The sequence below is a fragment of the Bacillus cereus group sp. BfR-BA-01492 genome, assembly GCF_022662815.1.
GTDB classification, from domain to species: domain Bacteria; phylum Bacillota; class Bacilli; order Bacillales; family Bacillaceae_G; genus Bacillus_A; species Bacillus_A cereus_BD.
The window spans coordinates 1-57,671 of the sequence record NZ_JAKUEH010000006.1; the positions used below are offsets into that span (position 1 = coordinate 1).

Consider the following 57,671-nt stretch of genomic DNA (forward strand, 5'->3'; position numbering starts at 1 on the left):
ATAAGTTTCGTTGATCTCACATATTCCCCATAAAAACGCTGGCTCGTTGCTCCTTGCCATTGCATTTGAATACTAAATATAGATTGATTGAGATTTTGTTGTATACTCTGGCTGCGTGTTTGCATCTCTGCTATATTTTTGGCAATTTGTTCGAGCTGTTCAGGTTTGACTTTAATCTCCAAACCTTCTCCCACCTTCCCCTATTTTATACCAAAAAGAACTCGAACTGCATCCATTTTACTTATTCTTTTTTGGAAAAAACATCAAAAATACTGTTATCACAAATTGCTTCAATTTCTTCTTTTACAAACAACTTTTGAAATCTTGTTCCAGGATTCAAAATTACATTCGCCTCTAAATCGATCGTTTTCAATAACTCGACTGCATTCATAGAAACATATGGACATTCTTCCGGAATAACCATTTCTAAATGTTTCAAATCAGAATATAGCGGTAACATTAATCCGTCTTCTATTTCAAAATAGTGAATTTGTAATTGTGTATTATCAGTGGAAATCAAATTCCCTTTCTCATCCATATTTGTATCCCCTTCTACAGAAGCAACAACGTATAAATTTGATTTTTGTAAAACATCATAAAAATGTCCTCTTTTTTCTTCATTTTGTAATGCTTCTACTAACGCTTCATCTAACGGACAAATTTCTAGTAAACTCATAAACTTCCACTCCTTATTTAGAATAAGATCGCCACCTTATTTGAATAAGATGGCGATCTTTACCTCTATTTATTTTTGAGCATCCATCTCTTTAATTTTGTTTAAATGTTCTATTGCTTTTTGGCGCAATTCTCCGTCAATAGTTGTCGCATATTGTGGTCGAGTTAAAAATTCGAAACATTTATATGCATTATTGTTGTCATTTTTCGTTAATAACTCCTCACCTGTTTGTAGCATTTTTCCAGAGACATCTTTCATCAATTGCTTTGCAGTTGCTTGTTGAAATCCTAGTTTTATGGATTGATGAGTTAACTCAATTACTGATGCTAAATCTTCAATAGTGTTTACACGAGCTGCTTTTTTATTTGCAGCATCAAATGTGCTTAAATAGTCAATCGCAGCTGTCACTCTATCTTTCACACCAGTCAGTTCAATTCCTGGTGTTTTATAAAGAATTTGATAGATTTCTAAAGCCGATACATAATTACTTTTTTCATTTGCTTCTGCTTGTTTTAATATGCGAGTTGCAACATTAGAGAATCCTTTTTTATCATGAACTCCACGATAAGCAGCTTGCCCATAATAATGTAAAGCATCATAAAGCTGATCTGGTTGACTCACTTTTGCGCTCGCCACTTGTAGTAATTGAATTCCCTCCATCTTTTTCGATGCCTTATCAATAACCTCCATACCAACAATTTGCTCAATTGTTTTATCAATATCTTTCAACTGTGCCAGTAGTATATATGACGGAAGTACCTTTTTTTCTACTTTTTCTTGCCAGCCTGCTGTCCCATTAATGTTTGCCCATTCACTTTCTGTTTTTTCCCATAGTTTATTTGCATACTTCACCATTTCTTCTCTTGAGCGTTCTAATGGGTGTTTTGTACGAATTGCATTCGCAATATTCAAGACAGCTGTATAATATTCTTCTTCATTTGCAGCATCATTTGCTTTTTTTTCAAACATAAGTGGCATTAATAATTTATTTGCTTCATCTTGAACAGATTTTTCTATCCTCTCTGTATTAACCAGTAAATTTGCTTTCTTTAAAGCGTCATCAACTAAAACATTAGGGTCTTCTTTCACTTGTCTTAGAAGTCCTGTTACAGCTGTTTGAAATTGCTGATTTAGTCGCTGTTGTTGCTCATCATTTGCTACATGAATCCATTGATTGACTAATAGTAAAACATTTTCATACTGTGGACTTTCAGGTTTTAAATATGTTTCAATTTCTTCTATCGCTTTATCAATCGGATCTGTTTTTTCCAGTTTCTTTTGAGCACTTGCGCCTGTATCATTTATCAATTGATCTTTTGACTTTTTCTCACTATCTATAGTTGTCGGATTATCTCCCTTAGTGGTTTGTTCCTTATGACTACTATTAGCTTCTTCTGCTACTTTTTTATCAGTTGGAGATGCCACGACTTCGGTTTGAATATCAATATTTTGCAGTTCTTCTTGTAATAGTTTGTTGAAAATATTCTCTACATGTTGATTTACATCTTCTACTAAATTAGAATCAACACTTTCAAACACTGATGTTACTAAATAATATTTACTTAGAGCTTGTTCTAATGATGCCGTATCTCCTGTATTGAGCCAAATGAATTCTTCTTCTATCGCCGTCTGATACACTTTTTCCGTGATGAATTGAATATAAGCCTTCCTATCCTTATTTAAATATTTTTGCAATTCTTCTTGTGTTGTAACCGATTCATTTAATACGTTAATTTGATTACGCAAATAAAATAACTCTCTATGATTTGAGTAATTTCCTCTTGCCAAAATTTTGTCCAAATTATCTACCGCTAACTTATGTTCAGCAATTGTCTTTGCTTTGGAAGGTGTATTTAATTGACTAACAAGTGTCCAATCTTCCTTTTTGCTATTGTAGTTAGTCAAATTGGTTAATGTATTTGAATGTGGTTCTTTTTGACTACCAAAATAGTCATTAAAAAATACAGATGAATAGTACTTTCCATTTCCAGCGTACCATTCAACTAAAATATCCCCAGTTTTTGGTGATACTGTTATTGTTGGATGAGGGTGAGCTGGTTTCTCTGGCTCTGTAGTACTATCGTCCCCAGTGTTACCTTTGTCTTCAAGAGTTTCTTTGTCTTTGGATGTTTCTTTGCCTCCGATATTAACAGAGTCTTCGGGAGTCCCATAGTTCCCTAAATTACCATTACCTCCTGTGTTACTAGTATCTTGAGAAGTTTCTTCGTCTCCTGTATTATCTTTATCCTCTAATCCTTGCGGCAACTCTATAGGAGTTGGAGTCTTTGTTTGATCCACTAAATCATCCGGCAAATTCTTACTCGGCTCTGCCATAGGTCCTCCCATATTAATTGGAGCTTCCATTTTAGGTGGTGTTGGTGCATCTGATAATTTGATTTCTGGATCTTTCTTTTCTACCGATACTTCATCTGGCTTATACGTTACTGGCGTAATTGGTGATTTATTATTTCCAATTAAGTCTGCTAAATTAATATTTGGCTTTTCTCCAGGTTTTTCATCTTTCTTTGTAGGATCAGTCACTAAATTGGGAAACATCGAATGTAGTCCATTTCCTCCTGTAATACGATCATTTTTTTTCTCTTCTGTATTACTTGCTAGTTTTAATGTTTCTTTTCCTGTCTTATTGAAACCTTTATCGTAAATAAGGTATCCTGATGTACCAAGTAAAGCGACTGACATTACAGATATGGCTACTTTTTTACCGAGATTTTTATTATTTTCTTCCATGTTTTTTCCCCTTTTCCCATCTTTATTGAATCCAGCCGTTTGTTTTCATTTCTGTTAATTTTTCTTGCGCTGTTCTTACTTCAGATTCATTTTCATTTGCTTGTACAGTTTTTCTTAGAAAACGACTCGCCTCTTCATATTTTTTTTGCTTAATTTTGAACATCCCATAAGCAAAATTCACATGCGGATCTTCATCATTCTGTGAATACGCTTCTGCAAAGAATTTTTCCGCCTCATTTCCTTGTCCCACCTTATCGTATAAAATCCCTATATTCACAAGAGTGTTTGTATCACGCGTACCACTACTTACAACTTTATTGTAAGCTCCTAAAGCTTGTTGATACGCCGCATTACTTTTTCCACCATCCCGCGTTTCATAAAATTGACCAGCTTCATAATATACAATCCCTAATTGATTTAGTAACTCTATATTTTTATTATCTTTTTGAATCGCTGCTTGTAATACGTGTGATGCTTGTTGATAATTATTATCTTTTTTTACACTATCAATTAAGTTTGTTTTATTCCAAAGCACATATAGATTTGAAAGTTCAATCGCATATGTAACATTTCTTGTATCTTTCATTATCGCTTCTTTTAAAAATTTTTCCGCTTTATCTAATTGCACGGTCGCCGCTGCGAGTTGCCCTTTTAAATACGAAATAAGCGCCTTATCTTCATTTGTTTTCATATTCATTTTGAGAATAACGTCTTCTGCCTTTTCAAATTCTTTCATTTTCATATAACTTACAGCTAAATCTCGCATTGCATCTTTTTTATATATTTCAATGCCTTTTGCATTATTTGCTAATGCTAATTCAAAATTAGAAACTGCTTCTTGATATTGACCGATTCGAAAATTTGCTGAAGCTAATAAATATGTGGCTTCATTATGTTCTTTGTCAATTTTTCGATCCTTTATTAATTTTGTTAGATAATCAATTGCAATTTTATTCTTCCCTTCAGCAACATAAATCGTTGCTAATTGCAGATGCGCCTCATCTTTCCCTTTTACCGTGATGGCATGGGAAATAGCCTCTTCCGCTAGTTTATATTTTTTATCGTGATACGCTTGACGTCCTTGTTCCATATATTCTTGATATTTAACATTTGTTGTATAGAAATAATAAGACATTGAACCGCCTATAACAACAATTGTTATGGAGCCTACAATGAAAATACGCTTTTTATTCTTTCTCCACCATTTTGATAAAGCCGACGGTTCCCTTTGTTCATGCGTCAATGTAAGCGGTTGATTCGATGCTTTTGCATTTAGAATTTCATCATCAATATCATATTCAACTTGTTTTTTTGTTTGTTTACGGTTCTGCAAAATACTACTAGAAACTGAGAGTGTTGCAGCTGCTTCCGTCAATGGTACTTTGGGTTCTTCTTTTATCTCATCAATAATACTTGCAATCTCCTTTTTTAAAGCCTGGTCAATGTTTGGAAATTGTACGATTCGTGAATAGACGAAACAAGCACTTTCTGTATTATTTTCTCTCTCCCATTCAGTAGCTAATTCTAAATAGCCTTGCAGCACCTTTTTATGATTTATTTCAGGTTCTTGATTCTCGATTGTTTGAATAATGTATATAAGTTCTTGTTTTAGAGTAGTTGATGGATTGAGTGAATTAAAAATTGTCTTATATTCATATAATGCCGCTTGCTTAAATCCTCTCTCTTCTAATAATCTTGCAATTTCCAAACATTTCGATACAAAAAGAGAATGTTCTTGTTCTACCTGTCTTTCTGTATCAATTGTTATTCTCTCTCTTACACAATCGAATGCATCATGCCATTGTGCAAAGCTTGGGCATTCCGCAAAAGTTTTACTATTCCATGCTTGCTCAAATAGCTGTGCAATTTTCCCGTTCCATTGATTATGTAGTACTTGCTTTAATAATGTATATCTTTCGCATTCTTTCTGCATTTCGTCCGCTTTAAAGTAACTTGCATCTGTCCATTTTTTATTTCTAACTTCCTCACTACACCAACTTAATATTTCTCCTAACAAAATGGCGCCAGCGAAACGATCTGCTTCTTTTTGCCATACCCCATTTTCCAAATAAGTTGGTGCGTAACCAGCTGAACCCGCTGGCAATAACGAAGGTCTTTTACTTTTTGGTCCATACATTTGCTCAACATCAACAAGTTCAATATAATGTTGACCTTCAATTGGATTTTCACTTAAAAAAGGAATCAGTACATTACTAGATGATAAATCATTATGAGCAACTTCATGTTCTTCCATCATTTTAAGTGTTGTAAGAAATGCTTCAGCAATAAAGAAACATTGCTCTTTTGATAGCCTTCGTTGCTCTTGTAAAATATCAGCCCACGTCGGTCCTTCAATCCAAGGCATTACAATACTATTAACAAGATCTGCAGACTTTTCTATAACAGATGCGTTTGCTTCTTTTGTGACAATATAACGCGAACATACTTTAAGTCCCATTAATGAAGAAAGAGGCTTTAAAAACGCTAATTGATGTTTTTCCGCACGATAGCGTTCCTTAAAAACTTTTAATGCAATTCGCTCTGCGCTAGTTTCATGTTTTAATTGATATACTGTCCCTTGTCTACCTTCTTGTCCATATGGCATATCAATTCCAATTACTGCTGGATGCTTTGCAAAACTATAAACATCTTTATTTAAAATTATTTTTTCTCCTACTTCTGGTCGGAATCCCATTTTATCCCCTTACTCTCATATGACGATTTTGATAGAAAAAACCAGGAACAATGGCTCCTGGTTTTTTGCAATTGTTCTATTATTAATATGCGTTATCTGTGTTACGGAATTTCTCAGCAATACGTTTTAACTCACTTGAAATACCTTCTAGAATAGGAATATATTGTTGCATAGCTTGTTTTGATTGTTGGAATTCTCCTCGGAATTTCGCTTGAGTCGCCCCAGCCCATTGTCCTTCTAAACTATTAATATCGCCTTCAAGTCTATTGATTTGATTTTGCGCTTCTCCAGCAGCATTTGTAAAGTTACCTGCGATTCTTTCAAGTTCTTCTGGTGTAATTTTAATTTCTGCCATCTTATTATTTCCCCTTTCAATTTATAAATGATGCAACAATTAGATTATAAACTATATTCATACAATTTTTAAAGGGTTAAATTACAAAAAAATTCTATTTTTTTCAATTTAACCCTTAATTTTTACTATTTCATTGTTCATTTTGACCATTTCGCAATAATTTTTTGTGTCATGTTATGAAGTAGATGTAATGGCGTATATGCACATTTGATTTTTATCGGTTTTCTACGCATAAAATACCCTTCTCCATTTGACAATTCCTGATCCATCTCAGTATGAGGAAGTTTTATATTAAAAAAATAAACATCATTATTTTGAGTTGTACCTAATAAATAACTAAAACTTCTTTTCCTAATATCTGAAAACCATTTTTCATGAGAATAGCTACTTACATTTGACGTCGTAGCAGATACAATAAAATGAACCCCCTTATTTTTGCTATTTTGAACAATTTGTTCCATTTTATTCTTCGCATCAAAATCAGAAGATAACATTGCTAACATCTGATCTATATCATCTATAGCAATCAGCATTCTTTTATATGGGAATTTCGTGATCGCATTTGGATTTAAAGATGGGATCACGCTCTCTCTATCATTTATTATTTCTAATAAACGGTCTATCATTTCCTTTAATTGCATACCATCTGTAACTTTCTTCTTCACATGAGGTAAATCTCCTAGAGCTAAAATACCTGTAGGTCTTTCAGAAAGATCCACTAAATATAAATCAATCTCTTCTGGAGAGTATTGATACATGATAGAAAATAGAAGTGTTTGTAATGTTGATGTTTTCCCACCTTCTATTCTTCCACCAATAAATATATTGTTCATTTCTTCCATTGAAAAATTTTGAAAATGAATATCTTCCGTTTCAATACCTGCACAAATTTGAAAAGGTTGTAAATGTTCAATCATATCTTCTGCCAAAATTTCTTTTGGAACCATCGGAATCTCTTTTGCTTTTTCACCATTCCATTCTCTATTCATTTTTTGAATAATTGTTTTTAACTGCTGTGAATAATCGAGTTCATTCTCTCCAATGAACGGCAGTGCTGCCTGGAATAATTCAGGAGGTTGTCCTTTTATTAATCCTCTTCCAGCAGGAACTTCAACTAATGGGAAATTAGGTCTCCCTACTAAACTATGGTATTCTGTTCTATCTTGTAATTCGAAAGTAATTGCCATCGGTATATTATTCCGAACACGATCAAACATATCGATCGTTTGATTAAGAGAAAAATGGAAAAATACACCGTAAGTACTTGACTCTCGTAATAATAGTTCTAACACATCATTTTCTTTCTCATATTCATTCTTAAATCTTATATAACTATCTATCATTACAACTATAGCAGGAACCTTCTTATCTACCATTCGGTTATACATTGCAAAAGATTTGGCACCAATATTTGAAAAGTTCTCTTTTCTAACCATTATTTCTTTTTTCAAGAAACTAAATAACCTTTTCATCTTTTCATATTCGCCTTCTTGAACAATTCCACCCATATGAGGTAAATCTCTAAAATCTAAAAACATACGCCCAAAATCAATCACATAAAAATTCACTTCCTCTGGCGTATGACAAACGGCAAGAGACATAATAATCGTTTGCATCATCGTTGTTTTACCTGTTCCTGGCATACCATATATATTTAAATGACCCTCTAACAGATTTAATTTGAGAGGATATTGGGCTTGATTAGCGACATCATCAATTAATCCTACAATTATTTGTAGTTCTTCTTTTTCTTTATTCCATACATCAACATTCCAATTATCTATCTCGTAAAAATTATTTATTAATAACTTTTCTGGCAAAGGATCTAACCAAGGGCCTGGTAGCGCTTTAATATTTTCTTTTTCAGCTACCTTTTTCACATATTGAATAAACGCCTGTAACTGCTTTATGTTATTTGTCATTGGTTTCCGGCGTTTCTTAATCTTTATTCTTTCCCCTGAAAGTTTAACTTCTGTAAAATCAACAATTTCAACAACTTTTTCTTCATCTGGATTATATGGAGCACCACTCCATGCAGATTGAAATAACTCTAAGAGTTCATTGCTGCCGACTTGCAAATAACCACGCCCAGGTACATTAATTTTAGATGCATCTGGAATTTTTAACATTTCACGACTATCTGCATCATCTTGGACACGTAAACAAATTCTGAAACGAGAGTTACTCCATATTTTATCATTTACAACACCTGACGGTTTTTGGGTTGCTAATAATAAATGAACTCCTAGTGTTCTTCCTATTGCAGCGACGCTTATAAGTTCATCCATAAATTCTGGTTGTTCTTTTTTCATTTGAGCAAACTCATCAATAACAATAAATAGATGTGGCAACGGTTCTTTTTCACGCCAACTCGTTTCATAGTATTCATCCAAATGCTGAACATTACCAGCTTGAATGAATAATTTTTGCCGTCTCTCCAATTCTGCCTTTAACGATATCCTTGCACGTTCAATTAAGTTTGGATCTTCTAAATTCGTAATGGATGCAATAATATGCGGTAATCCTGCAAATGTATTAGACATTCCACCACCTTTATAATCGATAAGCATAAATGCCATCTCATGAGGGTGATAGGTAACAGCTAATGCAGCAATAATAGACTGAATAACTTCACTTTTTCCAGATCCAGTTGTACCCGCCATCAACCCATGCGGACCATGTCCTTTTTTCTCAATTTTATCATGTATATTAAGAAAGACAGGTTTACTCCCTTCTCTCACACCAATTGGCACTGGTAATGAAGTTGGATATCGGTTTTGTTTCCATCTTTCTAATACTTGTAAATCTTCCATCTTTTTCACTTGAAACAAATCTAAAAATGTTAATACTTTCGGTATATTTGCCGCTGTAGAGCTTTTCATTCGAATTGGTGCAATACGACGTGCCCCTAGTTCGCAACGTTCAAATGAAAGCCGATCTACTTTAAAGTTCGCATGTGTTGTTCCTTCATTTTCACCTGAACTAGAAAACGTTTCTACTAATTCGCCATGCTCTCCATTTACACTAATAACAAGATCACACTCCATAGGCAAGCGTTCTTTCTGCTCGGCAAATATAAATGTGGACGCTCCTACACTTTCCCCTTCTCTAAGCAACATTGGAATGAGAGGATCATCTTCCAAAAACTCTCGTGCGGACAAGAAAAAAACATACATTGGTATTAACGGTACTTTCGCATCGGCTTGGGTAGAGGAATTATAAATTCTACGCATATTTAGCGTTGTAAATATTGTTTCAGCCAACTTTTGTGCATCTGGTTGATTCTCTGCTAAAAAACGTAGACTTCTCTGCTCATCCCATACATGAGGAAGCCATCTCATCCAATCCCATTGTTTTTTCTCGTTTTCATGATAAAAAGCGGCTATTTTCACTTCATTCGGTGCATGATGTGTCATGATTTGAGTGGTAACAATTCGTATAAAATTCAACCTATCTTCTTTGTTCCCAACTACACCAATTACGTCATTTTTTTTCAAAGAAATTGAAATATGTCCATTTGGGATTGTAGTAAAATCCCTTTTCACATTTTGCGCTTCTGTAACTAATGGATTTTCTTCATATCCTTTCTGCTCAGGCACCTTCAATTCTACAAGGAATGGTCTTTCCCCTGTTCCAATACGAACATCTAAAAAATCTGGGCTTTCAGGTGTTCGTTCCCATAAATTACTCTCTTGATTTTCAATTCTATTTATACTTTTTAATGGGCTTGGGTTTTGTGTAATTAAATATTTTGCTTGTTCAACCTTTAATGTATCTAATTCCACTCGATGTTTTTGAATTTGCTCCAAATATCTCGTTTGCAACTGTTCAACCATCTGACGATGTTCTTTCTTTTTACGAAAATGTCCCATTGTCGTAAAAATGTAAGACCCTAACATAGGAATACTAGAAACCATCATAAGTGGCAAATAACTTGAATTGAGCTTCATAACCTTCATCATCACAAAGTATAGAATCAGTGTCAAAATCGTCATCGCCGCTGGTAAAATCATTGTTTCAATTGAAAATTTAGGTTCTTCTGGTATATTCGGTGGATCATGAATAATAACTTCCCCTGTTGGTATATCTACTTTCACACGTGGAGAACGCTGAAAATATGGTGATTTTTGCACAAAACATTTCTCCTTCCTTACTCAAAAACTATTATTCAATGATTTTCCATACGTAATCTTCATCATTGGAAATGTCATTTGATTGATTCATAGATTCTTTACCACCCTCTTCTGCGGGTAACATTTCAAAAGAAGGAATGATTGCACCTTTTTTATGTAACATGATATATTGTCCATCCCAAACATCATTATCCCTTAGAGTTTCATCATTACGAATAGAGCTCCACTCCTCTTTATCTTTTGTAACCTTAATTTCATAAATATTACTTAGTGCCACATCTACTTTTTCATGATGTAGAATTGCTTCTATAATTTGTTCCACCTTCACATCATTTGGAAGCGCAATATCAATTTCTTCATTTGATGCTTTTATATACGTAACAATAATTTCTTCCAAATTCCCTCACCTTGTTTCATTAGTTTCTTACCAAGAAATATCTAAAAATGAAATATCATCACTCGTTGGAGAACGCTGCGCCCTTTGAATCTCCTTCAATATTTCTTTAGAATGATAATCTGTAAGCGCCATGAGACCATCTGAATGAATCACAATTCTATTTACTTGTTTACGAGATAATGTCTTAAAAAAAACCTCCACATCTCCACCTATAATCCCACGGTGAGTAGACCATCTTTTTTCTACACTTCTCTTCCCTTCTATACAATCCTCATATTTTTTCCAATCTTGAAATAAATACACATATGAATCACCGTGTGTAATAATTGTTACATTCGCTAATTCTGCATTAGGAGTTATTTCAACTTTTCCACAAAGAAACATGGATTCACTACCTTGCTTCCGCTTTTCCTCTAATACATCTCTAAGTAACCACGGTATTTCTTTTGGTAACGAAAAACGTTTCACCTCTTCCCTTCCTTCTTCGGTCCAATTTTGCAAACATGTATTTAACATAGTAAAAGCATTATCTCTTTCCAATATTTCAAATAGATGTAATAATTTCATTCCAAGAAATTTTGCAGCTATTTCACCATGAAAGGACATCCCGACACCGTCACATAATACAAATGTAGAACTATTTCCATTATCTTGAAATGCCAAAAAGTCTTGCCCACTTTCATTCAAGTCTTGTGTTTCTTTCGCCCTCATATAACTATAACGATATGTAAAAAATTCACTTCTCTTTTCTTGTAATATCGTCTCCTTTGTTTGAGGCAAGATATATTTCACTTATATCCCCCCTATCTAACCGGTGTTGCAGCAGACATTTGAAATCCAAGCGATACTAAGTCCGCATTTGTACCAGGAAACATCATCACTGCGCCATCTGCAATATGAAATCCGTGTTCAACCATCATCTCACGATAACTTTGTGGGATCGGTGAGGAGAGTCGTTGTAACTTCGCACCATATTCATCCAAAATGGTCGTATCTGGCATGATTCCCTGCCATTGTTTTATATTAGCAATGCGGCCTGGCATAATTTCATCTGAAATAAAAATATTTTCAACAAGTATATTCCCATCTGGTACAGACATATTCATAATCCTTTTTACTATTAATTCCGGATCCTCACCGGTAGACGCTCCATCGGTCATATGACAAATTACAGGAGCTGGTCCATCTTGCAAATTCGGTAATTCTTTTTGTAATACTCTCTCTACTACTGAGAAGGCTTTCGCTGTATCTGTTAGACGTTGCGTCTGAATTTTTTCTAATGGACGTAGTCTCGCTACCTCATCAATTGTTTTTACTCCACCCAGTAAATCAAAAACATGATCACTATATGCTAAAATAGAGAGTTTGTACCTCGGAAGTAACCGACTTCCTTTTGTTGAGCGAAATACCATTTGACGAATTGCTAAAGAAAGAGCATCTGTCACAATGTCAATCCGTCTTTTTTCTTCTCCTCCCGCATCCATCGTTTGATTCATTGATGCACTTACATCAAGAAGATAAATTATATATGCTGGGGTCTGTTGTGTTGCTTGCGTTTGATATAACATGTTTCATACCCTTTCATTCATTTATTATACAAACTTTTTTTATATTCTTATTTCATTATAACTTAAGAATTTTCTTTTTCTCAATGCATTATAGAATTTTCCGACATAATTTATTTTCGAAATCATCCTTTCCTAAAACGTAATTCTTTTTTCTTTCTTTTCTGACTTTGTTTCAAACTCTACTATTTTAAAAAGGTTATACTGCATTACATAACGTTTTACTTTATCACGCATATTATTAGTAAATGATTGATGGAGGTCCATACATGAAAAATTTGTTACTGTTTTCTCTCTTACTATTGATAACACCAAATCAAGTATCCACTTATTCTTCCCAAACATTGCCTATTTCTCAACATTCCAAACAGTGGAAAGGAAAGATTAGCGATACAAATGCGACAACTCAAAATAAATTATAGTCTGAAAAAAATCGTTTTCCTACATATCATTTCTCCGTCCAAAATATTGGAAAAGATGAAGTATATAACATACAAGCAGAAGTATTCCGAAACGAACTCAATACAAAGACAAAATACGAACTCTTTTCGCTAAAACAAGGCCGATTAGCGAGTGGAAAAACAAGATTTGAACATATGAACTTCCCGATTTCTACTAAAACAAACGAAGTAGATGTCATGATCACATGGCAAGAACATCCATTTCGCTCTTTAAGAAATGGTCAAACAATAGCAGGAAGAAAATTGAAAGAACACTTTATTTTTAAAGAAACGACAAAAAACCATAGCCAAAATACACGAATTTGACTATGGTTTCAACCTCTCTTACATTTTACTCCATTCTAAAGAAGCAACAATAAATATGGAACCTTCCACTCATCATGCGATTTAGTTAGCTGAATGTAACTGGATTCGCACCTTCTTCTCCCCTAAAGAAATTTCAGCATCCTCCTTTGTTAAACGTTGGAATGTAAATTGCTTTATTAATAAGTTTTCTTCTATTAATTCTTTGTATTTTGTTAAGGCACTCTGTAATTCATCATCTGTATCCACAACTACATCCACTCGTAAATGGATCGGTAAATGGAGCTGCTTTCGATATTCTTGCACAACACGAATAAATTCACGCGCCACTCCTTCTTGTAACAATTCTTTTGTTACATTTGTATCTAACATAACCGTATATTGTCCATTTGTCGCATTAGAAAAACCTGCTTTCGGTACTTTCTCTATGAGTACATCTTCCACTGTTACAATGAATTCTTCTGATGATACACTACAAACTGCTTTTTTAGTCGTAATAAAGCTTTGCACTTCTTCTTTTGATAATTGTTTTAACCAGTCATTTACGGTATTGACATACTTTCCAAATTTCGGTCCTGCCACTTTGAAATTTAGCTTTAGTTGGTGCGATGTATATTTTGTTTCGTCTAATTCTACATGGAACGATTTCACATTTAATTCATCCATAATAATATCGCTGTAGGCTTTCCAATTTATGTTTTGTTTATGATGATCGAGTAATACGAGCTCGGCTAACGGTTGCTTCACTTTGAGCGCATGCTGATTACGGTTACTGCGCCCAAGTTCAACAACTTGTAAGACTGCGTTCATTTCTTCTTCTAATTCCTTTTGGATATATGTCTCATCCCCTGCCGGATAATCCGCTAAATGAACACTACTTCCTTCTAAATTAAGATGAATATCTTCCGCTATAAATGGTGTAAACGGCGCTAATAATTTACTAACTATAACAAGTACTTCGTGAAGCGTTTCATATGCAGCTACTTTCGCAGGACTCATTCCTGATTCCCAAAAACGATTGCGAGAACGTCTCACATACCAATTACTTACTTCATCCACAAAAGAAGCAATCTCGCGAGCTGCATTTGTAAATTGATATTCCTCTAATGCACGTCTGGCTTTTTTCGTTGTACTATGAAGACGGGAGAGTACCCATTCATCCAGTTTCGTTCTCTTCATCTCATACTCTCCATGTGGATTATAGTTATCTAAATTTGCATATAAAACATAAAAGCTATATACATTTACAAGTGTATCTACCAGCTTTGATTTCGCTTCTTGAACAGTTCTTTCAGAAAAACGCTTTGCATTCCAAGGCGCGCTATCAACTAGAAGAGCCCATCTTAATGCATCTGCTCCAAATTTCTCAATTAATTCTACTGGATCTAGCGCGTTTCCTTTACTCTTTGACATCTTTTGCCCTTGTTCATCTAGCACATGCCCAAGAGATAAAACACGTTTGTAAGGCACTTTACCTGTGTATAGTGCTGCAACAGCTAGTAAGCTATAAAACCATCCACGCGTTTGATCGATTCCTTCCGCAATAACATCTGCTGGAAACTGTTCTGTAAACAGCTCTTTATTTTCAAACGGATAATGATACTGAGCAAATGGCATCGAACCACTATCAAACCAAACATCAATTACTTCTGGTGTACGCCTCATTATATTTCCGCATTTGTCACAGCACACATTCACTTCATCAACGTATGGCTTATGCAGTTCTAAATCTTCATGCACTTCTTTTACACTACGTGCTCTTAGTTCCGCTATACTCTTCGGTGCGAATGAATGATGACAGTTTTCACATTCCCATACATTTAGAGGGGTTCCCCAATATCTATTTCGGCTAATGTTCCAATCTACCATATTTTTCAAAAACTTTCCAAACCGTCCATGCTTCATATGATCCGGATACCACGTGACCTCATCATTATTTTGTAAGAACGTCTCCTTTAACTCAGTTGTCCGAATGAACCAACTTTCTCCAGCGTAGTATAGTAACGGAGAATCACATCGCCAACAATGCGGATAACTATGTTCATACTTCTCTTTATGATACAGCAAGCCTTCCCTAGCTAAATAGCGAACAATGTCAACATCACATTCTTTTACAAATCTTCCTTGCAAAAATGGGACAGCCTCTGTATATTCACCTTTTTCATCTACTACATGAAGAAAGGAAAGTCCTTGACTCTGCACAATTTTATAATCATCTTCCCCGTAAGCTGGTGCAATATGAACAATGCCTGTCCCACTATCACCTGTTACAAAGTGAGCTGAAATCACACGGTAACCATTTGTCACTTCATCCATCGGGAACAGTGCGCTATATGATATACCGACAAATTCCTTACCTTTATGAGTCGATACTACTTGATAATTTTCTTTTAATACTTGATGTGCTCGCTCTTTTGCAACGATATATACTACGCCATCTTTTTTAGCCTTCACGTAATCCATATCTGGATGTACAGCAAGTGCTACGTTGGCTGGAAGAGTCCACGGTGTTGTTGTCCACCCAAGAAAATATTCCTCACGGTTCAATACTTTAAATTTCACCGTTGCACTTAAATCTTTTACCATTTTATATCCTTGTGCTACTTCATGTGAACTCAGTGATGTTTGGCAGCTTGGACAGTATGGTGAAACGCGATGCCCTTTGTATAACAAACCTTTTTCATGGATTGTTCCAAGAATATGCCATACACTTTCAATATACGAATTTTCTAACGTTACATATGGCTCATCCATATCAACCCAATAGCCAATACTTTCGGTAAATTCACGCCACTGCTTTTCATACGTAAATACACTTTCCTTACACTTTTCAATAAAAGGCTCAACTCCGTATTCTTCAATCTCATGTTTTCCAGAGATGCCAAGCTGTTTTTCTACTCCTAATTCCACAGGTAATCCGTGCGTATCCCATCCGGCTTTACGCAGCACTTTATATCCTGTCATCGTTTTATATCTTGCGACTAAATCTTTGATCGTTCGTCCAAGCGCATGTCCAACATGTGGTAATCCATTGGCAGTAGGCGGTCCTTCATAGAACACAAAAGACTGTGCACCTTCTCGATTTCGAATAGATTGCTCAAAGATATTTTGTTTCTTCCACTGCTTACGAATTCGTGTTTCTCTCCCTACAGCTGATTCTTTTACATCTACCTTCTCCATTTACAATCACTCCTTTGAAATTTTGTAAAAGCACACAAAAAACCCGTCCCTAAAAGTAGGGACGGGTTTACCCGCGTTACCACCCTAATTCTATTAGCTTCTTGACCAATAGCACTTAGCAACGTACTAACATACGTGTTCTTTGTAACGATAGACATCCGTCCGAGCTTACTCTATTCAGCTACGGCTCCTCGGAGATGATTTTCAAATACAGTCTGCACACCAGCTTTCAGCAAATCACCGGCTCTCTGTAGAACAGTTCTATATTTTACTCCTTCTCGTCTTCAGATTTGTATCCTTTTATTAACAATTATTGTATTCCATCGAAACAACAACTGTCAATCAATTCCAATATTTTATTTGTATCCCTATTCTATATATGTTATCCGAACCCCTTATCTCCTTTTACATCTCTTCTGGCGCACCAATTCCAAGTAAACGTAAACCTTCTTTTAATACAATCGTTACCGCATACACAAGTGCAAGTCTGCTTTCTTTCTCATGATCGTCTTCTAAAATACGTACATTTCCATAGTATTTATTAAACGCCTGTGCTACATTTAATATATACTTTGCAATATGAGAGGGTTCATTTTTTGTGAAAGCTGTTTCAATCACTTGTGGAAATTGATTTAATAATTTCAATGTATTCCAACTGTAATCGTCATTTAATGCAAATGTTGTTGTTTCAAATTCTATATGTTCTTTTCTTAAAATAGAGCAAGCACGTGCATGTGTATATTGAACATATGGACCTGTTTCCCCTTCGAACTTCAACATTTTCTCTAATGAAAATTCAATATTGTGCATACGTTCGTTTTTCAAATCATGGAAAACGATTGCCCCTACACCAACTTGTTTCGCAACTTCTTCTTTCTGCTTTAAACTTGGATTTTTCTCTTCAATATGTTGCTGAGCAAATGCAATTGCTTCTTCTAGTACTTCTTCTAGTAATACTACCTTTCCCTTACGTGTAGACATTTTCTTACCGTCTTTTAAAACAAGACCAAATGGTACATGCTGCATTCCCTCAACCCATGTGTAGCCTAATCGTTTTAATACGGTAAAAAATTGTGTGAAATGTAAGCTTTGTTCCGCTCCGACTACATAAAGCGCCTTATCAAATCCGTATGTATTTTGACGATATAAAGCTGCTGTTAAATCACGTGTAGCATAAAGAGTCGCCCCGTCAGATTTTCTAATTAAACATGGCGGCATATTCTCTTCATCTAAATTCACAACTTGAGCTCCATCTGATTCCTCTAATAACTCTTTCTCCTCTAGCATTTCAACAAATTCATCCATCTTATCGTTGTAAAAAGACTCTCCTTGAAAATTTGTAAACTCTACTCCAAGAAGTTCATAAATGCGAGAAAATTCTTTTAACGATTCATGGCGAAACCAATTCCATAAAAAGACAGCGTCTTCATCGTCATCTTCTAACTTTTTAAACCAAGTACGCCCCTCTTCTTCTAACTCTGGATTTTCTTTTACTTCCTCATGAAATTGAACGTATAACTGAAATAATTCACGAATTGGGTCTTCTTTGACAAGATCCTCATTTCCCCACTTTTTATATGCGGTAATAAGCTTTCCGAACTGCGTTCCCCAATCACCAATATAGTTAATACCGACAACTTCATAGCCGCATTTTTCAGCAATATGGTTTAAAGCATTCCCAATCATTGTTGAACGTAAATGTCCCATAGAAAATGGTTTCGCGATATTTGGAGAAGAATAATCAATTACAACTGTCTTTTCCTGCCCAAAATGATGTTGTCCATATTCTTCTTTTTCAGCTAAAATGGTTTTTAATATATGATTACTTACGACAGAACGATTATAAAATATATTTACATACGGTCCCACCGCCTCTACTTTTGTGAAAAATGACCCTTTTAATTCTGAAGCAATTTCCTTAGCAATTTGTGCTGGTGCTTTTTTATATTGTTTTGCAAGCGTAAAACAAGGAAATGCTGCATCCCCTAATTCACTTTGCTTTGGCGTTTCGATTAAAGCCATAATTTCTTCTAATGACAATCCGGCATGTAAATTGTTTATTAATGCTTTTGCAAATTGTTTTTTGTATTCCATACATTACCCCTCCTTTTATTTAAAAAAACACAAAAAACTCGCCTCTAAAAAAGAGACGAGTTATCACCCGTGGTACCACCCTTGTTGTTCAATCTGAACCACTTTCCCGTTTATAACGAGGACAGGGAACCCCGGCTTACCCTACTATTCCTTTCAAGCAGCGTCTCCGAAGTGCGCTTCATCCTCTTCTCCGCACTAGGCTCACACTATCCCTAGCTCGCTTCCCTTCTGAAGATGGACTACTCTCTTCATCTACGACATCCTATATAATTGATTATTGCCTATTATACATCTTTTCAAATAATTAGCAAGTTTCAATAACACCAAAATGAAATTTTGCACTTTTTCGCTTATATACAAAGAAGTGATGTCGTTTAAATCTTTCACTACGAAAATGATCTTTTAAAACAACTCGTTTCTTCGCAACACGCTTCGCTTCTCGAATCGTTTCATCTGCAATATCATGATATAACGCAAAATGCTTCAAACCGCGAATCCCATCTGATTCCACAATGGTTTCTTCAAACATTGGATCTAAATATACTACATCGTAACGATTGTCTTCACAGTGCTTTAGGAAATGAAAATGCTCACTTTCCTTCACGATAATTTGGCGCATCGCTTCATCCATTTCTGGAATGCCCGAACACCATTGTTTTAATCCTTTATCCATAATATAGGCCATATAACGATTCCCTTCAATTCCAGTTACAGCACCCTCTTTTCCAACAATATAACTTGCGACAATACTATCTGATGCCATACCAAGTGTGCAGTCTAACACTGTCATTCCTTTTTCTAACTTAGCAGCTTGAACAAACGGATCCTGCTCTCCTCTCATCAACCTTTTCACGCGAAACATGGCTGAATTAGGATGAAAAAAGAATGACTCATCCGTTCCGTTTGGATAAATAGCTAATCGATTCTTCCCTACGACAAGCACATCATCTTCAAACTGCTTATGTAATTGATGCACCGAAAGCTCATCTCGCACGAGAAAAGGGCATTGTAATTCTTTCGCTACCTCTTTTGCATACACTGTCATTTCTTTATTTGTGCGTCCTGCTGTTGTTACAATCATCTTTTCACCTCATATATAAAGAAAAAGGGAGAATTCCTTCTCCCTCGTTCCTTAACAATGCTTTTCAAAAGCTTGTTCTAAGTTATGAATAATTTCTTCCATCGTTGCACCTTCAATTTCATGACGGTGAATGAAGTGAACAACTTCTTTTCCTTTTAATAAAGCCATAGATGGTGAAGATGGTGGAATCTCTCCAAAATACTCGCGCATTTTTGCAGTTGCTCCTTTATCTTGTCCTGCAAATACAGTGACAAGATGATCAGGTTGTTTTTCTGAACGCACAACCGCTTGACCAGCTGATGGACGCGCTAAACCTGCTGCACAGCCACAAACAGAGTTTACAACAACTAATGTTGTACCTGTTGCTTGTTCCATATATTCTGTTACAGCTTCTTCTGTTGTTAATTCTTCAAATCCAGCACGCACTAATTCTTGACGCATCGGAATTACCATTTGACGCATGTACTCTTCGTATGCATTTGACATCTTTCTTCTCTCTCCTTCAACTTTCATTCCAAATTCATCATATCACGGTCTAATAATAGGTGCAAAAGAAAGATAGTAATCCTATCATTTTTTTGCAGGAATTTCACAAATTCCTTCCCGGCAATGTCCAACTGGTACTAGTTTTCTATTATTTGCAATATAATCATATACTTTATTTCCAAACTTCAGCAACATTGATAACTTAATGAATGGAACAATAGGCCAATAAGATGGTACCACCTTTGCTATTACATAAATGCTATAGATTCCATCGTACCACTGATCGTCTTTCCATACATAAAGCCTTTGTTCCATCTTATGTTGCAATGTTTCTGATAACTGACATTTCTTCACTACTTCTTTCTCACGAAAAGAAAGAAACGTTATACGCCCCTTTTTATCAAGTTTCTTTGTACGCTCTGTAATCGCAGCACACATCGGACACCAGCTATCATAGAAAACTATCATATTATTCTCCTTTACGAGCTTCCGTCATTTGCTTCCAAACAGATCCTTTCGCTTCTTCGCCGCCCTCAATGCGTTCTAATGCTAGACGCGCTTGCATCGCTACTTCAAATTCTGGATCATCCTGTGCGGCGCGCAAAGCTGGTATTGCACTTTCATCACCAAGCTCAAATAAGAACATTGCTGCACGCCAGCGCACCAATTTACTTGGATCTTTCAATGCCTTAATCATCACAAACATCGCTGCTGGATCTCCTACATCTGATAAACAATCCCCTGCCGTACGTCGTACACTGACAGAACGATCTAACATCGCTTTATATAGTAATGGTAGTACCTCTTCTCCTTTAACCATTCCTAAATATGCTGTTGCTAAACGACGAATCGATACTTTCTCATCTTCTAGCGCTTTCTTCAAGACAGGGATATCGTCTTCGGTAGGATCCATCTGTTCCAATGCAGCATACCGTTTTTTCCAATCCGGATCTGACATCATTTCTTCCGTTACTTTATATGGCGTGCGCTTTTGAATTGTTACTTCTACTGCACCGGCTTGCTCTAACAACTCTTTCACTGTTTCATTTATGCGCTCTTCAGGGTATGCTGCAACAATTTCTTCGACAACTTCTGTTCCGATTTCTTCAAAATTGCCATAGCGTGTACTTTGTTCTACCCATTTTCGCTCTTTCACAACATTTGGAGCAGACATTTGGACTTTCATAATAGCTTCTTTAAATCGATCTGGTAAACCAACTCGCTCTTCTGTTGTTCCATCTGTTAATTTCACCTGCATTGGAATGGTAAAAAACATTTGAATAAATACTTTCACTTCCCCAAAATGGGAAAGCTGCTCTTGCTCATCGTCTTCTACTACCTCTTCTCCAAATACAGTGCGAACTTGTTGTAAAAGAACTTTCCAATCATACTTCGCATTTCGTTCGACAGCTAAAAAATCAGCAACATGGTATACGCCTTTAATACCTTCGATTTTCAAAATATGTTGTACTTGCTCAGGAGCTTGATCTGCATTTTCTTTCGTATAATTATTACGTGCTCCTGCTGGTAATACCTCATTCAAAATAACTTTCATTGTATTCGGACTTGGCGTCGGTTCAATTGCTTTAATCTTCACGTAAATATACTCTCCTTTATTGCTTGTTCTTAGCTGTATTGTAACATGTCCTATTCCTATACTCCTACTAGGATGCTTATTTTTACGAATTCTTCTTATACTGTGGATCAATTAAATACAATCGTGAAAGCTCTTATATCATATACATTTTGTTTTTCATCCATTTGAAATCTCTCTTTTCTTTTCTAAAAACGCAATTCTTTCAATTACAACTTCTGTTCTATATATTCTCTTTCCTTGGTCATTCTCGTAATTGCTCGTATGGATACGGCCCGTAATGCCAACGAGAGAACCTTTTTGGCAATACTCTGATACATTCTCAGCTGACTTTCTCCATACAACACAATAAATATAATCTGCTTGTTGTTCCCCTAAACTATTTCGAAAGCCTCTATTTACAGCAATACAAATACGTGCATAAGGAATTCCTTGCTTTGTATAGTATAATTCTGGATCTTTTGTTAATCTTCCAACTAATACAACTCGATTCATCATACATATATCACCTCACATTTTTTTCTCCATTGTAGAAAAAAAGAGAAAATAGGTAAAAAATGCAAAATGATATATTTCCATTCAGAAATCATAACTTTCAATCTAATAAAATAAAAAAAGAAATTCTATATGATGCAATCATGTAGAATTTCTTGAAATATTTATCCCGCATTAACGGGCAGTAAGACTCCCACCTCAAGATTCAAAGGGAAGCAAGGAAGATAGGTGGGAGATTAACTGCCCGTAACAGCCCGATTGGTGAGGGCTCATAATCAGTGGGGGATGAAGAAAACCCCCACTGATTAAAGTTTCACTTTATGCTTCTCGGCAAGAGATATAATATCCTCCACGAGCCATTCGTATATCAGCACGATATAATGTATTGTTTAAACGAAAAGTAATCGGCTTCACTTTGTTGACAAATTCTAGCTGTTCCTGAGATTCTTTAGCATACTTCTCAACAGCTGTACAAATGATTTCAGAGGATGGATACGTTAAAGCGTCATCTAATTCAATAAAAAAACTTTTTCTTAATATTTTTTTGAAGAGTCCTTTCTTTTCTTTCATCATAAACACTCTCCCTTCACACATAAAATAAAACTTTCATTTATAGTTCTATCTCATTTTTCATCCATATTATACCATAACAAATTTTCATGAGCTTTAGAAAGAGAACAACAAAAAACCTGTATGCTTGCAAACATACAGGTTTTTCTACTAATCATTCTTTGCAAAGTAAGAAACGAAGCGAAGAATTTCTAAGTATAGCCATACTAGCGTCATCATTAGACCCATTGCGCTGTACCACTCCATATATTTCGGAGCACCACTGCGCGCACCATTTTCGATTAAATCGAAATCTAGTAATAGATTTAATGCAGCAACGACAATAATAACCGCACTAATGATTATACCGATTGTTCCCCCTTGGTGAATATATGGAACTGTTACACCAAACATATTTAATGCGAAAACAATTAAGTACATAATCGCAATTCCAAAGGTTGCAGCCATAATACCTGTGCGGAATTTATCCGTTACTTTCACTACGCGAGTCGCATATAACACTAACATTGCAAATAAAATAGAAACAGTTAGTAGTACCGCATTTAAAACGATAGAATCTCCAAAGCGCGTTGTGTATATAGCTGAAACACTTCCTAACACAACACCTTCTACCGCTGCATAAATTGGCGCACCAATCGATGAGATACGCGGAATAAACATTGATGCAAATGCGATAATAGCAGCAACAATTAGCGCACCAATAAATACTGGCATTTTCATTACACCATTCATCATCTGTATGTATGAATAGACAGACGTTGCAAGAAGCAAGATAAGCATAATAAAAGTTTTGCCTACCGCTCCGCTAATTGTCATGGCAGACGCACTTGCTCCTTCTTTACGAAATGCCTCTTTTTTCAACATTGGATTCGATGTTCTCATTTTTTCCCTCCTATAATAGGTTCTACCAATAGTGTAAAGTTTTTCTCTCTATATTTCAATATATGCAGCTTGTTTTTATTTTAATCCTTCAACAATATCTGAAAGCTCACTCCATCGTTCCATCGCTTTCTCTAGTTGTTCTTCCAGTTGTTCCTGTACTTCAGCAAGTTCTTGCGCCTTCGTAAAGTCGGAACCTACATTTGCAAGTTCTTCTCCAACCGCTCCCAATTGTTCTTCCAGTTCTGCAATCTTATCCTCAATTGTTTCCCACTCGCGTTGTTCATGATAAGAAAGTTTACGTTTCCGTTGTTGTTTCGGAGCTTCTTCTACTTTCTTTTCTTTTCGTACTTCGGCTTTTTCAAGTAGTTCTTTTGTTTTTTCCATTTCTAAATAGTCACTATAACTTCCTAAAAATTCACGAACTTCACCATTTCCAATAAAAATAAATAACTCATCTACGACTTTATCTAGAAAATAACGATCATGCGATACGGTTAACACTACGCCTGGAAAATCTTCTAAATAATCTTCTAATACCGTTAATGTTTGTGTATCTAAATCGTTTGTTGGCTCGTCTAATAACAGTACATTCGGTTCTCCCATTAAAATGCGCAATAAATATAATCGTCTTCGCTCACCACCAGATAATTTCCCAAGCGGCGTTCCATGTGAATGCGGTTCGAATAAGAAACGCTCTAGCATTTGTGAAGCACTAATGATTTTGCCATCTGTCGTATGAATGACTTCTGCAACCTCTTTAATATATTCAATCATACGTTGATTTAAATTCATTTCTTCATTTTCTTGTGTATAATACGCAATTTTTACAGTTTGTCCTACTTCAATTTCCCCACTATCCGGAGATAATTTACCTGTAAGCATGTTTAATAATGATGATTTTCCGCTACCATTCGCTCCAATAATCCCTATGCGGTCGCCTGGTTTTATAATATGACTAAACTTATGAAGCAGCGTCTTATCTCCAAACTGTTTCGTTACATCTTTTAGTTCAATCACTTTCTTTCCTAATCTGCTGCCGCTAAGTGCAATATCAACAGTCTGCTTCGCAGCAGGCCCTTCTTGATTCTTTAAATCTTCGAAACGTTGAATACGGGCTTTTTGCTTCGTTGAACGGGCTTTTGCTCCGCGGCGAATCCAAGCTAATTCTCGGCGATATAAATTTTGTCTTTTTGCTTCTTGCGCTAGTTCTTGTTCTTCACGAAGTGCTTTTGCTTCTAGAAATGTACTGTAATTCCCTTCGTAGCTATATAACTTCCCTTTGTCTAATTCAAAAATGCGGTTTGTTACGCGGTCTAAGAAATACCGATCATGTGTAACAAGTAAAACGGCTCCTGTATATCTTGATAAATACTCTTCCAACCACTCTACCGTTTCATGATCTAAATGGTTCGTTGGCTCATCTAGTATGAGTAAATCTGGTGTTTCAATAAAACATTGCGCCATCGCAATACGTTTCTTTTGTCCTCCAGATAAATTTCCAACTCTTGCAGTAAAGTCTGTAATCCCTAATTTCGTTAAAAGAGACTTCGCATTCGCATTTGCTTCCCATGCATTCATTGCATCCATGCGCTGCTGCATCGCAAATAATTGCTCTTGTACTTTTTCACTATTTGGATTTTGTTCAATCTGCAATAGTGATTGTTCATATTCACGAAGAAGACGAATAAGGGGGGTATCTCCATGAAATACTTGCTCAAGAACAGTTAAATCTTCCTTAAAGTCTGGCTGCTGTGGTAAATAGTTAATTGTATACCCACGCGTATGGGTCATATCGCCTGTATCTGGAATTTCTACACCAGCGATAATTTTTAACAACGTTGACTTCCCTGTACCATTTACCCCAATAATTCCAGCACGTTGTCCTTCCGCTATGCTAAATGATAATCCATTAAATAACGGCTTATCTCCATATGATTTCGATACATTTTCAACTGTTAACATTTTCATATTTGCCCATTCCACTCTTTCATAAATTGTTCAATAAATTCTTCCATATAAAGATGCCGACTCTCAGCCTCTCGCTTCGCTGCATCTGTATTCATTAAGTCTTTTAACTTTAACAGCTTTTCGTAAAAATGATTTAAAGATGGATCATTATTTTTTCTATACTCTTCTTTCGTCATCGATTCACGCGGCGGAATATTTGGATCATACATTAATCTACCCTTTGCTCCTCCATATGCAAATGTACGAGCAATGCCGATAGCGCCAAGAGCATCTAAACGATCCGCATCCTGAACGATTTTTCCTTCTAGCGATTCTACCTTACCACCATGTCCACCTTTATAAGACATATTTGCAATAATATGTAGAATATGTTGCCTTATTTCCTGTTCTACACCTAACTTCTCTAGCCAGTCAGAAACCTTTTTCATTCCAGCTTCTTCACTTTCATTCAGTTTCTCATCCGCAACATCATGAAGCAAAGCTGCCATCTCAATAACAAAAAGATCTCCACCTTCTTGCTTGGCTAAAGAAATCGCTAATTTATGTACACGCTCAATATGATACCAATCATGCCCGCTTGCATCTTTTTCTAAAATATTTTTAACAAACGTCACTGTTTTTTGAATTTGTTCCTGTTTTGTCATTTATCTTCACCCAGTTTCTTATTGTAACACGCCCTTATTTTTTCATCACATATTTTCTTGTCTGCCCATAGACTATTTTGTATGTATGATGATGAAGGAGGAAATCAAATGTTTTATCATAATCAACAGCCTTACCCAGGGCAACCATACTACCCTCAAAACGAAGAACGACATACTGCAATCAAAGAACAGGAGTTTCACTCGGCATCACAACCTCAGTATGCAAACCACTCAGACTTCGCAAAAAATTTTCAAGAAAACCAAATCTCACAAAATCCATATTTCACTCAACAACATCAAGAGCCTCAATATAAGCAACATTCATATACGCCGCAACAATCAGAAGGAACACAATATCTTCCAAATACAAATCAACCAAATCAAGAGTTTGTACAACAACCGTACGAATCACAAAATCAACAAAATCCATACTTATCAGAGCAAGCTACCTATCAGCAGCCTCAAATGTATCAACCACATCCAAACTTTCGCGTTTCGCCACCAGCACCAACATTAAACCCGATACAACCACAAATCTTACCACCAGGCCCAGCGACACCAATTCCAACTGAACCGACACAAGAACAAATTCAACAAGTTGTCGGCACACAGTTTCTCTCTTTAAAAAAACCTGTCCTTGATTTCGTAAAACCTTGGGTTCAATACGGTATGAATGAAGCGAAGCATACATCCCACGAACACGCAATGACCGAAATTGCTGCGATTATGTTTTTAGTTGGAAAAGGATTTAATCCAACGATTGCTCATTATATTGTAGAATCTTGGGAGAAGAACGAGCAATTTTAGAAATATTTCCCATTCATAAAAAAGAAGACCCTAAATGTTTGAAATACAAGCACTTAGGGTCTTCTTTATTTATAACTACTGTCTTACTTCATAATACCATCCGCGCGCTTTTAACCATGCTTCAAACTTTGCAAGCGATTCTTCACTTAAACCACCTGTGACAGCAAATGGATTGTTTCCTTCCCCTGGAAACTCAACCTTTGCCCACCAATTATGATCTAAAAAGTACTTTGAAACTTCCAAAATTGCATTCACACCTAATCCGCCTGTGACAACATATTTATTTACTGGTGCTAGATCTACTCCTGTAATAGCTGATACAAGTGCACGTGCCGCCTTGTCCGCATTTTGATTATATTTTTTCATATCACTTTCATTATCTATAAACAATAGTTCAAAATAATAATCTGTTTTTGTTTTATTTAACCACCCTAAATCAGGACGAGATTTTACCCCGCGCCAGTTTGTCCCAAATGCATTCGCAACAACTCTCCCAAGTTGTTCACACTTCGCTAAATTTCCATAACTCGGATGATATAACACTTCCGTTCCACTTGCAGAACCGTTGAAAGAATTCAAATGAAAAGTGGCATCAAAAGCACTTTTCACGCGTAAATGATTATTTGCACAATTGGTCCATACAGCCGTTTGTGTTGTTCCGACGTTATCTGTACAATCTACTACACTCCAACCTGCCTGTCTAAAATAATGCCCAACTCGCTGCACAAAATCCCGAGCAATTAATTCTTCTCTTCCGTAAGAACTGCTTGCCCCAGGAACGATGCTATTATGACCTGCTGAAATTGCCGCAATTGGCACTATACATCATCTCCTTTTCTATTATCATATTCAGAACTTGTCTTACGGTCAGAGCAAATGCCTAAAATGCTGCGATATTCCTTACACATTATGATTCCCTTTTTTGATCAGCTCACTAATCTCTGCACATTTAATAGATTTTTCAAACTTTATTTTTCACTGTAGCTTTGAGTAAAATCACAACGTAAAAATATATTACAATGTTCTCAATCTCGTTTAGCCTCTATGTTATAAATTAAAGAGACCGTTTAATTGAAGATGATATAATGAATCTAATTATCCTAAGGGGGGCATTGTTTTGTACGGAAAATGCATTAAATTTTATGAGTTCGGCAGTCCTAAAAACGTGTTAAAAATTGAATATAAAAATATAGAGCCACCAAAAAACAACGAAATTATAGTTCGAATGTTAGCGAGACCTATAAACCCATCTGACTTAATTCCAATAAAAGGAGCATATGCACATAGGATTTCTTTACCTAACATACCTGGTTATGAAGGAGTTGGCATTGTAGAAGATATCGGCTCTTTAGTTTCTAAAGACCTTATTGGCAAACGTGTCTTACCTTTACGTGGAGAAGGTACTTGGCAAGAATTTGTTAAGACATCAGCAGACTTTGCTATTCCTATACCTGATTCAATTCATGATTTTACGGCAGCACAAATGTATATCAATCCAATTACAGCATGGGTGACTTGTACGGAAATTCTAAAATTAAAACCGAACGATGTTTTATTGGTTAACGCTTGTGGTTCTTCCATTGGACATCTTTTTGCTCAACTATCGCAAATTTTAGGTTTTCGATTAATTGCAGTTACAAGAAACAAGAAATATACTGAGGCTTTACTTCATCTTGGTGCTTCTTATGTAATAGATACTTCTACCGTTTCACTCTATGAATCAGTGATGGAATTAACAAATGGAATAGGGGCAGATGCTGCTATTGATTCCATTGGAGGCTCAGATGGAAATGAATTGGCTTTTTGTTTACACCCTAATGGTAATTTTTTAACCATAGGGCTTCTATCGGGTATACAAGTAAATTGGGGAGATATTGTAAATAAAGCGAGAGTGAATGCTAATATGTTTCATTTACGAAATTGGAATAAAAATGTCTCAGTACATAAATGGCAAGAAACCTTTCACCGTTTGATTCATTTAGTAGAGGGTAAAAAATTACGTTTTATGACTGTTGATTCTACCTATGACTTAACAGATGTAATAAAAGCTGTCGATGCAGTCGAATGCTTTAAAAAAACAAAAGGGAAAGTATTTTTAACAAGTGATTAACTTATGAAAGCAAGAGTTAAAAAACAAAACATAATCAAATTTTTATTCTAAACTATCATGCAATACAACAAAAATCTCCCATTAACAGGAGATTTTTGTTGTATTATTTTACTTTTCGATATAGACCGACTGAATCATTGTACGCGTATACACCTTTCCTTCCTTATTTAGACCTTTTATATCAATCGTTACGTTATAGACACCTGGTTCTGTCATATTCTTCAAAAGCCCTGTAACCATATTATCATTTATTTGTTTCCCATCATTTGACGCAGAAACTAATGTTCCCTCCTTATTTATGATCCGTACCGTAACAGATACATCCTTTTGAATTTCCGGTGCCTTAGCAGACTTCTCCAATTGATATTTCGCTGTCCCAGCTTTCATTTTATTCGGTATTTTCAAAGTAAATGGAGCATCATCTTGCTTATAATTAACAACCATCATGTACGCATCTTGTTGATGATTGCTTAACATTTTAATATTCCATTCTCCTTCTTCCATTTTAGAAAGTTGAAATGTATGAATGGATGCTCCTTTAAAGTATGATTCCTCTTCTCCAATCGTAGTCACACTATCTTTATTTGTATATATCTTTCCTGATGGAGATAGTAATTCTATCTTCACTTCTGAAGAAGCAGTTAAAATTGAAACAGTCCCTTCTGTTTTTCTGTCTACTACAAATGGTTGATTCGCCCAATTATGTTGCGGTAACGCACCTCCCAAAATGGTTTGATTAGAAGGAGGATTGGTATTGTTACTTATTTCATTAGAAACAGAATGAAAGTTAGACGGAACTTTCACTTGAGAGGTGCGTAAATAAGGTTCAATTCTAGAAAAAACAGCAGAACCTTTTCGAATATTATCATGATCGAGTCCCGAATCTGTAAATAAATGTATTCCATACGGTAACTTCGTGCTCCATTCATTCACTAAGCCATCATTTGAACCATAATTTGATAAGTATAGCCCGCCTATTGATAAAGCCGAAAAACATGGCCCCCAACTTGTTCCTGCCGCCGTATAGTAACCATTTAATCTACTATTTGGATTCTGATCTATAATGGATCGAAAACGCGCCATCTCACCTATTTGCAAAGAATATGTACCCTCATCTCTTTGCCCTAATAATGAAGCTAACCAACCGGCCCACCAACTGTATGATAAATCAGCTAAATTGGAGCCATAATGTGGTGAAGCAAGCATGATCACATTTCCCACAAAACGGTTTGCTCCATATTGAACAAGGGCTGCTTGTGTGTCAATCCCTCCTTTACTATGAGCTACTATATTTACTTTTTTTCCAAAATAGGTATATATCTCTTCTAGCTTTTCAGCTAATAATTGTCCATTTTTCCATTGAGTAGCGGATCCCTTACCAGCCGCATCATATAGTTGAATAAATACGGTTTGATATCCAGCTCGAAATGCATATTCGTACATATCATTCATTTCATGATACACCGTTTCTCCATACCAAGTATCTGCACTTCCATTTCTCCCTTGCACAAAGACAATGGGTGGTCTATTTTCATCATAATTGAAAGGTTTCTCACCTAAAAACCAATCCCCTGGTGTAAATGCCTCTGAAGTAGGAAACCATTTTCCATTTATCGTTCCTATGTTTGCTTGCACATTATTACTATAATACATAGAAAAAATAAAAAGAAATGCAATCAATAAAACAATACACCTTTTCATGATTTTCATAAAAACTCCTCCTTTGGAAATAACAGCACTTTCTTATACTAATATAAATTCAAACCTAATTATTTTATCTTTTCAAATTGCTAACTATATAAAGTGAAACTTTAATCAGTGGGGGTTTTCTTCATCCCTCACTGATTATGAACTCTCATCAATCGGGCTACCCTAAAATAGCGGGATAAATAGCATCTCTGAAATAAAACAGCGCCTCCTACTTTACCAATGCTATTCTTTCTTTCAGTTTGAACTCCTTTTAAAAATAAACTAATATAATGTTTCTCAATAAAAATATTTTTGTATACAATACAAAATAAAAAAGCAGATTCATTTTTGTTAGAATCTACTCTCTTAAATACCCTTCATCAAATGAAAACATAAAATATTGCTTCACATAGTTCCTTTCATAATTAATCCTAAAATTGCTACAATAATGGAACTGATAATAATCCGTAAAATCCAAGTTGTATTCAAGCTTATTTTTTCTAATTGTTTATTTATAGTAGAAATATCTTTTTCGTTAATCGTTGTACGAGTTTCCAAATTACGAACATCTCTCATAATTTCCTTTTGATTTGACTTTAAGTCTTCTATTTTGGACTTTAGATGATCAATTTCTTCCATACTTTCACCACTCTCATAAAAAGATGTATACTTATAACTTGCCTATCTTTTTTATCTTGCATCAAAATCTTCATACATCATTATCTACTTACTAATACGGAATCCTTCTACTATATATTCATCGTCATACTTATCATAGTATAGGCCACTACCTATTTTCTGCCTTGTAACTTGATCTTGTAAGAATAGAGAACTTTCATCCCTATCTGTCCCGATTTCAATTCCATATTTTTTTGTTAAGTAGGCCAACTCTACTAAAAACCATTCTCTTCGCAATTCTATCGGCAAGTTGTATGTTAGTTTTTTCATCTCATTTATCACCTCATCTATTTTTCAGAAAGGAGTTCGTTCATTTCTATACTATTGGATTACTTTCACATGCTTTATAGCACTATACTATATGCATGTCCGCACGAAATTGTTCCACCTTTCCAAATCATACAATGCAGCAGTAAATCAGAATGAAGAAATGTAAACGATATAGAAATCGCAAATATAAAAATAGAAACCCGCACTTCTTTTCTCTTTTTCATTTCACATAAAAACCGTTTTAGTATTATATATATTTAGTTAACATAAAAATATTATGTATTAGTAGGAAAGCGGAGTTCTCTCACACCTTCCTACTATACTACTTCATATTAAGAACATCTTGGTACACCTAGCGCTAGAAATAAATTTGCTAAACTTTCAGTAATTGGCACTTTTAACGTAATAACATCATCCACTTTTGTAACTAAGAAGAACGCACCATTTTCTTCTAAAATACAAGTCACTAATAATTGTAAGTTCATTCCATTTCCCTCCTTTCAGACGAGATACTATACTCTATGAATGAACACCAAAAAAGTAATAGTATTTATATCTATTTTTTATGATATAAAGAAAAAATAATATTAAAACCTATTAAATAACTTATTTTTTTGATTTTTGTTTTAAACTATATATCCTTAATATATTTCTATATAATTAAACAGGTCATATTTTACAAATGGAGGTAAAAACATGTTTTTTTGGAGTAATCTTAGTACAATTTTATTTTGGATCGCTATCATTTTACTCATTTTATGTATCATTGCATCCTTTAAGAAAAATGGGAAAGCAATGAAATACGGGAGGCCTGCAGTTGTTTGTTTTATGATTTCGTTTTTAATATTTGGAATAAGCGCAGCAGAAACAGAGCATCCTATCGTTAATTTCTTTGCTAATCTATGCTTCATTCTATTCATTTTCTTTCTTGTCTTATCCATTCTATCTGTCATTAAAAAAACTGGTATGGCAAAAAAGCAATTTTTCATTACTGGTATCCTATTTATTCTTTTCGGGGTACTATCAGCTATAGCGACACCTTCCACTCCAAAGGTAAATGCTAACGAAAAAAAAGTTGCAACTGAAAAAACAGATAAAAAACTTACAAAACAGAATGAAGTAGATGAGCAAGCTCGTAAACAACAAGAAGAGCAACGTCAAGCTGAAGAACAAGCTCGTAAACAACAAGAAGAAGAGCAGCGTCAAGCTGAAGAACAAGCTCGTAAACAACAAGAAGAAGAGCAGCGTCAAGCTGAAGAACAAGCTCGTAAACAACAAGAAGAAGAGCAGCGTCAAGCTGAAGAACAGGCTCGTAAACAGCAAGAAGAACAACGTCAAGCTGAAGAACAAGCTCATAGACAACAAACAAATTCTACAGAAAACAATAATAGTCACGTATACTATAAAAATTGTAAAGAAGTTAAAAATGCCGGAAAAGCGCCTCTATATGCAGGACAACCTGGATACAGCCGAAAATTAGATCGTGATGGTGACGGGGTTGCTTGTGAAAGATAATATGTAGAAAAAGAAGCTCTATTCATACGCTTCTCATGAATAAAGCAATAAAATACTAGGTATTAAAAAGACCAATCGAGGGCCATAGTCATCAAGTTAAGATTATAGCAGTCACCCTTTCATGTATCAAAGGGTGACTATTTTTTTATGTCCTCATGAAAGTTAGAAGACCTATCAAAAGTACTAGGAACTCATATCGTTATATCAAAATTCACTTCAACAGACTGCTAAAAAACAAATTATATGGAAGTCTTATTTGAGCACGCCGAATCATTCATTTAATGATAATCCTAACTTTTCACTAAATACTTCACGTAAATAGTCTTCTAAGATCTTTGTTGTAAATTTTTCATTACGACCTAAAGCAAATAATTCTCCATCTTGTACAATAATTGTATCAAGAGAAGTAGCTACTTTATCAACAATTTTTGTAATTTCAATTATATTATGTTCAGTATTCACTTCCGTTTTAAATTCGATATTTTCTACTACTATATGCGAACGTAGACCAGATGTAAAAAAAGAAAAATCGGGATTCCTTACAACCCCTATTTTAATTTCTAGTTGATATAAATATCGAAAGATCACATCTCTATGCCCATCCTTAACCATTTTTTCATTCTTCTCGTTTTCTAAATACTCTTTAACTCCTTTTGCAAATTCATCTAGGAAGCTCACTTTTTGATGCTCCTTTCTATATTTAGTATCAGCGCGATAAACTAATACAATTGTATCATAGCGAAAAAACATGTACCTATTAAATGAAAAATAAAAAGAGCAACTATACACAAAGTGCTCTTTCTTCAAAAAATATATTTTTACAACCTGTCTTTCCTATAATAAATATCATACCGTTACGTTCTACTAGGTATTCAAAAATCGGTAGCAGAAAAATAGAACAAGCTGTTTAGAGGAGAAGTTTTTCAATTTCTTTCTCTAATTCCACTGGCTTTATTTGCGGAGCAAAACGATTCATTACTGCTCCATCACGACCAATTAAAAACTTTGTAAAATTCCACTTTACAGCTTTTATTCCAAATATGCCTGGCACTTGTTTTGTTATATATTGATATAGCGGATGAGCATGTTTACCTTTCACATCAATCTTTGCAAACAATGGGAAGGTTACCCTATAATTCATTTCACAAAAATTTAGAATCTCCTCTTCTTCTCCTGGTTCTTGTCCTCCAAATTGGTTACACGGGAATCCTAAAATGTCAAATCCTTGCTCTTTATACTTCTCATATAAAGATTGTAACCCTTTATACTGTGGTGTAAACCCACATTTACTAGCGACATTTACAATTAAGAGTACCTTTCCCTCATAATCTCGGAGCGACTTCTCTTCTCCAGTCATTGTTTTAACAGAAAAATGATAAACAGTCATCTACTTCCCCCTTTCTCTTCTCTCCAGTTCATTCCATCGTATGTATTTTATTTTCTTTTTAATGAAAACGCTTTAATTTCGTTCGAAAATTCGACACAAAATACTAGACATTTTCTTTGGAAAGTTTTACAATTAAATTGTGAACAAAATGTGACAGTTTACATTCTAAATTGTGACATTTTCAATTCCATTATAAATCATAAAAGGATGGTGTTGATAATGAAAACTGCACAACATAAAATGCTTTCCAATCGTGAGTTTTATTTCGTACTATATATGATGTTATTATTTGTCACTGGCTGGGTAATGGATGTAAACGGACTATTTTTAAGTAAATACTTTACTTTAGCTGGTATGATTACACTTCCACTTGTTGGAGGAATTGTTGGATTCTTCATTATGTCAATCAGTAAAAATCAATCAAAATAATAGCATTACATAAAGGGAAGAAAATGATTTTTCATTTTCTTCCTTTTTCTTTTATAATAAAAAATATGAACTTATAAGGAGCGTTTAAAGCGATTTAAGTAATGAGGATTTCTTCTATATCTTCTTGAGAATAATCATGTAGATATCTTAATAGGATGACTTGTTTTAATTTATATGGAAGCTTTCTAGCATAAAAAAAGACATGGCTAATAGTAAACTTAAACTATAGCCATGTCTTCTTTCCTTTATCTCGGTTTTCTTTTCCCAGTAAATGCAGGTTTCTTTTTCTTTTGTACTTTCGGCTTCGACTCTACGAATGTCCCTTTAAATATTTCTTGTTTCTTAAACACAATGCCTAATTTGTTCGCAAATTGCAGTAATTTACGTTCTTCTTGTGGTGTGACAAGAGAAATAACAGTTCCTTCTTTTCCCATACGCCCTGTACGCCCTGAGCGGTGAATGTATTGGTCTAACGTATCTGGTAGTTCCAAATGAATGACATGTGTTAAGTCGTTAATATCCAACCCACGAGCCGCTACGTCTGTCGCAAGTAAAATTTCTAGTTTCCCGCTGCGGAATACGCGCATTGTGGCTTCTCGTTCTTGTTTACTTGCTTCTGCATGAAGAGCTGCTGCTTTCATTTTGCGATACTTTAATTTCTCTGCAATTTCGTCTAAGCGGTACGGATCGTTTAAGAACGCTACCGCTTTCACATGTCCTGTATGCATAATTCTTCTTATATACTCATTTTTCTCACGGCGCTCACAAACGATATACATATGCTCTACTAAGCTTTTTGTTTCTGCACGTTTCACGCGTATGAATTGTGGTTGCACAGCAAAATCACGCGCTACCTCTTCCGCCTCTTTTGTCATGGTTGCCGAGAAGAATACTAATTGACGATCACGCATTGTAGCTTTAATAACATCATGCACAGCGTCAACCATCTTTTGTTTTACGATTTGATCAAACTCATCAAATACAATTGTTTTCACTTCGTGCATTTTTAATTTTTTCATGCGAATTAATTCTAAAATACGTCCAGGTGAACCGACAATTACTTTCGGATGTTTCTTCAATTTCTCTACTTGACGCTTTATATCAGCACCACCAATTAAAGATGCACCGGAAATCTCCGTTCCCGCTGTAAACTTTTGAACTTCTTCATGAATTTGCATAACAAGTTCGCGTGTTGGCGCTAAAATCACAACTTGTGGCTGTTTTACTTCCGGATTAATTTTATGTAAAAGGGGTAATAAATACGCTAATGTTTTTCCTGTTCCTGTTGGAGATTCAGCAATAACGTCTTGTCCGTCTAAAATCGTTGGAATTGCTTGTGTTTGAATTTCAGTACACTCTTTAAAACCTGCCTTCTCCCAAGCTTGTTGTAAAAATGGTTGCATATCTTTTATCATTCGTTTTTCTCCTTTATCTCTATTTTTGAAGAAAATGCTGTATTTCTCGCACTGTTTCTATCATGTGAGAAACAACAGCTATTAAATCATCAACATGGTCTTCTGTAATCGTTTTTTGAAATAGAACTTCTGCCTTATTATAATATGAAGTCGCTTGCTTATTATATTCGTATGAAATTGTTTGCACAATCATTCGTTCTTTTCCCCATATCGACTGTAATAGTGTTTCTGTTTTAGGACACATTACTTCTGGTTGTTCTACCGGAAATGAAAATGCTAATTTCATTTCGCATCCCGGTATAAATTGCGGGACTTCTAATATTTCACCAGACAAATTCTTCGCATCAACAGATAGCGAAAACGTTGCTTCAACCGCATGTTCTAATCGTTTTGTTAATTGAAATGAAATATTGTATATACGGCGTAATGACGCAAGATCCATCATATCTTTTCGATTCGTAACAAGAATATCTCCGTGTAAATCGAAATCATAAATAGCTCCCTCTACGATTACTTTTAAATTTTCAAAAGCAGTTGGATCAAACATAATTTCCTCCAAAAAACAGGCGCCTTTCCATCGAAAGGCGCCACTTGATGTATATATAGTTTACAGATAAACGAGATGAATTACAACCTTTTAGAATAAACCGACTGCTTTCCCATCTTCATTTACATCCATTTGAAGCGCAGCAGGTTGTTTTGGAAGACCTGGCATTGTTAACATTGTTCCTGTTAACGCAACGATAAACCCTGCACCAATAGATGGTTTTAGTTCACGAATTGTCACAATAAAGTCCGATGGACGTCCCAATTTTGTTGCATCGTCAGAAAGAGAATATTGTGTTTTCGCCATGCATACCGGCAAGTTCCCCCAACCTTCTCCTTCAAATTGAGCTAACTGCTTACGTGCTTTCGGAGCAAATTCAATATCTTTTGCGCCGTACACTTTTTGAGCAATTGTACGAATTTTTTCTTCTAATGATGAGTTTAAATCATAAAGTGGTGCGTATTTATTTTCACCTTTTTCAATTACTTTCAATACTTTCTCAGCAAGGTCTACACCACCTTGGCCACCTTTCTCCCAAACTTCTGTTAAGGATACTTCGTAGCCACGTTCGTTACACCATTCTTGTAAATATGCAACTTCTGCATCTGTATCTGTAATAAATTTATTAATTGCAATCACGAATGGAACTCCAAAACTTTGAATTGTTTCAACGTGTTTTTGTAAGTTTTCCATTCCTTTTGCTAATGCATCTACATTTTCTTCTTTTAACTGATCTTTCGCTATACCGCCATGCATTTTCAGCGCACGAATTGTTGCAACAATAACAACCGCTTCCGGTTTAATTCCTGCCGCACGCGCTTTAATATCAAGAAACTTCTCAGCACCTAAATCCGCACCAAAGCCAGCCTCTGTAATGACATAGTCACCTAATTTCGCAGCCATTGTTGTTGCGATTACACTGTTACAACCGTGAGCGATATTCGCAAATGGACCGCCATGAATAATAGCAGGTGTATTTTCTAATGTTTGTACTAAGTTTGGTTTTAATGCATCTTTTAATAAAAGTGTTAATGCACCTTCTACACCTAAATCTTTCACTGTAACTGGTTGGTTTTCAAAATTATAAGCCACTACAATGCGAGATAAACGTGCTTTTAAATCTTGAATATCCGTTGCAAGGCAGAATACAGCCATAATCTCAGATGCTACTGTAATATCAAATCCATCTTCACGCGGTACACCTTGAACTGGTCCACCAAGGCCTATTACGACATTTCGAAGAGCGCGATCGTTTAAATCAACGCAACGTTTCCAAACAATTTTACGCGTATCAATTTGAAGTGCGTTTCCTTGTTGAATGTGGTTATCGATAAATGCCGCTAATGCATTATTCGCTGTTGTAATCGCATGAATATCGCCTGTAAAATGAAGGTTAATATCTTCCATTGGCACAACTTGCGAATAGCCTCCGCCTGCCGCACCACCTTTTAACCCCATCGTCGGTCCAAGGGATGGTTCACGAAGAGCGATGACTGCCTTTTTACCAATCTTATGAAACGCTTGACCTAAGCCGACTGTGACCGTTGATTTCCCTTCCCCTGCTGGAGTTGGGTTAATTGCTGTTACTAAAACAACTTTTCCGTCTGCTTTTGTTTGTAAGCGCTTAAAAATATCGAGGGATAATTTTCCTTTATAATGACCGTAAGGTTCCAGTTCTTCTTCTAAAATGTCTAGTTCAGCTGCAATGTCTTGAATCTTTTTCATACGAGCTTCTTGTGCAATCTCAATATCAGATTTAACTGTTGTAGTAGTTGTCATATACCCTAGTCCCCCTTTAATTGGTTCTGACCATATTGTATCAGTTTTTTGTATTTTCTGCACTTATTTCCCTCCTAAAACTTATGCCTTTCTTTAGATGTTATTTTTTCAACATAAATACCCATAAAAAAGTTAATGCTTGCCGTAGTTCTACAGATAATTGCTCAAGCATTTTTTCATTTACTCCCCGCTTATAAACACCCATGCCACCCACGACTTGGAACCCTTGCTCCTTCGCTAATTTTTCAAATTCCCACGGCATCATCGTATTACAAACCACATTTTCACCGTATAAGCGGGGATAGCTATTTTCACGCGGTTTTGCTGTTGGTCCTAAAAGTGCTATGCAGGCATATCCACCACTATATAAAATACGCTTTATCTCACGCAATGACTGCAATGGATCTTCTGTCCATTCTAAAGAATTAATAGCTACTATCGCTGAAAAACGCTCATTTTCAAATGGTAATGCTAATAAATCTCCCTTTATAAAAGATAAATTTTCTCCTTCTCCTCGTTCTTTTGCTTTTTGAATCATCTGCTCTGATAAATCAATTCCGCATACTTTATACCCTGCTATACTTAATTTATATGTACCATACCCATCACCACAGCCAATATCTAAAACCGCCTCTCCTTTTTCTACATACTTTTCAAAAAATGGAATAATTGTACTGCGGCTACCATGATCCCACATTTCTTGACTATTTCGATTCCAAGATTCTGCATTACGATTCCATTGTTTCTCTGCTGATTTATGCCAGTTAAATTTTGTCATCCCTTCCCCCTACCTTCCTTTATTTTCATTCATTATCTTTCTACACATTTTTCCTCAATTCCTGTTTATTCTTCCAAAGAGCTGGACATGATAGCAACAGGCTCTATATTCACCAATTTTTTCTTTATTTGGATATAACTCATATTCATGTTCTCTTCTTTATGAAAAATAATAAAGATACACCCAATTGAAAGAGGGGGATGTATATGCCAAGAAAACGAACACACCGCTTTAAAAGTGGTCAAAAAAACGAAGAGTATGCAGCTGAAATTGCACCGCATCACCTTCCTATAAGAAAAAGGTATAAAGAAACCTCAAATGAAGTGGAAGGAAGTAACACAAGTACAATTATTGGTTATGTTGCTTTATTTCTTTCTTTATTTTCAATCGCCTTTTATCCTGTTACACTCGGTTCCCTTTCTATTTTAATTGGTTTGTTAGCTGTTAACTTCGGAGCGAAAACTCTCGGATATACAGCGATTGGGTTTGGCAGTTTTTCTGTCTTGTTTACTTTGTTATATCCGTTCGTTTTGTCAGCATTATAAAAAACACACCAAGTTTCACTTGGTGTGTTCACTCATGATATAACATAATATGTCCACATGCACAGCAATGTTTTGCGGTAATTTCTTGAAATACAGGATAATTTTCCTCATCTCGCTGTTCTATAAAGACTTTCTCAAACCGATACATATTCGGCGCATACGCCCAGTCTTGTTTTGTTCGAGCATATAATGTAGATGTAAAAAACTCCTCTCCTCCGCAAACAATACATACTTTCTTCATTCATACCCCTCCTATGCTTGTCTTACTTTATCTATATGAACAGGAAGATAAAAAAAAGACCTTCTATCATGAGAAAGTCTTTTCTGAAACAAACAAAAATGTACCAAATATACCAAATCCGCTATATTCTTTCTTTTTACCTGCCTCTGTTTCGAATTTTTGTTTTATTGTTAGAAAGAATACACCATTTCGTGTATCCGTACTTACAAATTGCATTTTTTCTTCTTGTTTTCCTACATTTTGTACACATGTAAAGTCATCTTGACTGCAGTTTAAATCATATTTATCCTGTATATATAAGCGAAAATCAGCTTCTTTCGGACAAGTTAAGAGTAATACTGCAATAAGAATAAGACTCACAATGCCTACAATCGTATAATATTTCTTCATTTTCTCTCCTTTCAAAACAGAAGAAAAACTTGACCAACCCCGTCAAGTTTTTCTTAGTCCGCAATCCATTGCCATTCTTGTTCTTTCTTATCAAAAATAAGCCAGCCCGTTTCTGTTGCATTTTCTTTTAATTCCTCAATGTTATCCACTACCTCATCCGTACTTTCATACGAACCAATTACATATACAGGAATCTCTAGCCCTCTTCTTGACTCGATCTTTCCACCCAAATCAATATACAATCCGTCTTCCATGAGCGGAATCAGTTCAAGAATCACTTCTTTTGAAATAGCTGGGAAAATTTTCGATTTTTGAAAGAACGGAAACCGTTTCTTTCCAAAAGAACCGACCTTATACGGAATCACCTTGCTGAGCATCCCTACAAAATCGGATATTCTGCGGTAATATACTTTGTTATACCAACCATCATCATGTGAAAAATACACAAACCGATTTTTAAGCAATGGAAAGAACGCTCTTCCAAGCGGCTCTTTCTTATGAGCCAAGTATAATAACTCCGCAATTTCTTTCGGCTCTAATTCATCTAAATCGTTTGCATCATCAAAATCAACCCAACAAAACTCATCAAATTCATCAATTTCAGCTTTTATTAACTTATGTATATTGTCTTCTTCAACATATTCAAATAAAGTATGATAATGAAAATCAGTCCACTCAAAATTATGCTTCAAAAGCAATACTTGATGAAGAGGTGAAGGGATATTATTTGCAAACTCTTCAAATGTAATTCCAGAAGTAATAAAACAATGACCTCGACGATTACCATTAATATATATCATATTCTTTACTTGGTCAGATCCTCCAGACAAAGCACCTAGCCACCTTCGTTTTATATGTTTCAATTCTATAGCATATTTTAACATGAAAAATTTTAGAAACATAGAAAAAACTTCAAAAACTATTTACAATTTCGTAAGTTTTATTACATATTGATTACAATTAAAAAAACCTGTTAAAAAACAGGCTTTTTTACGCAATTTCATCTGGATTTTGCGGGTGATGTGGCTCAGTCTGTTTTTCATTTTTTTGAAAAATAGACTGGATTTTATCAATGGTTTGCGGTGCTAGTTCAATTACTTTTTCAGCTAAATGCGTCGCATTTTGTAAGTGGAGAATATTTACACCGTCCTTATTCACAACAAGAAACGCGACTGGTGTAATAGAAACCCCCCCTGCGCTTCCGCCACCAAATGCAGCATTACCATTCGCTTTCGGCCCATCATTGGTTTGGAAGTCAGACCCTCCTGCTCCAAAACCAAATGCTACTTTAGATACTGTTAATACTACACCACCGTCAGCCGTTTGAACAGGCTCTCCAACAATTGTATTAACATCGACCATTTCCTTTAAATTTTCCATTGCCGCTTTCATCAATCCTTGAATTGGATGTTCCACCGTTCATAACCTCCTTTGTCATATCTTTCCTAGTTTTTCCGAAACTTCATGAACTAAACATACATTTTCATATTGCATTTAAAACTGATAAGTAATAATATTTAGAAAAAAGAAAAAGAGGGAATTATAATGATACGGAAATTAACAAAGCGTGACCATGAACAGGTCCTTATATTTCTAAAAGAGGAAATATCCATTAACCTATTTATCATTGGTGATATTGAAGCATTTGGATACGATGCAGACTTTCAAGAATTATGGGGGCATTTTACAGAAAATGAAATGTTGCAGTCTGTATTACTGCGCTTTCATGATTCATTTATCCTATATGGAAAGGATAACTTTTCTATTGTGGACTATGAGGTTATTCTCTCCTCTCACAAACCACTTAAAATCTCTGGTAAATCAGACATTGTAGAAAAACTTGAAGATGTACATGGTATACATCTTGGAACAAAAAATAAAACATATTTTTGTGAATGTAAAGATGATACTGCCTTACCAAAAATGATGATTCATACGACAGTTAAACAAGCAACAATAGAGGATGTCGAGCGAATTATGCACCTTCGAAACAACATTGAAGAATTCCCACAGTCAAATCAATCTGAAAAAATATTGCGCCAATCACTCGAAACAAATACAGGACGTACATATTACATTGAAGAAAATGGAGAAATGGTCTCTTCCGCTTCTACATCAGCCGAAAATTCTTTATCTGCAATGGTTGTTGGAGTATGTACACATCCGAATTATCGCGGCAAAGGATACGCTTCGCTCATACTCCAACAAATGATTCAAGATTTTAAGAAAGAAGGAAAAACACTTTGCTTGTTCTATCATAACCAAGCTGCCGGGAGAATTTATAAACGGTTAGGATTTCAAGACATTGGAACTTGGACAATATATCGATAATAACGAAATCCACCTAGCTATATCGCCCCCCTTTCCCTCTACACAAATTTGAAGCGGGGCTCCTGTTTTTTTACTAAGGACTAACCAACCATTTCACCGATAAACTTTTTCTTGGCAGCTTAAGTTTCATAATGCTTCCTTTTTGCTAGTCATACACTTCGTCTTTTCCTAAAGGAGCTTCGTTATTTACGTATTTAATATTGAAGACACTTTGGTCATTTAATAGCATGGCGATGATAATCGCTGTTCGTTTCCTTCGCATTTTCAAGTTGAAGTCTGCCAATATCTACAGAATAATAATATACTCACTTAACTTATTGTTCCTAATTATTAGAAATAGGATTCCCAACAATCATGCACCGCGATACCTGTAAATGCAGGCAATACCCTAATCGCATTCATGGCCACAGTCCCACGTTTGGGATGAATATATCGAATGGTGAGCTCAGGGGTACTATAGGGCACCCATTCTGTTTTTCCTTGATTACGAAGTCCTGTTTCATCACAATGAACAATCGGAGAAGCTACAATTTTAGAACGGATTTCTTCTTTTTCTTAAAAGCTTTCACCAAAAGAGTGAATGAGGCGGTTGATTGTGCCTTAACTGATTTAATGTTAATATACATCTCGAAAGAATTCAGACATCCACTGAAGGGATAGATACAAATATTGTGTGAAATAGTTCACCATCAATTGAATATTCAGCCCATATTAAGTCGCGTTTGTCACATCTTTTGGAAATGGAGCTTCTTCGATATGAAGACAATGTAGACACATTTTTCGTTCTACTTCATGTTGAAGTACCTCAAAAGAAACCCTCAAATCAAGAGGGTACCTGAGTAGTTACCAATTAAAACCAAAGGGAGATGGGGTGATATGATAAGCTCAAAAGAAACTATTAAAGTTGTTGAACAAAAGGAGCAGCAAACTAGCTCGTTTAACAGAGAAGAGATACTAAAGAGAACAAAGGAGTTACTACTGCTAAGTAGTGGCTTTATAACTACTCCTCAAGTTGCAAACTTCTTCGGTATAACCCTTAAAGAGTTGAACAAAACAGGCAAAAGACACAAAGATTAGCTATTAGAGAATGGATATTTCAACAGGAGAGCAATTCTATTTCTAGAAACATTACTAGGTAAAAACAAAGTCGCCGAAGAGGTTCGAACTCAATTGATAAACATCGAAGGACACTCAGCAAAAGAAGATAAACTCAGAGGATTGAATATGAAGAGTGCTCTAATTAGTAAAGTTATAGAAGCAATGTCTAGCGAGGATACTAAGGAGTTAGAACAGGCTAACTCTAATTTAGAAACTTATATGAGAAATAATTACGCAGTAGAACTACCAAAAGTAGCAAACTTAAGAGTTGTTAAGTAATACTACCGAGCTGTCGGCTCTTTTGTTTTCCTCCTCAGGGTACATCAAGGTCAACACCAATATTTACCAAAAATAAAGCAAGGATTTCTCCCCGCTCCTGTTAGTCTCTTTAATGAAAAGATGAATCATTAATATTTTTATCTGCCATTCCGTACAATCTATATCTATTTTACTCCCTTCTTTTTACGGTTTCTAAATATAATCTCTAACGTCACTACTGCGAGAAAGCCTACAGATAGCTGTAAACCTATAAACACAAGTTTATCATTTAGAGGAATATCAGGTACACTCCGCAACAATACAGGAGGTACAAGTATACCGATAATTACAAGGATTCTCGTTATCTTTCCCATTTCGTTTCCCCTATCATATTTTTTAACATTTATATGTATCTTTTAAATTAATTTACATTTCTAATAATTTCTCACGTAAAACTAATTCACTTTCAGTCATATATCCTCTATGCATTTCCTCTATAATTTTATCGTGATTAAAGCACAATACTTTTTCATCACCTAAATAGCCCACTAGGTAAGGAACACCCACATAATCAAAATCACGTTTATCTGCTGATACAACCATTCTTCCAATAATCATAATAATCGGTTCTACATCTTCTAGTTTTACAACGGTTCCAATCGGTAAAAGTTTCATTAATTTATTCTCTTTTTTTATTTTTTAACCCTCAAATAATATTAAAGTACCACTAGATCTCCTACAAAAAGTACAATTTTCTGCGTCTGTGAGTGCAGTATCCATGTCTCAGTAATAAGTGGAAGTCTACCTAGAATAATTAAAATTCTTTTTTTCTAAGCAAACTACTTATCTCGATTCTTTTTAAATTTATTAGTTATAGATTCCAATAATTTTGTTGTACCAAAAGATAAAACGGCTAGTATAAGCACAAAAGCAATAAGTGCTAATTTTTTTCCCCACCCATAAGGAGCAAACAAACTAAATATAAGTAAGGCTGAAAAACCGAAAATTTTTATAATTCTCGCTTGTTTAAACACAACTATTCTTCTCCCTGCTTAACAAATTTAGCAAATAAACCGCCACCGACTTTTCCACCACCAACATACGCACCAGTTTCTTGACCTGCATGAAACCTATAACCAAATGTTCCTAATCCTAATTCCCCACACACTTCAAGACCATATTCACCTATTATAGGAATAAAATCAGGGATATCAACTTTTGTTGATAGTTCATATTTTTGGACTGTTAACTTCGAATTATCTTTTCACTCCCCCTCATCTTCATGCTCTATAATTGTCATTCGGACGTACGTCCTTTCACTCCTTCACCGCTTTTAATTCTTCCCATTCTTCACGAATAACCCCCATTCGAATAGAATCATAATAGGTTCCATTATAATAACGGCATTTTCGCATTCGCCCTTCTAACTTCATTCCGATTTTCTCAGCCACTTTCATCATTCGCTCATTTCCAGACCAAGTTGTTAATCCCACTCTACCAATCTCCATATTTTCAAATAACAAATCTCTATATAATTGTAAAGCTTCTGTACCATAGCCACCGTTCCAATATGCAGGATTATAAATGACAATACCCATCTCTAACCAGCGCGTCGGTTTATACTCCCAATAAAACCCAACTATTCCGATGATTTCACCTTTAACCTCAATAAGGAGTTGAGACAAGGGTTCCCCTTTTAACTTAGATTGTAACTTCTCCTTGTATTCCGAGTACTCTTGCATAGAGAATGGAAAATATGGAGCATCCCACTTTTTCCATTCCGGCTTTTCTTCTTTATATATTTGTTCATATAACGAATGAATATCTGCCTCGTTTATCTCTCTCACAATCACTTTTTTACCTTCTAAATATATACGTTCCATACTACCTGCTACTAAAAATATAGAAAAATATATACTCTTAGACTTTTCCTGTTTCTGCGTGTCCTGTTTCGCCAACAACTCGCTACTACAGTTTGGTCTAACACTCCACAGGCGTAAATTCCGATGTAGCCCACCGTACATATATACAATCTATTTCAGTTAGTATTGTATATTCTTTTGCTTGTAAAAGATTGATCGAAGCATTTACATCTCTATCCATTACGTTGCCACATTTACATTTATATACTCGATCAGATAATTTTAAATCCATTTTCTTTTGACCACAGCATGAGCATATTTTTGAAGAGGGGTAAAACCTGTCTACTTGACGTAATTCAATTCCATACTCTTTACACTTAGCTAATAGCCATATTTTAAATGTATAAAAACTTTGTTGTGCAACTGCTTTAGATAGATGCTTATTCTTCATTATACCTTTCACATTTAAATCTTCTACTGTAATAAACGATGGCTTGGTTTTCACCACGTCATTTACAATAGATTTTACATACTCTAATCGAATATTTGCTAATCGAGCTTGTAGTTTTTGCACGCTAAGAATATTTTTATCTATATTCGCTCTTTTGTGAGTAGCAGATTTTTCACCTCTCTTTTTAAAATTTTCAAATTTACGAGACAAAGAGCGCTGTTCTCGTTTTAATCGTTTTTCTAACTTCCTTACTTTACCTGTTTGATTGATGTTTTTATGTGTTTTGCCATCACTTCGTACAGCAAAATCTTTCACTCCTAAATCAATACCTAAGCCTGTTTGATTAAGTACTGGTTTTGTTGTTGACTCTTCTAATTCACAAAGCACAGATACAAAATATCTTCCAGCTCTTTTAGATATTGTCCCGCTTTTTACAATCGCATTTTCCGGAATATAACCATACTCTTTTATTCTCATCCAACCAAGTGTTGGAACTTTTACCCTATGTCTTTCTACTCTCCAATCCGTCTTATTATTTTTAGGGAAGTAGCATTTCACATCCTGATTCTTCTTTTTCTTATATCGTGGAAATTTGGACAAACCTTTAAAAAAATTACTGAAAGCTTTATCTCCATTCATAATTGCCTGTTTTACCGCTTTACTCGACACTTTTTTAATCCATTGGTCATATTCTTTTGTATGGACATTGTTTAACCATTTAGAAAAATCGTATCCACTCAGAAACTTCCCCTCGGATTCATACAACTCTTTGCATTTAGAGAGATACAGATTGTACACATACCTACACACCCCAATCGTTTGATTGATCTTAGTTATTTGTTTATCTGTCGGCTTAAGCTCTATGAAATATGCTCTCTTCATAATTCTTTATCCTCCGACATTTTCTTTTTGTATTCTCTCAATCCATATACCCTACCATTAAATACATGGATGATAGATATCAAATCTTGAACAAACTCTTCTTGAGGTGAGAGTTTTTCATTATGAACGATAATAATTTCTACTCCCATTTTAAGAAGAAATCTCTCAAACCAATCATAACCAAAACGAACAAATCTATCTTTGTGTGCAATGATGATCGTTGAAATATTTCCTTCCATACAAGTATCAATCAATCTGTTCCATTGTTTTCTTTTGTAGTTTCATCCACTGCCTACATCTTGGATGATTTCATCTACAATCATGCCTCGTGCATTCGTAAATGTTCTTAGAAACTCTATTTGATTCTCTAAATCCTCTTGCTGTCCTTGGTCTGACACCCTTGCGTAAATCACTACTTTATCTACTTTATTTTCTTCTTGAATATTCATATACTCTTTATACTGTTCTTCTGTGTAGTATCTTCTTCCTTTTAGGTTTCAGTAAGCGATTAAAACACCTTCATTATCCCATCTTTGCAAGGTCTTAACAGACACGTGAATCATCTCTGAAAATTCTTTTGGTTTGTAGTGTTTCATAGTTACATTTCAACATATTCAATCACACTTGTCTACATTTTCCATTTACTGTTGACACCTCCTGCATCAACCTAAATATTTGAATTTATTATATTACCAATATACAGTGTATCATTATCAAAAAATTCTAACAACAATTTGTATTTCGTTGTATAATATTGTAAAAAGTTAATGGAGGAGGTTTCATGTTACATAAAATATTTTCATTCATAAGCAAACTTTTATCGATTATTTTATCACTCTTACTATTATTAAATTTCCCTTACTTATTTATCACACAAGAGAAATTTACCTTTCAGCCACTTCAATTTTTCAAGCATTTCTTTACTATGTTAAAAGAAGTTTTCTCTCCAACGTCTTTAATCGTTCTATCATCAGAAGCGCCATTCGGTTATTCAAAAAAAATACCATTATTTCCAACTGTATTAGAACCTTACATATATTCTTTTACTGTTTTGTTCGCAGCTTTTATTCTTGCACTCTTTCTTTCAGCTGGCATGGCATTTTTCTATTTTTTAGCAACGGATTCTATTAAAAGGTGGATAAACAGATTTATTTTTGTATTAGAAGCTATCCCTGATATGATGATAATGATTTGTTCACAAATGTTTTTCATCTGGTTTCTTAAGCAGTTCGGGGAATCTCCAGTCACCATTATATCTTTTCAAGAAAATCGAGCCTATTTACTTCCTATTTTATCTTTAGCAGTGTTACCTACTATACAAATGTTTAGAATGATGATTTTATACATATACGAAGAACATAGGAAGCAATATGTAGAGGTGGCTTATGGAAAAGGCCTATCATCAAGTTATATACTATGTATTCATTTATTCAAAAATATATCCATCCACCTCTTCCACCATTTAAAAACAATTTTTGTTTTCTTACTTTCTAATTTGTTTATCTTAGAATTTATTTTTAACATGCAAGGGATTATTCAATTTTTATTTAAAAAGGCATTTATTTCACCCTCGGCTATATTTATCATACTTATGATGATTATTTTACCGTTTTATATTATCTTTCAAATACTCTCTTTTATGATGAATAGATTGCAAAAACAAATGAAAGGAGAACTGTTATGAGGGGGATTTGGAAATCAAAACGCTTTTTAATCGGATTCACTTATCTTTTTCTCTTCATTGCAGCTAGCTTTATTTATAGCTTCTTCTTTAAAGATAGTATACCAGAAGCACCCTTGCTACTTTATAATGACAAGAACGAATTAATTGGAAAAGCTCCTTTTCCCCCATCTGTAATGCCACCTTTTGGCTCTGACCGTTTTGGAGAACCTATTTTCTTACAAATTTTAGATGGGGCAAAATTTACAATTTTATTTGCTATAACAATTAGTTTGTTACGTATTTTATTTGGAACATGTATAGGAATCTTCTTAAGTTTATATGCTGCAAAATTCAAGAGATTTTCCCAAGTATGTTCTGAAGTATTTTACTATATTCCAACTTTATTTATCGCGTTCATACTCATAGCACCCGTGAATATTCTCATTACATCAAATGTCGATCAACTAAACCCTAATATTTCATTTGCAGTTTATCAAGCGATTGTACTCATTTTTATCGCTTTACCTACAATTTTTTTATACATTTCTTCGGAAGTTGATGAGTTTATGCAACAAGACTATATATTAAGCTCACAACTCATGGGAGCAACTCGTTTCTATATTATAAAAAAACACTTACGAGTCTTATTACTCGATCGCATATTCGTTCTATTTATGGAGCATATTGTTCAAACACTCATACTCATGATTCATCTAGCATTACTTAACATTATAATCGGTGGGATACAGATGAAAGAACTAAACGAAGGTGAGTTCAAACCTGTTTCACTCTCGAATGATTGGGCAGGCTTAATTGGATTAAATCATTATGAAATGAACCTTTCATTATGGATTATTTTTTATACACTCGTGACATTCTTTATTACAATCCTTTTTATTAAACTTATGATAACAGGAATACAAGACGCACGAAAAGCAAGAGATTCTCAAACAATTGTAACGCCCTCTGTTCCAGATCAAAAAGCATATGCGAAAAATAAAGATGCCTTTTCATTTGCTTCTTTAGAAAAAAGAAAACAGTCTTCGCCGCATTTATAAAAAAGGAGCAGAAGTAAGAAATTAAATGAAATAAAAATTCGATATCAAAAATAAAGAAGGAGCTTAAGATGCCCCTTCTTTATTTTAATTCCTTCCAGAACGAATAACTCACTTTTTTATATTTTGCTCTTTCATAAAAACGATGTGCATCTACACGTTGCATAGATGATGTCAGAGCAATACACTTACAGCCTTGTTCTTTTCCCCATCGCTCTATATACGAGAGTAATGTTTCACCATATCCTTTTGATCGGTACGTTTCCGCTGTTACAAGGTCATATACAAAAACGTGCTTGTTATTATAAAAGTTCGTACCCACAGCTACACCAGCAAGACTAACCGCTTCACCATTTTCGTTCATTAAAGAAAATAGCTGATAATGTTCTTCTTTCATCCGGCGAAATAAAACCCGTGCTTCCTTTTTTGTAAGAGTCGTTCGTAATTGTTGCAAAACGGGTAATACCTCATCTAATTGTTCTTCTGTTTTTATTTCGATAATATTCATCCAATCTCCCCTAACTATTTATAAAACTTTCTGAATGTTATATTATTACTTTAAATCGAAACTGGCCTTCATTTAAGTGACAGTTCATTTCTTTTTTATAAGGCCAGTTATGGGGGGAGAGCAAATACTATGGATTTAATCATTCCTCTACAAGTGGAGAGTCGGACACCTATTTATATACAAATTTACGAATTTATAAAACAAGGAATTTGTAAAGGCACTCTTCCTGCTGGGACACGTCTTCCTTCTCATCGAAACTTAGCATTACAGCTTGGAGTTAGCCGCATTACAGTTGAGTCAGCGTATCAGCAATTGTCTGCAGAAGGATATGTGGACAGTAAGCCAAAGCGTGGTATATTTGTCGCTGAAATAGATGCAAATGTGATTCCATATAAACAACAAATTCCCCCTTATCCATTTGAAAAAGTCTCAAACAAACAAATCTATTTTGATTGTAGTCAAGGAAATATTGATCAAACAGCCTTTCCTCTCTCAAATTGGAAAAAGGCACTTCAAGAATGCTTACTACAATATGAAAACGACTTATTTACAAAAGAAGACCCGCAAGGAGAGCTTATACTTCGTACTCATATTTCAAAATATCTGTATCACGCTCGCGGAGTTCACTCTTCGCCCAATCAAATCATTGTTGGCGCTGGTATACAGCCACTTCTTTGGTTGCTTATTCAATTACTTGGACGACAAAAAGTATATGCAATAGAAAACCCTGGATTTCATCGTGTAAAAGCTATTATTCAAAGCTGTGGTCTTCCTATTCACCCTACTCCGTTAGATGAAAAAGGAATAGACATTTCATTTCTCAGCAATTGTGATGCAAATGTTGCTTATGTTACACCTTCTCATCAATTTCCATATGGGATGATTATGCCACTATCAAGGAGACTAGAGTTATTAAAATGGGCAAACGATCGGTATGGCTATATTATTGAAGATGATTACGATGGAGAATTTCGCTATATTGGAAAACCCATTCCCTCACTGCAAGGACTTGATACAAATGAACGCGTCATTTACATGGGTACTTTTTCAAAATCATTTTTACCATCTTTAAGAATGGGGTATATCGTTCTTCCGAATCATCTTTTAGAAACTTACAACAAACTTAGTGGCATTTTTAAACAAACCGTTTCCAAATTACAACAACTTGCTCTTGCTCACTTCATGCAAAAAGGAGACTGGGATCGACATTTAAACCGCGTTCGTACACTATATAAGAAAAAACATCATACATTAGTGAAATCAATTGAAAATCAAATGGGTGCAGATGTTGATATACTTGGAAATCAATCTGGACTTCATATTGTGCTTCATGTTCATAATGGCATGAATGAACACGAACTCATTCAATCAGCTGCTGAAAAATGTGTAAAAGTTTACCCCTTATCCATATACGATTCAATCTATGATTTACGAAGAGAAGCTTACATTCTACTAGGATTCGGAGGAATACCAATCGATGCAATCGAAACCGTTGTAACATTATTAAAAGAAGCTTGGTTTACTAAAAAAAGCTGTTTTTTGCAACAATAATTGCCAAAAACAGCTTTTCATACTTGATTATTTTAGTTTTTTGAACGTGATGATATTCCTAAACATTTTATTTGTTTCCATTGAATAGAAATCTTCTATTTATTTCAAAAAGAACGAGATAGCATCTCTTTTTTAAATTTCATTATTTCATCTACTGCTTTTTGATAACCTCCTGCTTTCCGTAAACTTAACCCTACTGTTCTACTTCCCTCTTTATAAACTTTATTATTAAGGAGATGGCTTACCGCCTTTTGCAATGCAGCTGGTGTAATATTTTGATAATCTAAAACAATACCAGCATTTAATTCTTCAACCCGTTTTGCTACAAGGGGTTGATCATTTGTAATTGGTAACACAAGAAGTGGTGTATCATAATAAAGCCCTTCATTCACGCTGTTCATACCGCCATGTGTAATAAATACATTCGTATATTGTAAGACTTCTAGTTGTGGAACGTAAGGACGCACAATAAAATGAGATGGAATATTTGTAAGTTTCGTCATATCCGTGTCCTTACCAACAGAAATTACAACTACTCCATCAAATTCTTCTAAAGCACGGAAACATGTGTTATATAGTTCGATCTGTTGATTCAGCTCCGTTCCCATTGACAAGTAAATTACTTCTTTTCCTATCAGCTTATTAAACGGAAATTCCACTCTCTCCTCACGCGCAATGATAGAAGGACCTATAAACTTCACATTACTATGAAATTGCTCTGCATGTGGTTGGAAATATTCAGAAGTAAAAACGAATGTCATAGCACTCTCATAATAAAAAAGTTGTTCCAGAGAAGTAATTTGCAGTCTATAGCGATTACTGATTCTATCTAAAATCTTTTGACATTCCTTATATAAAGCTGAATCTGTATCTACTTTACTTTTTCGGGCAGATAATTCCGCAAACATCTCTTTGCTGATTGCAAATGTTGTACAAGAAGCTATCGTTGGTAATTGCAGGATTTCAGCTAAAATTCTCCCTAACAAAAAATGTTGGTCGTAAATGATATAATCAAACTTTTCACAGTTCATCTCTTCCAAAAGAAAAGGAAGCGCCTTTTCAGTTGCATTTAAGAACCTATATATCATTTGCACTGGATTAAACATATCCTTCATTCTGTTTTGCAAACGGATTTCCTTCAAATAATTCTTATAATTCCGGAATTCAACGCCAGTATTTTGCAATTTAGAACGATATTCTTCCTCACAATAGTAAATAACCTCTTCTCCTCTATTCACAAGTTCTTTGACAAGACCTATTGTCGGGTTAATATGACCTTCTGCTGGGAAATTTATTACAAGTACTTTTGACATCAAAATCACTCCATTTTCTATACATTTTCATTAGAGTAGATTTCTAGTTGTCACTTACTATTTTTTAATGAAAAGCCTGATTTATGCATAGCAACTGAGGTGAATGTTACAATTTCATCGACAGCTCGTCTATATCCACCTGCCGCGTGTAAAGACTCCCCTATTTTACGACTTTTCTCTCTAAAACTTTTATTATCTAGTATCATTTCTACCGCTTCACGTAATATTTCAGGGGTTATATTTGTACGATCCAACTGAATTCCTGCTCCTAATTCTTCGACTCGTTTTGCTACAAAAGGTTGATCCCCCATAACGGGAATGACAACAAGTGGAACTCCATAATATAACGCTTCACTAGAACTATTCATTCCTCCATGTGTAATAAAAACATCTGCATGTTGTAATATTTCTAATTGTGGTACATAGTTATATACATGAAAATTCGCTGGAATTTCTTCCAATTGACTGATATTTATTTTCTTCCCTACTACTAACACCACAGTTACATTTAAATCTCGAAATGCTTTGAAACATGTTTCATATAGTTCTGGTTGTTGGTTAAAAATCGTTCCCATCGAAATAAAAAGGACTGGCTTCTTTTTTGAAAATTTGAGTGGAAAGCTTTCCACATCTTTACGCGGTGCGATTGAAGATCCAACAAATTTATATGATTCATCAAATGTATGAGAGTAAGGTTGATATTGTTTTGATGTATAGACAATCGTAATATCTCCTGGATGATTCATAATATCCAATAAGTCATTGCATTTTACTCCATATTTTTCTTCCCATTTTTTCATACCTAATATACAAGACTGATAGAGCGGAGAACTTTCGTCTATTTGTCTACGTTCATTTTTATCATGAAGAGAGGTTTCTTTATTAAAAGCAAAAGTTGTACAAGAAGAAATTTTTGGGACCTGCAAGATTTTCGCCAAAATGTATCCAACTGCAAAATGATTATCATAAATTAAATAATCATATTGTTCTTCTTTTATTTCCTCTAGAATATTATCTACAATACGATCAGTAGCTTCAATCATCTTTGCCAACATCTCTAGAGGGCTATTCCCTTGTTTTATTCGCTCCATAATATTGATTTCAGGAAGAAAATTTTCATATATTCGAAATTCAACACCTGTCGTTTCAATTTTATTTCGATACTCTTCAATACAATACGAAACAACTTTTTCGCCTCTTTTTATTAATTCACTTAGCACTGCCAATGTCGGGTTAATATGCCCTTCTCCCGGAAAATGAATTACAAGAACTTTCGCCATCATATTCTCCTTTCTTAACTATTAACAGAGTTAACTTAATAATTAATATTATTAATGATTTGTCATTTATTATATATGATAATCTATTAACTTTTTATATATTCAAACCACTTTTATTATTGAGAAATATTTTTATAATCATACTCTTTTTCATTTTACATATCATTTTTCAACATTATATTCTTTATATGTCTCTAATTTCCTATTCAACACAATTTATAAATTCCTTATCATATCCTTGCTAATCATACAAAAAAATTGAAAAATATTATTTAGATAATTCCTATAGAAATAGAGAAAATGATATAATTCCCCCCAATCCCCTCCTTCAAAATTGCAAAACAACATTCTTATTTACTATTCTTATAGAGTGGAATGTATACTCGAACACTAGGAACAAAGATCTTCATTATTTAGCGTCTTATTTCAATTATGCTATATAATGAATGTATGAATATGCAAAGAAAGGAGCGTTTTTTATGTTTCAAAAACTATTTTCTTCACCTATTCTATCTATAAATACATTGGACCCAGGTTATGAAGATCATGCAAGTGATGTCTGGCTCATACAAACAAAAGAGGAAGAAGTCATCGTTCGTTCTTCTAAAATGACATCAGAACCTAACAATGATTTTTGGTGGGGATGTAAATACTTATTTGGAATTGATCCAAGAAACGTGCATGCTCTTGAAATTATACATACATTATTGCAAAAACATACTACGCTCCCTATTCCAAAAATATTACAGAAACATAGATTCGAACGGGAATATGTTGTTGTTGAAAAATTAAGCGGTCAAGTGCTCGACTCATTTATCGGCCAACCGGATTCTCTCTTATATAGCCTTGGAAAAGGATTAGCACAAATTCATCAATATACAGCAAATTATATTGGGAATCCAACTGAAACTTTTAAAATTCGGCTCAATCAATTTTACAAACACATTGAAAAGGTAAGTCAGCAACTCGTAGAAAAATTTCATTCTCATAACCCCAAAATATGTAATACATTAAAAAACTTTCAAACTCAGCTTCATGCTCTTCCAACACCGAAAGAAGCAACTCTTGTTTTAATTGATATGGACCCCACTCAATTTTTAACAGACGGTTCTAGAATTACTGGTTTAGTAGATACCGAAGCTTACGCTATTGCCCCGAGAGAATTTGATTTTATTGGATTAGAATACGTATTTACAGAAAAAGAAGCTCGTACTTTTCAAAAAGGTTACGAAACAATCATGCCCATTCCTGATTTAAAGCAGTGCAGAACACCATATCGATACTTATATCGATTATTATCCGTTCAAGGGAATAGTGATTTAGATGAATGGTTACAACATCCTTCTTATTTTTAATTGTTGTAGATTACAACAGTTTTCGCTCTAATATACATATTGATTTTTTAAAATGAAAAAGGACTAAATTGCATTGCTACAATTCAGTCCTTTTTCTTAATTATTTTTTCTTAATATATTCACAACCGCAGTTGTTTCACGATTTTCTTTATAAACGCGTGGAATTCTTCGATCTAACATACACGTCACTTCATAGTTAATTGTATCTAATAAATCCGCAACTTCCTCAACCGGAATTTCTTCATCTCCTTGTTTTCCGTAGAAAACTACTTCATCACCTACACGTACAGGCATCGCCTTTGTAACATCAAGCATTAATTGGTCCATACATACACGTCCAAGAACAGGTACACGAATACCATTGATTAATGCATGACCTTTATTTGATAACTGACGATTGTAACCATCCGCATAACCAATCGGAACGGTTGCAATCCATTCTTCACCCGTTGTCATATACGTATTCCCATAACTCACACCACGATTTTTTTTCGCATGTTTAATATGAGCTACTTTCGACTTTAACGATAATGCTGGCTGCAAAGATACAACTGTATGATCTACATCTCTTGAAGGATACATACCGTAAATCCCAATCCCAACGCGAACCATATTTTGAAACGTATTGCTAAGTTCCATTGATCCTGCACTATTGGAACTATGAATATAAGGGATTTGCATCCCTAGTTCTTTCGCCGTATTCACTGCTTTCTCAAATAACTTCGTCTGCATATTCGTATATGTTTTATCTAATTCATCAGCTGTAGAGTAATGCGTAAACATTCCGTCTACTTCTATATGATTCATCTTTTGTAATTCTTTTAAAAAAGGAGCAACTTCCTCCTCTTGTAAACCGATACGACTCATGCCAGTATCAATCTTCACATGAACACGCGCTTTCGTTTGAAGCTGTTTCGCAATTTCATTTATACTTGATAATTCTTCTATTCTATATACTGTCATCATAATATCATATTCGATTGCATCTTGAGCAGCTTCTACGGGTGTATATCCTAAAACTAAAATTGGAACTGTCACGCCAGCTTCGCGTAGCTCAATTCCTTCATCCACAAATGCAACAGCAAGTTGCTGAACACCTGCTTCAATCGCTGCTTTTGCAACTTCCACTGCTCCATGTCCATATGCATTTGCTTTTA

Annotated in this window: 58 protein-coding genes, 4 pseudogenes and 2 other annotated features (1 of these 64 running past the window's edge); of the genes and pseudogenes, 13 read left to right on the plus strand and 49 right to left on the minus strand. The window is 34.9% G+C overall.

Annotation, left to right across the window (positions count from 1 at the left end):
- From MR063_RS09510 to MR063_RS21795, 10 genes are all read right to left on the minus strand, one after another.
- Positions 1-182: WXG100 family type VII secretion target (locus MR063_RS09510; RefSeq protein WP_242196906.1), on the minus strand; the 182-nt coding region annotated here is incomplete at its 3' end.
- A gap of 59 nt (positions 183-241) precedes the next feature.
- Positions 242-676, minus strand: a complete 435-nt coding sequence (locus MR063_RS09515) for an SseB family protein (protein WP_242196909.1) — start codon at positions 674-676, stop codon at positions 242-244.
- 69 nt (positions 677-745) lie between these two features.
- Positions 746-3,424 carry a hypothetical protein gene (locus tag MR063_RS09520; RefSeq protein ID WP_242196912.1) on the minus strand — a complete coding sequence of 893 codons (2,679 nt, stop codon included), beginning with the start codon at positions 3,422-3,424 and terminating at the stop codon, positions 746-748.
- Positions 3,425-3,446: 22 nt separating this feature from the next.
- Positions 3,447-6,119 carry a tetratricopeptide repeat protein gene (locus tag MR063_RS09525; protein ID WP_242196915.1) on the minus strand — a complete coding sequence of 891 codons (2,673 nt, stop codon included), beginning with the start codon at positions 6,117-6,119 and terminating at the stop codon, positions 3,447-3,449.
- An 82-nt stretch (positions 6,120-6,201) separates the two neighbouring features.
- Complete coding sequence (locus tag MR063_RS09530; protein WP_242196919.1) at positions 6,202-6,474, minus strand: WXG100 family type VII secretion target; 273 nt, start codon at positions 6,472-6,474, stop codon at positions 6,202-6,204.
- Between the two features lie 137 nt (positions 6,475-6,611).
- Complete coding sequence (gene essC / locus MR063_RS09535) at positions 6,612-10,607, minus strand: type VII secretion protein EssC (RefSeq protein ID WP_242196922.1); 3,996 nt, start codon at positions 10,605-10,607, stop codon at positions 6,612-6,614.
- A gap of 31 nt (positions 10,608-10,638) precedes the next feature.
- Positions 10,639-11,004, minus strand: a complete 366-nt coding sequence (locus MR063_RS09540) for an EsaB/YukD family protein (protein WP_242196925.1) — start codon at positions 11,002-11,004, stop codon at positions 10,639-10,641.
- Between the two features lie 27 nt (positions 11,005-11,031).
- Positions 11,032-11,796, minus strand: a complete 765-nt coding sequence (locus tag MR063_RS09545; protein ID WP_242196928.1) for a PP2C family serine/threonine-protein phosphatase — start codon at positions 11,794-11,796, stop codon at positions 11,032-11,034.
- Between the two features lie 11 nt (positions 11,797-11,807).
- Complete coding sequence (locus MR063_RS09550) at positions 11,808-12,572, minus strand: vWA domain-containing protein (protein WP_242196930.1); 765 nt, start codon at positions 12,570-12,572, stop codon at positions 11,808-11,810.
- 132 nt (positions 12,573-12,704) lie between these two features.
- The gene (locus tag MR063_RS21795) at positions 12,705-12,836 is read right to left on the minus strand and encodes a hypothetical protein (RefSeq protein WP_277927825.1); all 132 of its coding nucleotides are present in this window, start codon (positions 12,834-12,836) and stop codon (positions 12,705-12,707) included.
- Positions 12,837-12,838: 2 nt separating this feature from the next.
- Here MR063_RS21795 and MR063_RS09555 point away from each other — a divergent pair.
- Positions 12,839-13,336: pseudogene (locus MR063_RS09555) on the plus strand (hypothetical protein).
- An 81-nt stretch (positions 13,337-13,417) separates the two neighbouring features.
- Here the strand turns inward: MR063_RS09555 and ileS are convergent.
- The 11 genes from ileS to MR063_RS09610 all read right to left on the minus strand — a co-directional run bounded on the left by ileS (position 13,418) and on the right by MR063_RS09610 (position 26,327).
- Positions 13,418-16,513 (minus strand): isoleucine--tRNA ligase, encoded by a 3,096-nt coding sequence (ileS, locus tag MR063_RS09560; RefSeq protein WP_242196933.1) that lies wholly within the window; start codon positions 16,511-16,513, stop codon positions 13,418-13,420.
- A gap of 54 nt (positions 16,514-16,567) precedes the next feature.
- Positions 16,568-16,807 (minus strand) — a binding site (T-box leader).
- Positions 16,808-16,918: 111 nt separating this feature from the next.
- Positions 16,919-18,607: an arginine--tRNA ligase gene (gene argS / locus MR063_RS09565; RefSeq protein WP_242196936.1), complete on the minus strand. Its 1,689-nt coding sequence runs from the start codon at positions 18,605-18,607 to the stop codon at positions 16,919-16,921.
- 48 nt (positions 18,608-18,655) lie between these two features.
- Positions 18,656-18,871, minus strand: a binding site (T-box leader).
- A gap of 40 nt (positions 18,872-18,911) precedes the next feature.
- On the minus strand, positions 18,912-19,688 hold the full coding sequence (locus MR063_RS09570; RefSeq protein WP_242196939.1) for a class I SAM-dependent methyltransferase: 777 nt from the start codon (positions 19,686-19,688) through the stop codon (positions 18,912-18,914).
- Between the two features lie 51 nt (positions 19,689-19,739).
- Complete coding sequence (locus MR063_RS09575) at positions 19,740-20,174, minus strand: BrxA/BrxB family bacilliredoxin (protein ID WP_242144764.1); 435 nt, start codon at positions 20,172-20,174, stop codon at positions 19,740-19,742.
- An 84-nt stretch (positions 20,175-20,258) separates the two neighbouring features.
- The gene (locus MR063_RS09580; protein WP_242196942.1) at positions 20,259-20,642 is read right to left on the minus strand and encodes a thiol-disulfide oxidoreductase DCC family protein; all 384 of its coding nucleotides are present in this window, start codon (positions 20,640-20,642) and stop codon (positions 20,259-20,261) included.
- A 1-nt stretch (position 20,643) separates the two neighbouring features.
- A complete protein-coding gene (locus tag MR063_RS09585; protein WP_242196945.1) occupies positions 20,644-21,771 on the minus strand; it encodes a conserved virulence factor C family protein in 1,128 nt (375 codons plus the stop codon).
- Between the two features lie 156 nt (positions 21,772-21,927).
- Positions 21,928-22,266 carry a single-stranded DNA-binding protein gene (locus tag MR063_RS09590; protein ID WP_242196948.1) on the minus strand — a complete coding sequence of 113 codons (339 nt, stop codon included), beginning with the start codon at positions 22,264-22,266 and terminating at the stop codon, positions 21,928-21,930.
- Between the two features lie 315 nt (positions 22,267-22,581).
- On the minus strand, positions 22,582-22,836 hold the full coding sequence (locus MR063_RS09595) for a DUF4318 domain-containing protein (protein ID WP_242196951.1): 255 nt from the start codon (positions 22,834-22,836) through the stop codon (positions 22,582-22,584).
- 147 nt (positions 22,837-22,983) lie between these two features.
- Positions 22,984-23,715, minus strand: a complete 732-nt coding sequence (locus MR063_RS09600; protein ID WP_242196956.1) for a Bax inhibitor-1/YccA family protein — start codon at positions 23,713-23,715, stop codon at positions 22,984-22,986.
- Positions 23,716-23,790: 75 nt separating this feature from the next.
- Positions 23,791-25,683, minus strand: a complete 1,893-nt coding sequence (locus MR063_RS09605) for an ABC-F family ATP-binding cassette domain-containing protein (RefSeq protein WP_242197380.1) — start codon at positions 25,681-25,683, stop codon at positions 23,791-23,793.
- Entirely contained in the window at positions 25,680-26,327 is a 648-nt protein-coding gene (locus MR063_RS09610; protein WP_242144758.1) for an HD domain-containing protein, read from the minus strand. Before MR063_RS09610 ends, MR063_RS09605 begins: the two co-directional genes overlap by 4 nt.
- Before the next feature lie 108 nt (positions 26,328-26,435).
- Between MR063_RS09610 and MR063_RS09615 the strand changes: the two genes are divergently transcribed.
- Complete coding sequence (locus MR063_RS09615) at positions 26,436-27,134, plus strand: hypothetical protein (RefSeq protein WP_242196959.1); 699 nt, start codon at positions 26,436-26,438, stop codon at positions 27,132-27,134.
- 75 nt (positions 27,135-27,209) lie between these two features.
- On the opposite strand, the gene MR063_RS09620 is transcribed toward MR063_RS09615, so the two are convergent.
- Positions 27,210-27,953: an N-acetylmuramoyl-L-alanine amidase gene (locus MR063_RS09620; RefSeq protein ID WP_242196962.1), complete on the minus strand. Its 744-nt coding sequence runs from the start codon at positions 27,951-27,953 to the stop codon at positions 27,210-27,212.
- A 298-nt stretch (positions 27,954-28,251) separates the two neighbouring features.
- Here MR063_RS09620 and MR063_RS09625 point away from each other — a divergent pair, with 298 nt between their 5' ends.
- Entirely contained in the window at positions 28,252-29,244 is a 993-nt protein-coding gene (locus tag MR063_RS09625; RefSeq protein ID WP_242196965.1) for a zinc-dependent alcohol dehydrogenase family protein, read from the plus strand.
- 108 nt (positions 29,245-29,352) lie between these two features.
- Here the strand turns inward: MR063_RS09625 and MR063_RS09630 are convergent, their stop codons facing one another.
- The 4 genes from MR063_RS09630 to MR063_RS09645 all read right to left on the minus strand — a co-directional run bounded on the left by MR063_RS09630 (position 29,353) and on the right by MR063_RS09645 (position 32,366).
- Positions 29,353-30,954 (minus strand): lipase family alpha/beta hydrolase, encoded by a 1,602-nt coding sequence (locus tag MR063_RS09630; protein ID WP_242196968.1) that lies wholly within the window; start codon positions 30,952-30,954, stop codon positions 29,353-29,355.
- A gap of 384 nt (positions 30,955-31,338) precedes the next feature.
- Complete coding sequence (locus tag MR063_RS09635) at positions 31,339-31,572, minus strand: hemolysin XhlA family protein (RefSeq protein WP_242196971.1); 234 nt, start codon at positions 31,570-31,572, stop codon at positions 31,339-31,341.
- An 84-nt stretch (positions 31,573-31,656) separates the two neighbouring features.
- The gene (locus MR063_RS09640) at positions 31,657-31,881 is read right to left on the minus strand and encodes a hypothetical protein (RefSeq protein ID WP_242144752.1); all 225 of its coding nucleotides are present in this window, start codon (positions 31,879-31,881) and stop codon (positions 31,657-31,659) included.
- Positions 31,882-32,213: 332 nt separating this feature from the next.
- Positions 32,214-32,366 carry an exosporium protein G gene (locus MR063_RS09645; protein ID WP_242144751.1) on the minus strand — a complete coding sequence of 51 codons (153 nt, stop codon included), beginning with the start codon at positions 32,364-32,366 and terminating at the stop codon, positions 32,214-32,216.
- Between the two features lie 211 nt (positions 32,367-32,577).
- On the opposite strand from MR063_RS09645, the gene MR063_RS09650 reads away from it, so the two are divergent.
- Positions 32,578-33,396: an excalibur calcium-binding domain-containing protein gene (locus MR063_RS09650; RefSeq protein WP_242196974.1), complete on the plus strand. Its 819-nt coding sequence runs from the start codon at positions 32,578-32,580 to the stop codon at positions 33,394-33,396.
- Between the two features lie 270 nt (positions 33,397-33,666).
- Here the strand turns inward: MR063_RS09650 and MR063_RS09655 are convergent, their stop codons facing one another.
- Together MR063_RS09655 and MR063_RS09660 are read right to left on the minus strand one after the other, a co-directional pair.
- Positions 33,667-34,074: a DUF3942 family protein gene (locus tag MR063_RS09655; protein WP_242196977.1), complete on the minus strand. Its 408-nt coding sequence runs from the start codon at positions 34,072-34,074 to the stop codon at positions 33,667-33,669.
- Positions 34,075-34,303: 229 nt separating this feature from the next.
- Positions 34,304-34,783 carry a glutathione peroxidase gene (locus MR063_RS09660; RefSeq protein ID WP_242196980.1) on the minus strand — a complete coding sequence of 160 codons (480 nt, stop codon included), beginning with the start codon at positions 34,781-34,783 and terminating at the stop codon, positions 34,304-34,306.
- A 219-nt stretch (positions 34,784-35,002) separates the two neighbouring features.
- On the opposite strand from MR063_RS09660, the gene MR063_RS09665 reads away from it, so the two are divergent.
- The gene (locus tag MR063_RS09665; protein WP_242196983.1) at positions 35,003-35,212 is read left to right on the plus strand and encodes a DUF3925 family protein; all 210 of its coding nucleotides are present in this window, start codon (positions 35,003-35,005) and stop codon (positions 35,210-35,212) included.
- A gap of 103 nt (positions 35,213-35,315) precedes the next feature.
- Here the strand turns inward: MR063_RS09665 and MR063_RS22100 are convergent.
- The 5 genes and pseudogenes from MR063_RS22100 to MR063_RS09685 all read right to left on the minus strand — a co-directional run.
- Positions 35,316-35,396 (minus strand): annotated as a pseudogene (locus MR063_RS22100) (sigma factor-like helix-turn-helix DNA-binding protein); the annotation flags it as partial.
- A 61-nt stretch (positions 35,397-35,457) separates the two neighbouring features.
- Positions 35,458-36,627, minus strand: coding sequence for a DEAD/DEAH box helicase (locus tag MR063_RS09670; protein WP_242196986.1), 1,170 nt, complete (start codon positions 36,625-36,627; stop codon positions 35,458-35,460).
- 19 nt (positions 36,628-36,646) lie between these two features.
- On the minus strand, positions 36,647-37,174 hold the full coding sequence (locus MR063_RS09675) for a hypothetical protein (protein WP_242196988.1): 528 nt from the start codon (positions 37,172-37,174) through the stop codon (positions 36,647-36,649).
- Positions 37,175-37,264: 90 nt separating this feature from the next.
- Entirely contained in the window at positions 37,265-38,953 is a 1,689-nt protein-coding gene (locus MR063_RS09680) for a formate--tetrahydrofolate ligase (protein WP_277927836.1), read from the minus strand.
- 100 nt (positions 38,954-39,053) lie between these two features.
- A complete protein-coding gene (locus MR063_RS09685; RefSeq protein WP_242196995.1) occupies positions 39,054-39,731 on the minus strand; it encodes a class I SAM-dependent methyltransferase in 678 nt (225 codons plus the stop codon).
- A gap of 206 nt (positions 39,732-39,937) precedes the next feature.
- On the opposite strand from MR063_RS09685, the gene MR063_RS09690 reads away from it, so the two are divergent.
- Positions 39,938-40,276: a permease gene (locus tag MR063_RS09690; protein WP_242196998.1), complete on the plus strand. Its 339-nt coding sequence runs from the start codon at positions 39,938-39,940 to the stop codon at positions 40,274-40,276.
- A 28-nt stretch (positions 40,277-40,304) separates the two neighbouring features.
- Here the strand turns inward: MR063_RS09690 and MR063_RS09695 are convergent, their stop codons facing one another.
- The 4 genes from MR063_RS09695 to ytfJ all read right to left on the minus strand — a co-directional run bounded on the left by MR063_RS09695 (position 40,305) and on the right by ytfJ (position 42,323).
- Positions 40,305-40,517 (minus strand): hypothetical protein, encoded by a 213-nt coding sequence (locus MR063_RS09695; RefSeq protein ID WP_242197001.1) that lies wholly within the window; start codon positions 40,515-40,517, stop codon positions 40,305-40,307.
- A 66-nt stretch (positions 40,518-40,583) separates the two neighbouring features.
- Positions 40,584-40,907 (minus strand): hypothetical protein, encoded by a 324-nt coding sequence (locus MR063_RS09700; RefSeq protein WP_242197004.1) that lies wholly within the window; start codon positions 40,905-40,907, stop codon positions 40,584-40,586.
- A 53-nt stretch (positions 40,908-40,960) separates the two neighbouring features.
- Entirely contained in the window at positions 40,961-41,737 is a 777-nt protein-coding gene (locus MR063_RS09705; protein ID WP_242197007.1) for an oxalate:formate antiporter, read from the minus strand.
- Positions 41,738-41,897: 160 nt separating this feature from the next.
- The gene (gene ytfJ / locus MR063_RS09710; RefSeq protein WP_242197010.1) at positions 41,898-42,323 is read right to left on the minus strand and encodes a GerW family sporulation protein; all 426 of its coding nucleotides are present in this window, start codon (positions 42,321-42,323) and stop codon (positions 41,898-41,900) included.
- Positions 42,324-42,452: 129 nt separating this feature from the next.
- Between ytfJ and MR063_RS09715 the strand changes: the two genes are divergently transcribed.
- Complete coding sequence (locus MR063_RS09715; protein ID WP_242197013.1) at positions 42,453-43,238, plus strand: GNAT family N-acetyltransferase; 786 nt, start codon at positions 42,453-42,455, stop codon at positions 43,236-43,238.
- A 330-nt stretch (positions 43,239-43,568) separates the two neighbouring features.
- Here the strand turns inward: MR063_RS09715 and MR063_RS22105 are convergent, their stop codons facing one another.
- Entirely contained in the window at positions 43,569-43,781 is a 213-nt protein-coding gene (locus MR063_RS22105) for an IS66 family transposase (RefSeq protein WP_396021449.1), read from the minus strand.
- 333 nt (positions 43,782-44,114) lie between these two features.
- Between MR063_RS22105 and MR063_RS09720 the strand changes: the two genes are divergently transcribed.
- Entirely contained in the window at positions 44,115-44,315 is a 201-nt protein-coding gene (locus tag MR063_RS09720) for a hypothetical protein (protein ID WP_242197016.1), read from the plus strand.
- 93 nt (positions 44,316-44,408) lie between these two features.
- On the plus strand, positions 44,409-44,615 hold the full coding sequence (locus MR063_RS09725; protein WP_242197019.1) for a hypothetical protein: 207 nt from the start codon (positions 44,409-44,411) through the stop codon (positions 44,613-44,615).
- A 164-nt stretch (positions 44,616-44,779) separates the two neighbouring features.
- Here MR063_RS09725 and MR063_RS09730 read toward each other — a convergent pair whose 3' ends face one another.
- The 7 genes and pseudogenes from MR063_RS09730 to MR063_RS09755 form a co-directional block, all read right to left on the minus strand.
- Positions 44,780-44,968 carry a hypothetical protein gene (locus tag MR063_RS09730; RefSeq protein WP_242144738.1) on the minus strand — a complete coding sequence of 63 codons (189 nt, stop codon included), beginning with the start codon at positions 44,966-44,968 and terminating at the stop codon, positions 44,780-44,782.
- A 52-nt stretch (positions 44,969-45,020) separates the two neighbouring features.
- A complete protein-coding gene (locus tag MR063_RS09735; RefSeq protein WP_242197030.1) occupies positions 45,021-45,269 on the minus strand; it encodes a DUF4176 domain-containing protein in 249 nt (82 codons plus the stop codon).
- A gap of 164 nt (positions 45,270-45,433) precedes the next feature.
- A complete protein-coding gene (locus MR063_RS09740) occupies positions 45,434-45,628 on the minus strand; it encodes a hypothetical protein (protein WP_242197035.1) in 195 nt (64 codons plus the stop codon).
- A gap of 2 nt (positions 45,629-45,630) precedes the next feature.
- Positions 45,631-45,762 (minus strand): hypothetical protein, encoded by a 132-nt coding sequence (locus MR063_RS21800; protein ID WP_277927827.1) that lies wholly within the window; start codon positions 45,760-45,762, stop codon positions 45,631-45,633.
- A 148-nt stretch (positions 45,763-45,910) separates the two neighbouring features.
- Positions 45,911-46,477 (minus strand): GNAT family N-acetyltransferase, encoded by a 567-nt coding sequence (locus tag MR063_RS09745; RefSeq protein ID WP_242197383.1) that lies wholly within the window; start codon positions 46,475-46,477, stop codon positions 45,911-45,913.
- Positions 46,478-46,634: 157 nt separating this feature from the next.
- Positions 46,635-47,789: pseudogene (locus MR063_RS09750) on the minus strand (RNA-guided endonuclease InsQ/TnpB family protein); the annotation flags it as partial.
- A pseudogene (locus MR063_RS09755) lies at positions 47,786-48,385 on the minus strand (IS607 family transposase). The pseudogenes MR063_RS09750 and MR063_RS09755, both read right to left, overlap by 4 nt.
- Before the next feature lie 185 nt (positions 48,386-48,570).
- On the opposite strand from MR063_RS09755, the gene MR063_RS09760 reads away from it, so the two are divergent.
- On the plus strand, positions 48,571-49,473 hold the full coding sequence (locus MR063_RS09760) for an ABC transporter permease subunit (RefSeq protein WP_242197038.1): 903 nt from the start codon (positions 48,571-48,573) through the stop codon (positions 49,471-49,473).
- Positions 49,470-50,510: an ABC transporter permease gene (locus tag MR063_RS09765; RefSeq protein WP_242197041.1), complete on the plus strand. Its 1,041-nt coding sequence runs from the start codon at positions 49,470-49,472 to the stop codon at positions 50,508-50,510. The genes MR063_RS09760 and MR063_RS09765 overlap by 4 nt, the downstream gene beginning before the upstream one ends.
- Before the next feature lie 79 nt (positions 50,511-50,589).
- On the opposite strand, the gene MR063_RS09770 is transcribed toward MR063_RS09765, so the two are convergent.
- On the minus strand, positions 50,590-51,015 hold the full coding sequence (locus MR063_RS09770) for a GNAT family N-acetyltransferase (RefSeq protein ID WP_242197044.1): 426 nt from the start codon (positions 51,013-51,015) through the stop codon (positions 50,590-50,592).
- A gap of 129 nt (positions 51,016-51,144) precedes the next feature.
- On the opposite strand from MR063_RS09770, the gene pdxR reads away from it, so the two are divergent.
- The gene (gene pdxR / locus MR063_RS09775) at positions 51,145-52,566 is read left to right on the plus strand and encodes a MocR-like pyridoxine biosynthesis transcription factor PdxR (RefSeq protein WP_242197047.1); all 1,422 of its coding nucleotides are present in this window, start codon (positions 51,145-51,147) and stop codon (positions 52,564-52,566) included.
- 104 nt (positions 52,567-52,670) lie between these two features.
- Here pdxR and MR063_RS09780 read toward each other — a convergent pair whose 3' ends face one another.
- Positions 52,671-53,879, minus strand: a complete 1,209-nt coding sequence (locus MR063_RS09780; protein ID WP_242197050.1) for a macrolide family glycosyltransferase — start codon at positions 53,877-53,879, stop codon at positions 52,671-52,673.
- A 50-nt stretch (positions 53,880-53,929) separates the two neighbouring features.
- Positions 53,930-55,159: a macrolide family glycosyltransferase gene (locus tag MR063_RS09785; RefSeq protein WP_242197053.1), complete on the minus strand. Its 1,230-nt coding sequence runs from the start codon at positions 55,157-55,159 to the stop codon at positions 53,930-53,932.
- Between the two features lie 479 nt (positions 55,160-55,638).
- On the opposite strand from MR063_RS09785, the gene MR063_RS09790 reads away from it, so the two are divergent.
- Positions 55,639-56,514: a phosphotransferase gene (locus MR063_RS09790; RefSeq protein WP_242197055.1), complete on the plus strand. Its 876-nt coding sequence runs from the start codon at positions 55,639-55,641 to the stop codon at positions 56,512-56,514.
- 96 nt (positions 56,515-56,610) lie between these two features.
- Here MR063_RS09790 and alr read toward each other — a convergent pair whose 3' ends face one another.
- Positions 56,611-57,671 carry the 3' portion of an alanine racemase gene (gene alr / locus MR063_RS09795; RefSeq protein WP_242197059.1) on the minus strand. 118 nt of this gene lie beyond the right edge of the window, so the window shows 1,061 of its 1,179 coding nt (coding positions 119-1,179); the start codon falls outside the window, past its right edge; it ends in the stop codon at positions 56,611-56,613.

Coding starts and splice junctions, on each gene's coding strand:
- MR063_RS09670 (WP_242196986.1), bottom strand. CDS start 36,627: ATGATAAAAGATATGCAACCATTTTTACAACAAGCTTGGGAGAAGGCA.
- MR063_RS09525 (WP_242196915.1), bottom strand. CDS start 6,119: ATGGGATTCCGACCAGAAGTAGGAGAAAAAATAATTTTAAATAAAGAT.
- MR063_RS09735 (WP_242197030.1), bottom strand. CDS start 45,269: ATGAAACTTTTACCGATTGGAACCGTTGTAAAACTAGAAGATGTAGAA.
- MR063_RS09685 (WP_242196995.1), bottom strand. CDS start 39,731: ATGACAAAATTTAACTGGCATAAATCAGCAGAGAAACAATGGAATCGT.
- MR063_RS09520 (WP_242196912.1), bottom strand. CDS start 3,424: ATGGAAGAAAATAATAAAAATCTCGGTAAAAAAGTAGCCATATCTGTA.
- MR063_RS09690 (WP_242196998.1), top strand. CDS start 39,938: ATGCCAAGAAAACGAACACACCGCTTTAAAAGTGGTCAAAAAAACGAA.
- MR063_RS09570 (WP_242196939.1), bottom strand. CDS start 19,688: ATGATTGTAACAACAGCAGGACGCACAAATAAAGAAATGACAGTGTAT.
- MR063_RS09595 (WP_242196951.1), bottom strand. CDS start 22,836: ATGATGAAAGAAAAGAAAGGACTCTTCAAAAAAATATTAAGAAAAAGT.
- MR063_RS09680 (WP_277927836.1), bottom strand. CDS start 38,953: ATGACAACTACTACAACAGTTAAATCTGATATTGAGATTGCACAAGAA.
- MR063_RS09575 (WP_242144764.1), bottom strand. CDS start 20,174: ATGTCAAATGCATACGAAGAGTACATGCGTCAAATGGTAATTCCGATG.
- argS (WP_242196936.1), bottom strand. CDS start 18,607: ATGGAATACAAAAAACAATTTGCAAAAGCATTAATAAACAATTTACAT.
- MR063_RS09580 (WP_242196942.1), bottom strand. CDS start 20,642: ATGATAGTTTTCTATGATAGCTGGTGTCCGATGTGTGCTGCGATTACA.
- MR063_RS09645 (WP_242144751.1), bottom strand. CDS start 32,366: ATGAACTTACAATTATTAGTGACTTGTATTTTAGAAGAAAATGGTGCG.
- MR063_RS09745 (WP_242197383.1), bottom strand. CDS start 46,477: ATGGAACGTATATATTTAGAAGGTAAAAAAGTGATTGTGAGAGAGATA.
- MR063_RS09550 (WP_242196930.1), bottom strand. CDS start 12,572: ATGTTATATCAAACGCAAGCAACACAACAGACCCCAGCATATATAATT.
- MR063_RS09615 (WP_242196959.1), top strand. CDS start 26,436: ATGTTTTATCATAATCAACAGCCTTACCCAGGGCAACCATACTACCCT.
- MR063_RS09785 (WP_242197053.1), bottom strand. CDS start 55,159: ATGGCGAAAGTTCTTGTAATTCATTTTCCGGGAGAAGGGCATATTAAC.
- MR063_RS09610 (WP_242144758.1), bottom strand. CDS start 26,327: ATGACAAAACAGGAACAAATTCAAAAAACAGTGACGTTTGTTAAAAAT.
- MR063_RS09720 (WP_242197016.1), top strand. CDS start 44,115: ATGATAAGCTCAAAAGAAACTATTAAAGTTGTTGAACAAAAGGAGCAG.
- MR063_RS09780 (WP_242197050.1), bottom strand. CDS start 53,879: ATGTCAAAAGTACTTGTAATAAATTTCCCAGCAGAAGGTCATATTAAC.
- MR063_RS09600 (WP_242196956.1), bottom strand. CDS start 23,715: ATGAGAACATCGAATCCAATGTTGAAAAAAGAGGCATTTCGTAAAGAA.
- MR063_RS09605 (WP_242197380.1), bottom strand. CDS start 25,683: ATGAAAATGTTAACAGTTGAAAATGTATCGAAATCATATGGAGATAAG.
- MR063_RS09530 (WP_242196919.1), bottom strand. CDS start 6,474: ATGGCAGAAATTAAAATTACACCAGAAGAACTTGAAAGAATCGCAGGT.
- MR063_RS09675 (WP_242196988.1), bottom strand. CDS start 37,174: ATGTTTGATCCAACTGCTTTTGAAAATTTAAAAGTAATCGTAGAGGGA.
- MR063_RS09765 (WP_242197041.1), top strand. CDS start 49,470: ATGAGGGGGATTTGGAAATCAAAACGCTTTTTAATCGGATTCACTTAT.
- pdxR (WP_242197047.1), top strand. CDS start 51,145: ATGGATTTAATCATTCCTCTACAAGTGGAGAGTCGGACACCTATTTAT.
- MR063_RS09650 (WP_242196974.1), top strand. CDS start 32,578: ATGTTTTTTTGGAGTAATCTTAGTACAATTTTATTTTGGATCGCTATC.
- MR063_RS21795 (WP_277927825.1), bottom strand. CDS start 12,836: ATGGACCTCCATCAATCATTTACTAATAATATGCGTGATAAAGTAAAA.
- MR063_RS09590 (WP_242196948.1), bottom strand. CDS start 22,266: ATGATGAATCGAGTTGTATTAGTTGGAAGATTAACAAAAGATCCAGAA.
- MR063_RS09695 (WP_242197001.1), bottom strand. CDS start 40,517: ATGAAGAAAGTATGTATTGTTTGCGGAGGAGAGGAGTTTTTTACATCT.
- ileS (WP_242196933.1), bottom strand. CDS start 16,513: ATGGAGAAGGTAGATGTAAAAGAATCAGCTGTAGGGAGAGAAACACGA.
- MR063_RS09770 (WP_242197044.1), bottom strand. CDS start 51,015: ATGAATATTATCGAAATAAAAACAGAAGAACAATTAGATGAGGTATTA.
- MR063_RS09630 (WP_242196968.1), bottom strand. CDS start 30,954: ATGAAAATCATGAAAAGGTGTATTGTTTTATTGATTGCATTTCTTTTT.
- MR063_RS09730 (WP_242144738.1), bottom strand. CDS start 44,968: ATGGGAAAGATAACGAGAATCCTTGTAATTATCGGTATACTTGTACCT.
- MR063_RS09790 (WP_242197055.1), top strand. CDS start 55,639: ATGTTTCAAAAACTATTTTCTTCACCTATTCTATCTATAAATACATTG.
- MR063_RS09665 (WP_242196983.1), top strand. CDS start 35,003: ATGAAAACTGCACAACATAAAATGCTTTCCAATCGTGAGTTTTATTTC.
- MR063_RS09715 (WP_242197013.1), top strand. CDS start 42,453: ATGATACGGAAATTAACAAAGCGTGACCATGAACAGGTCCTTATATTT.
- MR063_RS09660 (WP_242196980.1), bottom strand. CDS start 34,783: ATGACTGTTTATCATTTTTCTGTTAAAACAATGACTGGAGAAGAGAAG.
- MR063_RS09640 (WP_242144752.1), bottom strand. CDS start 31,881: ATGAAAAAACTAACATACAACTTGCCGATAGAATTGCGAAGAGAATGG.
- MR063_RS09700 (WP_242197004.1), bottom strand. CDS start 40,907: ATGAAGAAATATTATACGATTGTAGGCATTGTGAGTCTTATTCTTATT.
- MR063_RS09635 (WP_242196971.1), bottom strand. CDS start 31,572: ATGGAAGAAATTGATCATCTAAAGTCCAAAATAGAAGACTTAAAGTCA.
- MR063_RS09760 (WP_242197038.1), top strand. CDS start 48,571: ATGTTACATAAAATATTTTCATTCATAAGCAAACTTTTATCGATTATT.
- MR063_RS09515 (WP_242196909.1), bottom strand. CDS start 676: ATGAGTTTACTAGAAATTTGTCCGTTAGATGAAGCGTTAGTAGAAGCA.